This window comes from Salipiger sp. PrR007, from assembly GCF_010499845.1.
Classification (GTDB): domain Bacteria; phylum Pseudomonadota; class Alphaproteobacteria; order Rhodobacterales; family Rhodobacteraceae; genus Salipiger; species Salipiger pacificus_A.
In genome coordinates, this window is sequence record NZ_JAAGOZ010000039.1 from 167,174 (window position 1) to 221,808 (window position 54,635).

Here is a 54,635-nt window from a genome sequence, read left to right on the forward strand (position 1 = left end):
GTGAACGTAATCCTCGGCGTGGCTCGGCACGTCGAAGTTGAACACGTGGCTGACCGAGGGCACATCGAGCCCGCGCGCGGCCACGTCGGAGGCGATCAGCAGACGGACCGAGCCGTCACGGAACCCGTCGAGCGTGCGGGTGCGCTGCGACTGGTCGAGATCGCCGTGGATCGGCGAGGCGTTGTAGCCGTATTTCTTCAGCGACTTGGCGACAATATCGACGTCGACCTTGCGGTTGCAGAAGATGATCGCATTGGTGCAGGCATCGCCTTCCTTGTCGATCAGCGCGCGCAGCACGGCGCGCTTCTCGGAGGCTTCGCGATCCTTGCGCGAGGCCTTGAAGAAGACTGCGCCCTGCTCGATCGTCTCGGACGCCGTCGCCTGCCGGGCGACTTCGATGCGCTCGGGGCCGGACAGGAAGGTGTTGGTGATGCGTTCGATCTCGGGCGCCATGGTGGCCGAGAAGAACAGCGTCTGCCGGGTGAAGGGCGTCAGCGAGAAGATCCGCTCGATGTCGGGGATGAAACCCATGTCGAGCATCCGGTCGGCCTCGTCGACCACCATGATCTGCACGCCGGTGAGCAGCAGCTTGCCGCGCTCGAAATGGTCCAGAAGGCGGCCCGGGGTGGCGATCAGCACATCGACGCCCTTGTCGATCAGCTGCTCCTGCTCCTTGAACGAGACGCCGCCGATCAGCAGCGCCTTGGTCAGCTTGAGGTGCTTGGTATAGACATCGAAGTTCTCGGCGACCTGCGCCGCGAGCTCGCGCGTCGGGCAGAGCACAAGGCTGCGCGGCATCCGTGCCCGGGCGCGGCCGCGCGCCAGCAGGGTGATCATCGGCAGCGTGAAGGACGCGGTCTTGCCGGTGCCGGTCTGGGCGATGCCCAACACGTCGCGGCCCTCGAGCGCGGGGGGAATGGCGCCTGCCTGGATCGGCGTGGGCGTTTCGTAGCCCGCCTCTTCGATGGCTTTCAGCACCTTGGGGTTCAGGTTTAGGTCGGTAAACTTGGTCATGTAGGTCCGATGCAATGCGGACTCTTGAACGTGGCCCGCGCGTCTGATGAAGGGCCCGGATGGCCCGAAAGAGCCGCCCGAGGGCAGCCATGATGCGGGCTTGTACCGGAAACAGACGGGAAAGGTCAATCTGTAGGGGGTTTGGGCGGCGAAAAGGGCTGTTTCAGCCAGTTCTGAGGCGCCGGGGACACGGATTCGCGACGTTTTGGTAGGCGCATTCGCAGGAATCTTCCACGGCGGCAGGGACTCAGCGCTGCCGCCGGGCCATGAAAGCGAGCCGCTCGAAAAGATGGACGTCCTGTTCGTTCTTCAAAAGCGCGCCGTGCAGCTTGGGCAGGGCGTCCGCCCCGTCGCGGCGCAGATCGGCGGCGTCCAGGTCCTCGGCCAGCAACAGCTTGAGCCAGTCGAGCACCTCGGAGGTCGAGGGCTTCTTCTTCAGCCCCGGCTGCTCGCGCAGCTCGTAGAACTGGGTCAGAGCCTCGGTCAGCAGGGCAGGCTTGATGCCGGGGTGGTGGACCTCGACGATGCGGCGCAGGGTCTCTTCATCGGGAAAGCGGATGTAGTGGAAGAAGCAGCGGCGCAGGAAGGCGTCGGGCAGCTCCTTTTCGTTGTTCGAGGTGATGATGACGATCGGGCGTTGGCGGGCGCGGACCGTCTCTCCGGTCTCGTAGACGTGGAACTCCATGCGGTCGAGTTCCTGCAACAGGTCGTTGGGGAACTCGATATCGGCCTTGTCGATCTCGTCGATCAGCAACACCACCTTGCCCGGCGCCTCGAAGGCCTGCCAGAGCTTGCCCTTGCGGATGTAATTGCCGATGTCATGCACCCGTTCCTCGCCGAGCTGGCTGTCGCGCAGCCTGCTGACCGCGTCATACTCGTAAAGCCCCTGCTGGGCGCGGGTGGTGGACTTGATCGACCATTCGAGCATCGGCAGGCCGAGCGCCAGAGAGACCTGCCGTGCCAGCTCGGTCTTGCCGGTGCCCGGCTCGCCCTTGACCAGCAGTGGCCGCTCGAGGGTGATCGCGGCGTTGACCGCCATGGTCAGATCCTCGGTGGCAACATAGGCCTCGGTGCCCTGGAAGTTCAGGCTGGGCTGCTCGGTCATGGGGCGCTCCTCCGCGTCTGTCCCAGAGAGGGATAGAGCCCCGCAAACTTCGCTTCAAGCGGCCTTTGAAGCCGCTTTGGAAAGGCGCTGTCACACGGCGGTTACAAAATGAGCAGCTGCCGAAGATTCGTCCGCGACCTATCCCATTGTGTAGTGACATGGGGGGGTGGGTAGGATAACAGCAGCCTCGCAAGGGGTACCGGTTCCGGTCAGGATTTCCTCGCCGGACACCGGTTATGAAGAGGGAGCAGAAATGAAGTCCGAGACTTTTCTGCCCGACGATTACCGTCCGGCCGAAGACGAACCTTTCATGAACGAGCGTCAGACGGAGTATTTCCGCCGCAAGTTGCTCGCGTGGAAAAACGACATCCTCGCCGAAAGCCGCGATACGATCGAGGCGCTGCAGGAAGCCACCCGGAACATTCCCGACGTGACCGATCGTGCCAGCGAAGAGACCGACCGCGCGCTTGAACTGCGCACCCGTGACCGTCAGCGCAAGCTGGTCTCCAAGATCGACTCGGCGCTGCGCCGGATCGAGGAGGGAGAATACGGCTACTGCGAAGTGACCGGCGAGCCGATCAGCCTCAAGCGGCTGGATGCGCGTCCGATCGCCACCATGAGCCTCGAGGCGCAGGAGCGCCACGAACGCCGTGAGAAGGTGCATCGCGACGACTGACCCGGCGGTGTCCCGGCCAGCGGTCGGGGTGTAATAGCTTGACAAGACAGGACGCCGGGGCCATTGGCTCCGGCGTTTTCCTTTTTCGCCTTTAGCGGGAGCGGCGGCGTGCCGGGCAAGTCAGTCACGATCATCGGAGGGGGCATCGGCGGGTTCGCCGCGGCGCTGGCGCTGCGCCAGCGCGGCTTCGAGGTGCGCGTGCTGGAGCAGGCCGAGGCGATCTCGGAGGTCGGCGCGGGCCTGCAGATCAGCCCCAACGGGCTGCGGGTCATCGCGGCCTTGGGTCTGGCCGACGACCTGCGCGCCGGTGCCTGCCGGGCCCGGGCGGTGTCACTGCGCGACCATCGTCGGGGCGCCGAGGTGCTGCGGCTCGATCTCGGCCGGCTCCCGGCGGACTCGGAGTATCACTTCGTCCACCGCGCCGACCTTATCGGACTGCTGTCGCAGGCGGCGCGCGAGGCGGGCGCGCAGGTGCGGCTGTTGCAGAAGGTCTCGGCGGTGCACCCGGGCACGCCGGCGCGGCTGGAGATGGCCAATGGCGATTCCTGCTCCGCCGACCTGGTGGTCGGGGCCGACGGGCTGCACTCGGTGCTGCGCAGCGCACTCAACGGCGTGGCGGCACCCTTCTTCACCGGCCAGGTCGCCTGGCGCGCTGTGGTGCCCAATCTCACCGGCCATCCGCCCGAGGCGCGGGTCCACATGGGGCCGGGGCGTCATCTGGTGAGCTACCCGCTGCGCGGCGGCAGGATGGTCAACCTCGTGGCCGCCGAAGAGCGCCGCGGCTGGACCGAGGAAGGCTGGTCGCAATTCGACGATCCGGCCAACCTGCGCGCTGCCTTTGCCGGGTTCGGCGGCGATGTCCCGCAACTTCTCGCCGCGGTGGACCGCCCCGGGCTCTGGGGGCTCTTCCGCCACCCCGTGGCGCGGCGCTGGTACGGCGAGGGCACGGCGCTCCTCGGGGATGCGGCGCACCCCACGCTGCCGTTCATGGCGCAGGGCGCGAACATGGCGCTGGAGGATGCTTTCGTGCTTGCCTGCTGCCTGTCGTCCATCGACGACCGGCAGGCAGCGCTGGCGCGCTACGAAGGGCTCCGCCGGGACCGCTGCGACAGGATCGTGGCGGCCGCGACGGGCAATGCTTGGAAATATCACCTGAAGAACCCGCTCGTGCGCGGGGTTGCGCACCTTGGCATGGGAATGCTCGGCCGCCTCGCGCCAGAGCGCATGCTCGGTCAGTTTGACTGGATCTATGGCTACGACGCGACACGGGTCGCCTGAGGCGTTACCCTTAGGCGCTCATTCGTCTGCCCATTTCGCATCGGTGCCATAAAGCGGCACCGTCGAGAGCGAGACCTTGGCCGATCCCTCGGTCAGCTCCGCCGCATGGGCGAGGTAGATCAACGTCTGGTTCTTCTCGTCATAGATGCGTTTCACCCGCAGCGACTTGAGAATGATCGAGCGCGAGGCGCGGAACACGTCCTCGCCATCCTTGTCGCGGTCAATGTCGCCGATCAGGATCGGCCCCGTCTGCCGACAGGAGATCGAGGCATTGGACGGATCCTCGAACCAGTTGCCCTTGGACAACCGGTCCAGGAGGCCGCGATCGAAATAGGCGATGTGGCAGGTTACGCCCTCCACCTTCGGGTCGGCAATTGCATCGATCTCGATGTCGTTGCCGACCCAGTCAACGCCGACCTCCCCGACCTGCTCTGCAAGCGTCACAGAGGGCAGCAGACACAGCAGCGCGAGGAGGGCGGGTTTCATGGCGGGTCTCCGTGGAAGTATCAGAACACCACCCGACCATGCGCGCCCACGTCGGGCGTGTCATCCGTCATCTGTGCCTTGGCGATCTCGTAAAGGAAGCTTGCACCGCCGTTGCTGACCCAGACCTCTCCCTCTTTCGGGGTCATCTTGATCAGCTGCACAGCCTCGTCGTCCCGCCCGTCCTCGAACCAGGCGCCGGCGACCACGCTCCAGATCTCGTCGAGCTTCTCCTCGTCGTTCGAGATTTCCGCCGTGCCGTAGATATTGGCGTAGAGATGCGCCTTGGTGTCGGCGACGTGGAAGCTCACCTCGCCGCTGCTCTTGGCCGCGCGGTCCGCGGCCGAGCCTTTGGCGGTGATGAACCAGATGGCATTCTCCTCCTTGTCGGCATGCGGTGCCATCGGCACCGGGCGTTCGCCGTCCGCCGCCAGCAGCCCGGCGCGCACATCTTTCAGCTGTTTCCAGAAGTCCTGTTTGAGCTCGCTCATGTCATCCTTGGCCATCTTGTCGCTCCTTTTGGTTTGTCATCGCCTCAACGCGCCTTCGGCGGCGCTGTTCCTTGAGATCACGGCAGGGTGACACGCCTTTGCTGTTGACGGCTGACGTGTGGCGGGATTAGATATGAACAAGCGTTCAATAACCGCCGGGGAGGGGCGAGCTTATGTTCAACGCGGTCATGACCTTTGACCTTGGAGAAGACGTCAACGCGCTGCGCGAGATGGTGCATCGCTGGGCACAGGAGCGGGTCAAGCCGATGGCGGCGCAGGTCGACCGGGGCAACGTGTTCCCGAACGAGCTGTGGCGTGAAATGGGCGAGCTGGGCCTTCTGGGCATCACCGTGCCCGAAGAGTTCGGCGGGGCGGGCATGGGCTACCTGGCACATGTCATCGCGGTCGAGGAGATCGCCCGCGCCTCGGCCTCGGTCTCGCTCTCCTACGGCGCGCATTCCAACCTCTGCGTCAACCAGATCAAGCTCAACGGTTCGCCCGAGCAGCAGGCGAAATATTTGCCCGGGCTGGTGTCGGGAGAGCATGTCGGTGCGCTTGCCATGTCCGAACCGAACGCTGGATCGGACGTCGTCAGCATGAAGCTGCGCGCCGAGAAGAAGAACGACCGCTTCATCCTCAACGGCAATAAGTACTGGATCACCAACGGGCCGGACGCCGACACCCTGGTGGTCTACGCCAAGACCGACCCCGACGCCGGGTCGAAGGGGATCACCGCCTTCCTCATCGAGAAGAGCATGACCGGCTTTTCGACCTCGCCGCATTTCGACAAGCTCGGGATGCGCGGCTCGAACACCGCCGAGCTGATTTTCGACGACGTGGAGGTGCCCTTCGAGAACATCCTCGGCGAAGAGGGCAAGGGTGTGCGGGTGCTCATGTCGGGGCTCGACTACGAGCGCGTCGTGCTCGCGGGCATCGGCACGGGCATCATGGCCGCCTGTCTCGACGAGATCATGCCCTACATGGCCGAGCGCAAGCAGTTCGGCCAGCCAATCGGGAATTTCCAGCTCATGCAGGGCAAGATCGCCGACATGTACACGGCGATGAATTCGGCCCGCGCCTATGTCTACGAGGTCGCCAAGGCCTGTGACCGCGGCGATGTCACCCGGCAGGACGCCGCGGCCTGCTGCCTCTATGCCTCCGAGCAAGCGATGGTGCAGGCGCATCAGGCGGTGCAGGCGATGGGCGGCGCGGGCTTCCTTGCCGATGCACCCGTGGCGCGGCTCTTCCGCGATGCCAAGCTGATGGAAATCGGAGCCGGTACCTCGGAAATCCGCCGGATGCTGGTGGGTCGCGAGCTGATGAACGCGATGGGCTGAGAAGCATGTCCCGGTCGCTCTGGTATGCCCCTGCGCTGGCGCTTCTCGCGCTGGTGGCACTGGTGGCCTACCGCGCCGGGACGCAGGCGGCAGAGCTGACGGAAACCGAGGCGATTGCCACGGCCGCCACGCTCTACGCCGAGACCGGCCCCGGGGGGGCCGCGAGAAGCGATTGCACGGGGCGCCCCGGAGAGGCGCCGGTCTGGATCGTGGTGACCTGCGCGCGGGAGGATCTGGCGCATGTCTACGAGATGGACCGGCTGGGGCGCATCCTTCACGCGCGGGTCAGGAGGGGGCCGCAGACATGAACCCATTGTTGCCCGAAGGCACCTACGAGGAGATGCGCGCGCGCTTCGACTGGCGCGTTCCGCCCCGGCTGAACATGGCGGCGCAGGTCTGCGACGATTGGGCGGCGCTGGCGCCGGACCGGGTGGCGATCCTCGAGCATGGCCGCAGCCCGGTGACCTATGGCGAGCTGGCGCTGCTGTCGCGCCGGGTGCAGGCCGCGCTCGAGGCGCGGGGCGCCGTGCGCGGCGACCGGGTGGGGGTGTTGCTCTCGCAATCGCCGCTCTGCGCCGCGGCGCATATCGCGGCGTGGCGGATGGGGGCGATCTCGGTGCCGCTCTTCAAGCTCTTCCGCGAGGACGCCTTGCGCTCGCGGCTCGGCGACAGCGGGGCGCGGGTGGTGGTGACCGATGAGGAGGGCGCCGGGATGCTGGCACCCTTCGATCTGGAGGTGATCACCGATCTTCCCGCAGAACCCTCCGAGAGCGCGATCGCCGACACCGGTCCCGAGGACCCGGCGATCCTCATCTACACCAGCGGCACCACTGGCAAACCCAAGGGCGCGCTGCATGGCCACCGGGTGCTCATGGGGCACCTGCCGGGAGTCGAGATGAGCCACGACCGGCTCGGCCAGCCCGGCGATGTGCTCTGGACGCCGGCGGACTGGGCCTGGATCGGCGGGCTCTTCGACGTGGCGATGCCTGGATTGGCGCTCGGGGTCCCCGTGGTGGCCGCGCGCATGGCCAAGTTCGAGGTCTCTGAGTGCGCGAATATCTGCGTGGACCACTCTGTAAGAAATGTGTTTTTTCCGCCCACGGCCCTGCGCATGCTGAAGGCGTCGGATGTGCGTATCCCGGGCCTTCGCTCCGTCGCCAGTGGCGGCGAACCGCTCGGCGCCGAGATGCTGGCCTGGGGCCGAGACGCCTTTGGCCTGACCATCAACGAGTTCTACGGCCAGACCGAGTGCAACATGGTGGCGAGCTCGGCCGGCACGCTTTTCGATCCGCGCCCCGGCTGTATCGGCAAGCCGGTGCCGGGCCATGAGATCGCGGTGATTGACCCCGAGGGTGTGCCCACCGGGGGCGAAGGCGACGTGGCGGTCCGCCGGGGGTCGGCCTCGATGATGCTGGAATACTGGAAAAATCCACAGGCCACGGCGGAGAAGTTCCGCGGCGACTGGCTGCTGACCGGGGATCGCGGCACCTGGGAGGGCGATTACCTGCGCTTCCTCGGGCGCGAGGATGACGTGATTTCCTCCGCCGGCTACCGCATCGGCCCGGCGGAGATCGAAGATTGCCTGATCACCCATCCGGCGGTTCTGACCGTCGGCGTGGTCGGCAAGCCCGATCCGCTCCGCACCGAGATCGTCAAGGCCTATGTCGTGCTGAAAGACGGCGCCGAGGCGGATGCCGACGCATTGAAGTCCTGGGTGAAGGAAAGGTTGGCAACCTATTCTTGCCCAAGGGAAATATCGTTTCTTGAGGCGCTGCCCATGACGGTCACCGGCAAGGTGATCCGCAAGCAGCTGAAGGCCCGCGCCACGGCTGAGGCCGAGCAGGAAGCGGGTCGCCCAAAGGTTCAGGAGGACACATGAAACTGCAATCCCAGGCCATCCCGTCCTCCGAGGCGTTCAAGGCCAACCGCGCTGGCCATCTCGAGGCGCTGCGGGTCATCGAGCAGGCGGCGGCGCAGGCGGCGGCGGGCGGCGGGCAAAGAGCCCGAGAGCGCCACGTCTCGCGCGGCAAGATGCTGCCCCGCGAGCGCGTCGCCAACCTGCTCGATCCGGGCGCGCCCTTCCTAGAGATCGGTGCCACGGCGGCGCATGGCATCTACGGCGGCGACGCGCCCTGCGCCGGGGTGATCGCCGGGATCGGCCGTGTCATGGGCCGCGAGGTCATGGTGGTCTGCAATGACGCCACGGTGAAAGGCGGTACCTATTACCCGCTGACCGTGAAGAAGCACCTTCGCGCGCAGGAGATCGCCGAGGAAAACCATCTGCCCTGCATCTACCTCGTCGACAGCGGCGGGGCGAACCTGCCCAACCAGGACGAGGTCTTTCCCGACCGCGACCACTTTGGCCGCATCTTCTACAATCAGGCGCGGATGAGCGCCAAGAACATCCCGCAGATCGCCGTGGTCATGGGCTCCTGCACCGCGGGAGGGGCCTATGTGCCCGCCATGTCGGACGTGACGATCATCGTTAAGGAGCAGGGCACGATCTTTCTTGCCGGACCGCCGCTGGTGAAGGCGGCGACCGGCGAGGTGGTCAGCGCCGAGGAGCTTGGCGGCGGCGACGTGCACACCCGGCTCTCGGGCGTGGCCGACTACCTTGCCGAGGACGATGCCCACGCGCTGGCGCTGGCGCGGCGCGCGGTGGGCGGGCTCAACCGGGTGAAACCGGCGGGGGTCGAATGGCAATCCCCCGAGGCGCCTGCCTATGATCCCGAGGAGATCCTCGGCGTCGTGCCCGCCGACCTGCGCACGCCCTACGACATCCGCGAGGTCATTGCCCGGCTGGTCGATGGCTCGCGCTTCGACGAGTTCAAGCCGCGCTACGGCGAGACGCTGGTCACCGGCTTTGCCCATGTCGAGGGGTGCCCGGTGGGGATCATTGCCAACAACGGCGTGCTCTTTTCCGAGGCGGCGCAGAAGGGCGCGCATTTCGTCGAGCTCTGCTCGCAGCGCGGCATCCCGCTGGTGTTCCTGCAGAACATCACCGGCTTCATGGTCGGGCGCAAATACGAGAACGAGGGCATCGCCCGCCATGGCGCCAAGATGGTGACCGCGGTGGCGACAACCAACGTGCCGAAGATCACCATGCTGGTCGGCGGCTCCTTCGGGGCGGGGAACTACGGCATGGCAGGGCGCGCGTACCAGCCGCGGTTCCTGTGGAGTTGGCCCAACAGCCGCATCTCGGTGATGGGCGGGGCACAGGCGGCGGGGGTGCTGGCGACCGTGAAGCGCGATGCCATCGAACGCTCGGGTGGCAGCTGGTCCGAAGCCGAGGAGGCGGCCTTCAAGCAGCCGACCATCGACATGTTCGAAGAGCAGTCGCACCCGCTCTACGCCTCGGCCCGGCTCTGGGACGACGGCTGCGTCGATCCGCGCAAGTCTCGCGCCGTGCTGGCGCTTTCGCTGAGCGCGGCGCTCAACGCCCCGATCGAGGAGACGCGCTTCGGCGTGTTCCGGATGTGATGGGGCGGTCTTGGACGTGCGAGGGCTCTGCCCTCATGAAGAGAGCGGGCTCTACCCCCGTCGCCTGCGGCGACTCCCCCGGGATACTTGGGCCTAGAAGAATGAAGATGACGGGACGCGGAGACGGAGGCGGCGATGTTTGACACCCTGCTGATTGCCAACCGGGGCGAGATCGCCTGCCGGGTGATGCGCAGCGCCCGGGCGCTGGGGCTGAGGACCGTCGCGGTCTATTCCGAGGCGGATGCGGGCGCGCGGCACGTGGCCGAAGCGGACCTCGCCGTCTGCATCGGCGGCGCGGCGCCCTCCGAGAGCTACCTGCGCGGCGAGCGCATCATCGAGGCGGCGCTGGCGACCGGAGCAGGGGCGATCCATCCCGGCTATGGCTTCCTGTCGGAGAACCCCGAGTTCGTCGAGGCAGTGGAGGCGGCGGGGCTGATCTTCGTCGGCCCCTCGGCCTCGGCGATCCGCGCCATGGGCCTCAAGGACGCGGCGAAGCGGCTGATGGATGCGGCCGGCGTGCCGGTGGTGCCGGGCTATCTCGGCGAGGATCAGGACCCGGCGCGGCTTGCCAAGGAGGCCGAGGCGATCGGCTACCCGGTGCTGATCAAGGCCGTGGCGGGCGGCGGAGGCAAGGGCATGCGGCTGGTCGAGACGGCGGGGGACTTCCCGGCGGCGCTCGAGGGCGCCCGGGCCGAGGCGCGCGGCGCCTTCGGCAACGAGGCGGTGCTGATCGAAAAATACATCACCGCGCCGCGCCACATCGAGGTGCAGGTGTTCGGCGATGGCGAGACAGCCGTGCATCTGTTCGAGCGCGACTGCTCGCTGCAGCGGCGCCACCAGAAGGTGATCGAGGAGGCCCCGGCGCCGGGCATGGGCGAAGAGATGCGCGCCGCCATGGGGGCCGCCGCCGTGCGCGCCGCCGAGGCGATCGGATACAAGGGCGCGGGCACGGTGGAATTCATCGTCGACGGCTCGCAGGGACTGCGGCCCGATGGTTTCTGGTTCATGGAGATGAACACCCGCCTGCAGGTCGAGCATCCGGTGACCGAGGCGATCACCGGCGTTGACCTCGTCGAATGGCAGCTGCGCGTGGCGGGCGGCGAGCCACTGCCGCTGGCGCAGGAGGAACTGAGCATTGCCGGCCATGCCTTCGAGGCGCGACTCTACGCCGAGGACGTTCCGGCGGGCTTCCTGCCCGCGACCGGGCGGCTGGCGCATCTTGATTTCCCCGAGGATGTGCGCGCCGACAGCGGCGTGCGCTCGGGGGATGTGATCTCGCCGCATTACGATCCGATGATCGCCAAGCTGATTGTGCACGGGCCGACCCGCGCCGTGGCGCTGCGCCGGCTGGCGCAGGGGCTGCGGCACACGCGGGTGGCGGGCACGGTGACCAACCTTGCCTTCCTCGGGGCGCTGGCAGAGCACGCGGGCTTCGCCGCGGGCGAGGTCGACACCGGGCTGATCGGGCGCGATCTCGATGCGCTGATCTCGGTGCCCGAACTGGCGCCGCAGGTGGTGGCCGAGGCGGCGCTGGTGCTGGCCGGTCTCGACGGTGCCGCGGGCTGGGACATGGGCTTCACCCTCTGGGCGCCGCTGGCGCGTTCGGTCCTGCTGCGCCGGGGCGAGGAGGAACTGCCCTGCGTGCTGCGGATGCGCAGCGCGGACATGGTCGAGATCGACGTGCCCGGCGCGACGGTGCTCGCCGCCCGCTCGCAGGGCCGCTGGAGCTTCGACGGCGGTCCCGCCGCCGGGCATTTCCGCGAGGATGGCCACGTCACGGTCTTTGCCCATTACGGGCTGCGCTTCGACCTCGTCGAGCCGCTCGACCGCGCCGCCGAGGCAGGCGCGGGCGGCAACCTCGTCGAGGCGCCGATGCCGGGCAAGGTGGTCGCAGTCTTTGCCGAGCCGGGGGCGCAGGTCGCAGCGGGCGACCGTCTGGCGCTGCTCGAGGCGATGAAGATGGAGCACACGCTGCGCGCCGCGCGCGACGGCATCGTCGCCGAGGTGCTGGTCGCGGCGGGGGCGCAGGTCGAGGCCGGGGCAGCGCTGATCCGTCTGGAAGAGGAAGAGGCATGATCCGCCTCCACCACGTGCCGCAGTCGCGCTCGATGCGGGTGCTGTGGCTGCTCGAGGAACTGGGGTTGCCCTACGAGCTGGTGAGCGAGCGCTTCGACAAGTCGCTGCGGCGCGAGGACTATCTGGCGCGGTCCCCCGCGGGGCGGGTGCCGGCGCTGGAGATCGGCGGCGAGACGATGTTCGAATCCGGCGCGATCATGGAATACCTCTGCGAGCTCTACCCCGAGAAAGGGCTGGGGCGGACACGGGGCGACGCCGAGCGCCGCGACTACCTTGTCTGGCTGCATTTTGCCGAGACCATGAGCCAGCATTGCGCGGCGCTCACCCAGCAGCACCTGATGCTGCGCGAGGATGCCATGCGCTCGCCGGTGATCATGCAGCTCGAGGCGGCGCGGCTCGGCAAGTGCTTCGAGGCGATCGAGGCGCGGCTGGCGCAGAGTGGCGAGCACCTGCTGGAGGGATTCTCGGCGGTGGATATCGCGGTGGGGCAGGCGGTTTACATCGGGCGCCATTTCCGCAGCATCGAGGGGCTGACACGGCTCGAGGACTGGTACGCGCGGATCACGGGACGCGACGCCTTCCGGCGGGCTTTGCCGGAGGAGGGCGCGCGGCTCTACACGCGGGACTTCTATCCGGCGTGGGAGATGCCAGCCAGCTGAGCGGCGCTGCGCGTGCGGCAGAGGCCGCGCCGTGCGTATCTTGAGAGAGAAGAAGGGCCGGGGAGGGGCGGACGATGGGTGAGTTTGTCGAGATCTTCGAGGTGGGGCCGCGGGATGGCCTGCAGAACGAGGCGCGGCTGATTCCGGCGACGGAGAAGATCGCGCTGGTCGACTGCCTCAGCCGCGCGGGGTTCCGGCGCATCGAATGCGCCAGCTTCGTCAGCCCCAAGTGGGTGCCGCAGATGGCGACCTCGGCGGAGGTCATGGCCGGCATTCGCCGCGCGCCGGGGGTGCGCTACGCCGCGTTGACGCCGAACATGAAGGGGCTCGAGGCGGCTCTGGCGGCGAAGGTCGACGAGGTGGCGATCTTCGGCTCGGCCTCGGAAGGTTTCAGCCGCGCCAATATCAATGCCTCCGTCGCCGAGAGTCTCGAGCGCTTCGCGCCGGTGGCCGACGCGGCGCGGGCGGCGGGCTTGCCGGTGCGGGGCTATGTCTCCTGCGTGGTGGAATGCCCGTATGACGGGATGGTGGCGCCGGAGCAGGTGGCGAAGGTGGCGCAGGCATTGCTTGCCATGGGCTGCTACGAGATCTCTCTGGGCGATACGATCGGCCGGGCGACCCCCGAGGCGGTGACGGCGATGTTGCAGGCGGTGACGCCGGAGGTGCCGCCGGCGCAGCTCGCCGGGCATTTTCACGACACCGGGGGGCGGGCGCTCGAGAATGTCGAGGCGGCGCTGGCCATGGGGCTGCGGGTCTTCGACGCGGCGGTCGGCGGACTTGGCGGCTGCCCCTATGCGCCGGGGGCGGCGGGCAACGTGGCGACCGAGGCGGTGGCGGACAGGCTGGCGGCGCTTGGATATGAAACCGGGCTCGACCGCGCGGTGCTGGACGAGGCGGCGGCACTGGCGCGCGGGATGCGCAACGGATGAGCCGCGGGGCGGCAAGGGAGACCTTAGATGGCATTGATCGAGACGCGCATCGACGCGCGCGGCGTGGCGGAGCTGGTGCTGAACCGGCCCGAGAAGCACAACGCGCTCTCGGCGCAGATGATGACCGAGCTGGTGGCGGCCGCCGGGGCGCTCGCGGCGGAAGACAGCGTCCGCGTGGTGGTGCTGGCGGCGGAGGGGGCGAGCTTCTGCGCCGGCGGCGATCTGGCATGGATGCGCCAGCAGTTCGAGATGGATGGTGACACCCGCCGCCGCGAGTCGCGGCGCATCGCCGAGGCGCTCGGCGCGCTGGCCGCGTTGCCGCAGCCGCTGATCGGCAAGGTGCAGGGCAATGCCTTTGGCGGGGGTATGGGCCTCATCTCGGTCTGCGACGTTGTGGTCGGCGTCGAGGGCGCGAAGTTCGGCTTCACCGAAACGCGGCTTGGCCTGCTGCCCGCCAATATCGGCCCCTATGTGATCGCCCGCATGGGCGGGACCAAGGCGCGGGCGGTCTTCATGAGTGCCCGTATCTTCGGCGCGCAAGAGGCGCAGGCGCTCGACCTGCTGAACCGAGTCGTCACGCCCGAGGCGCTGGATGCGGCGGTGGAAGCGGAGATCGCCCCCTATCTCGATTGCGCCCCCGGTGCGGTGCGCGAGAGCAAGGCGCTGCTGACCGCGCTGGCCGGAAAGGTCACGCCCGCGCAGGTGGACATGGCGATCGACGCGTTGGCCGCGCGCTGGGAGACTGCCGAGGCGCAGGAGGGCATCGCCGCCTTCTTCGACAAGCGTCCGGCGCCCTGGGCCGCGCCGAAGCGGGACTGAGCCGGCTGGTGCCGCAGGGCGGCCGCGCGCCGCGCTGCTTGTGCGCGTTTCCGCCGCGGCCGGCCTGCGGCGAGGACAATCGGATCTCGTTTCCGTGATCATGGCGCTTTCTTTGGCAGCGCGGGGTGGGTGAGTCTGCCTCTGCGCGGAGAATGTATGCAACGGTCGACGGAAAAAATGCCGAAACATCAGTGATTACCTTGCGGAATGCGAAGTATCTCATTGTCGTGAAAGCATTTTCAGCATCCGTGAATATCTTGAGCGGTTGTTGACCCGGCTCGCACTCGGCGATAAGTCACTCACAGCAAGGCAACAAAGCCATGGTCTCCGTGCCGCTAAGCGGTGCGCCTCGCAAAGGAGCCACATCGTGGACGAGATGCTGCGGGAATATCTTCCCATCCTCGTTTTTCTCGCCGTCGCCGTGGGCCTCGGTCTGGTGCTCATCCTCGCGGCCGTCGTGCTGGCGGTGCGCAGGCCCGACCCGGAGAAAGTTTCGGCCTATGAATGCGGGTTCAACGCATTCGACGACGCGCGGATGAAGTTCGACGTCCGGTTTTACCTGGTCTCGATCCTCTTCATCATTTTCGATCTCGAGATCGCCTTCCTCTTCCCCTGGGCCACCGCCTTCAAGGATGTGAGCATGGTTGGCTTCTGGTCGATGATGGCCTTCCTTGCGGTGCTGACCGCGGGCTTTGCCTACGAATGGAAGAAAGGGGCCCTGGAATGGGAGTGACCGACGAGACGCCGCTGGTGACAGAGGTTCAGGGCGATGGCCGGCAGGGGCCGCGCATCAAGTCCGCTCCCTCGGCCCCGGTCGCCTACGGGCTCAACACCGCCGGGGGCGACCGCGAGGTCGCGACGCAGGCGCTGAACCGCGAGCTGCAGGACAAGGGCTTCCTGCTGACCTCCGTCGATGACGTGATCAACTGGGCGCGGACCGGCTCGCTGCACTGGATGACCTTCGGTCTGGCCTGCTGCGCCGTCGAGATGATGCAGACCTCGATGCCGCGCTATGATCTCGAGCGCTTCGGCACCGCGCCCCGCGCCTCGCCGCGCCAGTCGGACCTGATGATCGTCGCTGGCACGCTGACCAACAAGATGGCCCCGGCGCTGCGCAAGGTTTACGACCAGATGCCCGAGCCGCGCTACGTGATCTCGATGGGCTCCTGCGCAAACGGCGGCGGCTATTATCACTACAGCTATTCCGTGGTGCGCGGCTGCGATCGGGTCGTTCCGGTGGACGTCTACGTCCCGGGCTGCCCGCCGACAGCCGAGGCGCTGCTCTACGGGCTCATGGCCCTGCAGAAGAAAATCCGCCGCACCGGCACGATCGTGCGCTGAGCGCGGGAGGGGATGCAATGACGCAAGCACTGAACGAGCTGGGCGCCCACATCGAGGTCAAGCGCCCCGATTGCGTGATCGCCTGGGACGTCACCCACGGCGAGCTGAACGTGGACGTGGCTCCGGCGAACATCGCCGGGCTGGTGGAGTTTCTGCGGGCCGATCCGACCTGCCGCTTCTCGACGCTGGTCGACATCACCGCGGTCGACTACCCGAACCGCCCCAAGCGCTTCGACGTGGTCTATCACTTCCTGTCGATGTACCAGAACCATCGCATCCGCCTGCGCGTCTCGGTGCGCGAGGAGGAGATTGTGCCGTCGATCACCGCGCTGCACCCGTCGGCCAACTGGCTCGAGCGCGAGGTGTTCGACATGTTCGGCATCCTCTTCTCGGGGCACCCGGACCTGCGCCGCATCCTCACCGACTATGGCTTCCGCGGCCACCCGTTGCGCAAGGACTTCCCGACCACGGGCTATGTAGAGGTGCGCTACGACGAAGAGCTGAAGCGCGTTGTCTACGAGCCGGTGAAGCTGGTGCAGGAATACCGCCAGTTTGATTTCATGTCTCCCTGGGAAGGCGCGCAATACGTGCTGCCCGGCGATGAAAAGGCCGAGGAGGGGGCGAAGTGATGGACGGCTCCAAAGGTTTCGAAGACGCCCTCTCGGGCGAACAGAAGATCCGCAACTTCAACATCAACTTCGGCCCGCAGCACCCGGCAGCGCACGGCGTGCTGCGCCTCGTGCTCGAGCTAGACGGCGAGATCGTCGAGCGCTGCGATCCGCACATCGGCCTGCTGCATCGCGGCACCGAGAAGCTGATGGAGAGCCGCACCTACCTGCAGAACCTGCCGTATTTCGACCGGCTCGACTACGTCGGCACGATGAACCAGGAACACGCCTGGGTGCTGGCGATCGAGCGTCTGTGCAATGTCGAGGTGCCGCGCCGCGCCCAGCTGATCCGCGTGCTCTACTGCGAGATCGGGCGCATCCTGAACCACCTGCTGAACGTCACCACGCAGGCCATGGACGTGGGGGCGCTGACGCCGCCGCTCTGGGGCTTCGAGGAACGCGAGAAGCTGATGGTCTTCTACGAGCGGGCCTGCGGCGCGCGTCTGCACGCGGCCTACTTCCGCCCCGGCGGCGTCCACCAGGACCTGCCGCCCGAGCTGATCGACGACATCCTTGCGTGGTGCCAGCAGTTCCCGGCCCGCCTGCAGGACATTGACGATCTGCTCACCGAGAACCGCATCTTCAAGCAGCGCAACGCCGATATCGGCGTGGTGACCGAGCAGGACATCCAGGAGCACGGCTTCTCGGGCGTCATGGTGCGCGGTTCCGGCCTTGCCTGGGACCTGCGCCGCGCGCAGCCCTATGAGTGCTACGACGAGTTCGACTTCAAGATCCCCGTCGGCAAGAACGGCGACTGCTACGACCGCTACCTCGTCCGCATGGCCGAGATGCGCGAGAGCGTGAAGATCATGGTCCAGGCCTGCGAGAAGCTGAAGCTGCCCGAGAACCAGGGCGACGTGCTGGCGCGCGGCAAGATCACCCCGCCGAAGCGGTCCGAGATGAAGACCTCGATGGAGGCGCTCATCCACCACTTCAAGCTCTACACCGAGGGCTTCCACGTGCCCGCAGGCGAAGTCTACGCCTGTGTCGAGGCGCCCAAGGGCGAGTTCGGCGTCTACCTAGTCGCCGACGGCAGCAACAAGCCCTATCGCGCCAAGCTGCGCGCGCCCGGCTTCCTGCACCTGCAGGCGATGGACTATATTTGCAAGGGCCACCAGCTGGCCGACGTCGCGGCGATCCTCGGCTCGCTCGACATCGTGTTCGGAGAGGTTGACCGATGATGATCCGTGTTTCCGCCGCGCTTTGCGCGCTTGGCCTGCTGGCCGCCTGTGCCATGCCCCCCAAGGGCACCGACGAGCAGGACCTCATGGCCTGGGACGACGCTGTGACCTCGATTGGTTGCGAGCTGGTGTCCGAGAGCGACTACCAGCCGGTCGAACTGCAGAGCGGCCTGAGCCGCACGCAGGTGCAGGAGATCGCCGCCTACAAGGTCAAGACCGAAGAGGCCGTGCCCAGCGAAACCGGCGGCGTGCGCCTGGTGACCGGAAGCTGCGCGCCGGCGGTGTCCGCCGAACCGGTGGCTGACGCAGAGACCGCCGAGACAGCGGCGGGCTGACAGAATAAGGAGCGGCGGGGCACCGGCCCCGTCCCAACGCCGCGGCGGCGCCTCCGCCCCCGGCCAATGACATGAACCGAAGGTCCGTTTGCCCATGCTGCGCCGTCTTCATCACGAACAGCCCGAGAGCTTCGCTTTCACGCCCGCCAACATGGACTGGGCGGAGGCGCAGGTCAGCAAGTACCCCGAAGGCCGTCAGGCCAGTGCGATCATCCCGCTGCTGTGGCGGGCGCAGGAACAGGAGGGCTGGCTGAGCCGGCCCGCCATCGAATATGTCGCCGACATGCTGGGCATGGCCCACATTCGCGCGCTCGAGGTGGCGACCTTCTACTTCATGTTCCAGCTGCAGCCGGTGGGCAGCGTGGCGCACGTGCAAATCTGCGGCACCACGTCCTGCATGATCTGCGGCGCAGGCGAGCTGATGGAGGTCTGCAAGGCCAAGATCGCCGCCAGGCCGCATGAGGTTTCCGCCGACGGCAAGTTCTCCTGGGAAGAGGTCGAATGTCTTGGCGCCTGCTCGAACGCGCCGATGGCGCAGATCGGCAAGGATTACTACGAGGACCTGACCGGCGAGAAGCTGGCCGAGATCCTTGATGCCATGGCGGCCGGCAATGTGCCCACGCCCGGCCCGCAGAATGGCCGCTTCGGCTCCGAGCCGCTCGGCGGCCCGGTGGTGCTGACCGGCGACAAGGACGAGACGCTCAATGCCTCCGTCGCGCTGGCGACCGAGATCGGCGACACGATCAAGCGCATCGACGGCACCGAGGTGCCGCTGCGCGCGCCTTGGCGCGACCGCTCGAACGAGAAGGGCGATGCAAGCCCCAACACCCATACACCGAAGCTCTCGGAAGGGGCCCCGGCCGATGAGACCGGCATCGATAAGCGTCAGGCCCCGGTGACCCCGGCGGCCGATGTGAAGTCGGACCCGGAGCCTGCGGAGCCGAAGCCGCTGGGTAAGGAAAACAACGACGATTGATCCAATGACATAGCCAGGGAGAGAGAGATGACAGACGTGACGATGCAGGACGGATGCACCCGCAAGAGCTGGATATCAGCGGCCGTGATCGGCGTCGTCGTCGCGCTCTTCGCGCTGGGTGGGCACAAGGGGATCGTGGCGGCACTGCTGCTGGGTCTTCTCGCGACCGGCCTGCTCGGCTCTCTCTTCATCTGGCTCTCCTGCGCCCCGGTGCCGAAATTGGGCGAGCGCTCGCCGATCTCGCGGCTGACGCCTTCGGTCGAGGGCGAGGTGCCTGCGGTTCCCGAGCATGCTCCGGCGGCGCCGGCGCCGCTGATGGCAGCTCCGGCAGAGGCCCCCGAGGCCAAGCCCGAGAAGGCGCCCGAGCCCGCCCCGGCTGCGGCGGAGGAAAAGACCCCGGCCGCGGCTGCGGAAACGGCAAAGGAAAAGACCCCCGCCGCGGCTCCGGCAGCGGTGGCGGATGAAAACGAAGGGGGCTCGCAGCCCGTGGCGCTGGCGCAGCCGCGCTCGGGCAGCGCGGACAACCTGAAGGAAATCAAGGGCGTTGGGCCCAAGCTCGAGTCGCTGCTGCACGAGCTGGGCATCTACCATTTCGACCAGATCGCGGGCTGGAGCTCGGCCGAGGTCGCATGGATGGATGAGAACCTGAAAGGGTTCCGCGGCCGGGTCTCGCGCGATGACTGGATCGGGCAGGCCAGGATACTCGCGGCGGGCGGGGAGACCGAGTTCTCCAAGCGCGTCGAGGATGGCGAGGTCTACTGACCCGCCGCAGGAATGAAGGTGCCGCCGGGACAGCCCGGCGGCGCGGGACAAAGGAACCGGACCGAAGATGAGCGGACAGGACCAGCACAACCGGCAGGGGCGCATCACCGCGCTTGTCATTGCCGGGACCGGGCTGGCCTGGATCGCCGCGACGGTCGCGGGCGAGATGCTGGGCTGGACCCAGCGCACGAGGGCGTTCTTCGACCTGGCCGCGCTGGCCGGGTTCGGGACGGCGATCTGGATGATTTACGGGCTCTGGCGGTCACGCCGGAAAGACAAGGACTGAGCGATGCTGAAGGACGAAGATCGGATCTTTACCAATCTCTACGGCATGCAAGACCGCTCCCTCGCCGGGGCGAAGAAGCGTGGCCACTGGGACGGCACGGCCGGCATCATCGCCAAGGGCCGCGACTGGATCATCGACGAGATGAAGGCCTCGGGCCTGCGCGGTCGGGGCGGGGCGGGCTTCCCGACCGGCCTCAAGTGGTCCTTCATGCCCAAGGAAAGCGATGGTCGCCCGGCCTATCTGGTGATCAACGCCGATGAATCCGAGCCCGCGACCTGCAAGGACCGCGAGATCATGCGCCACGATCCGCACACGCTGATCGAGGGCGCGCTGATCGCTTCCTTCGCGATGAACGCGCATGCGAGCTACATCTACATCCGCGGCGAATACATCCGCGAGCGCGAGGCGCTGCAGGCGGCCATCGACGAGTGCTACGACGCGGGCCTGCTGGGCAAGAACGCCGCCGGCTCGGGCTGGGATTTCGATCTCTACCTGCACCACGGCGCCGGCGCCTATATCTGCGGCGAGGAAACCGCGCTGCTGGAAAGCCTCGAGGGCAAGAAGGGCATGCCGCGGATGAAGCCGCCGTTCCCGGCGGGCTCGGGCCTCTACGGCTGCCCGACCACGGTGAACAACGTCGAATCCATTGCGGTCGCCCCGACCATCCTGCGCCGCGGCGCGACCTGGTTCTCCTCCTTCGGGCGGCAGAACAACGCGGGCACCAAGCTCTTCGCCCTGACCGGCCACGTGAACACGCCCTGCGTCTTCGAAGAGCAGATGTCGCTGCCGGTGCGCGAGCTCATCGAAAAGCACGGCGGCGGCATCCGCGGCGGCTGGGACAATCTCAAGGCGATCATCCCCGGCGGCGCGTCCTGCCCGATCCTGCCCAAGGACAAGCTCGAAGACGCCATCATGGACTTCGACTGGATGCGTCAGAACCAGTCTTCCTTCGGCACCGGCTGCATGATCGTCATGGACCAGAACACCGACGTGATCAAAGCCGTCTGGCGCCTGTCGAAGTTCTTCAAGCACGAAAGCTGCGGCCAGTGCACGCCGTGCCGCGAGGGCACCGGGTGGATGATGCGGGTCATGGACCGCCTGGTGAGCGGCGATGCGGAGGTCGAGGAGATCGACATGCTGCTCAACGTCACCAAGCAGGTCGAGGGCCACACGATCTGCGCGCTCGGCGACGCGGCGGCCTGGCCGATCCAGGGTTTGATCCGTCACTTCCGCGAAGAGATCGAGGATCGGATCAAGGCCAAGCGCACCGGGCGCATGGGCGCCATGGCGGCTGAGTGATCTGATGCGGGTGACGATGTTACGTGGTGGTTTTGGTCTGATGACAGCGCTCGCAGTTGCGGGCTGCGCAGCCACGCCTTCGGGCAACGGTTTTGCGGGCGGCTCTGTCGCGAACCGCTGGGAACAGCGGGTGGTGACCATCTCCATGGCCGAGCGCATTGCCGACGCCTGCCACGACGAGGGCATCTACCTTGCCCCGTCGCGCTGGGGCGGGGCGGCACACCGTGCGACCGAGGAAATGGCCGAGCAGGGCGTCGACCGGGCCGAGCTCGAGGCGGCTTTCCGGGCGCAGGACTTCGGGGCGCTGTCGGTCGAGATCGACGAGGCACTGGCCCGCAAGGGCGTCGAGAGAGGCCGGCCGCAGAGCCTGTGCCGCGTCGGCGCGCAAGAAATCGCGGCGGGGTCCGACCTGGGCCTTACGCTGAAGAAGGGATGACCATGGGACCTCACAGCGGATCGCTCGTCCGGACTGGCGGCCTGCTGGCGCTCGCCGCGCTGCTCGCCGCCTGCGGGCCGAGCAAGGATGATCCCGAGTTCGGCGGCTTGCAGTTCCGCGGCGGGGCAAAGCCGGTGGGCGACGATCGGGCGAACTTCGTCGTCACGATCAGCAATGCCGCCCGCGCGCCCTATGCGGCGGCCGATGCCGGGATCTACGAGGGCACCAAGTACTGCATCCACTACCTTGGCACCTCGGACATCGCCTGGGCGATGGATCCCGCGGCGGTGCGGCGGCAGCCGGTGCTCTCGGGCAGCGATCTCCTGCTGCGTGGGCGCTGCGTGGAATGAGTGGGAGCATGCTCATATGGGCGGGTCTTCCGGGCGGCTATTGCATAGCCACCGGCCCCGGCCCCACATCCCTTGGCGAGGGAGCCCGCCTTTCGGCGCCCTCCGTACTGCGCCAATGGAGAGATGATATGAGCAACCTCAGAACCGCCGTCTTCGCCAGCCTGCTGGGAGCGCTCGCGCTGCCCTCCGCCGCGATGGCCAAGCCGCCGCTCGGCGAGGTGCGCGAGATTCACGACGGGCTGCTGGCCGTGGGCATCGCCGACGAGATCCGCAACCGCTGCGACGACATCAGCGCCCGGATGTTGACGGCCATGGGCACCCTCCACGCGCTGAAGAAGCGGGCGCGTGCGCTTGGCTACAGCAACGAGGAAATCGAGGATTACGTCACCTCGAAGGCCGAGAAGAAGAAAATGCGCGCCGAAGGCGTGGCCTATATGGCCGCGCGCGGCGTCACTGCGGACGACACCGCGGGGCTCTGCCGCGTCGGCCGCGAGGAAATTGCAAGGGGCAGCGCCATCGGCGCGCTCCTGAGGGAGAAATGATGCGACACGCGACGTGCATATCCCCCAGCGCCCCGCCGCAGGCGGCGGGCGCGTCGCGTGTGTCACCAGTCATGGGAAAATGCCAATGACCAACCTTCGTAAGATCGTCATCGACGGCACCGAGATCGAGGTGGACGGGTCGATGACCCTGATACAGGCCTGTGAGGAAGCCGGCATCGAGGTGCCGCGCTTCTGCTATCACGAGCGCCTGTCCATCGCCGGCAACTGCCGCATGTGCCTTGTCGAGGTGGTCGGCGGCCCGCCCAAGCCCGCGGCCTCCTGCGCCATGCAGGTGCGCGACCTGCGGCCCGGCCCCGAGGGCCAGCCGCCGGTCGTGAAGACCAACTCGCCGATGGTCAAGAAGGCCCGCGAGGGGGTGATGGAGTTCCTGCTCATCAACCACCCGCTCGACTGCCCGATCTGTGACCAGGGCGGCGAATGCGACCTGCAGGACCAGGCCATGGCCTATGGCGTCGACTTCTCGCGCTTCCGCGAGCCGAAGCGCGCCACCGAGGATCTCGACCTCGGCCCGCTGGTCGAGACCCATATGACCCGCTGCATCTCCTGCACCCGCTGCGTGCGCTTCACCACCGAGGTGGCGGGCATCACCCAGATGGGCCAGACCGGGCGCGGCGAGGATGCCGAGATCACCTCGTATCTGAACGAGACGCTCGACTCGAACCTGCAAGGCAATATCATCGACCTGTGCCCGGTGGGCGCGCTGGTCTCGAAACCCTATGCGTTCACCGCCCGCCCGTGGGAGCTGACCAAGACCGAATCCATCGACGTGATGGACGCGCTCGGCTCCAACATCCGCGTCGACACCAAGGGCCGCGAAGTCATGCGCTTCCTGCCGCGGAACCATGACGGGGTGAACGAGGAATGGCTCTCGGACAAGAGCCGCTTCGTCTGGGACGGCCTGCGCCGTCAGCGTCTCGACCGGCCCTACATCCGCAAGGACGGCAAGCTGAAGCCCGCCACTTGGCCCGAGGCGCTCGCCGCCGCGGCCACGGCGCTGAAGGGGGCCAAGAAGGTGGCCGGCCTTGTCGGCGATCTCGCCCCGGTCGAGGCGGCCTTCTCGCTCAAGCAGCTGATCGAAGCGCTCGGCGGCTCGGTCGAATGCCGCACCGACGGTGCGCGTCTGCCGGTCGGCAACCGCTCGGCCTATGTGGGCAACGTGACGATCGAGGAAATCGACACGGCAAAGGAAATCGTGCTGATCGGCACCAACCCGCGCGACGAGGCACCGGTGCTGAACGCCCGCATCCGCAAGGCCTGGATCGCCGGCGCCGAGGTCAAGCTGATCGGCGAGGCCGCCGACCTGACCTATGACGTGACGCACCTCGGCGCGGACCGCGCGGCCCTGGCCGATGCGAAGGTTGGCGACGATGCCATCGTGATCGTGGGGCAGGGCGCGCTGCGCGAGGCCGACGGTCTGGCTGTGCTGGCCGCCGCACAGGCGCTCACCGGCAAGGTCCTGGTGCTGCACACCGCCGCGTCCCGTGTCGGCGCGCTCGACGTGGGCGCGGTGACCGAGGGCGGTCTGGAGGCGGCCACCAAGGATGCGGACGTGATCTACAACCTTGGCGCCGACGAGATCGAGATCGAGGCGGGCGCCTTCGTGATCTACCAGGGCTCGCACGGTGACCGTGGCGCGCATCGCGCCGACGTGGTCCTGCCGGGCGCTGCCTATACCGAAGAAAACGGTCTTTTCGTCAACACCGAGGGCCGGCCGCAGCTCGCCTTCCGCGCCGGTTTCGCGCCGGGCGAGGCGAAAGAGAACTGGGCGATCCTGCGGGCGCTCTCGGCCGAGGTCGGCAAGACCCTGCCGTGGGACAGCCTCGCGCAGCTTCGTCAGGCGCTGGTCGCCGCGGTGCCGCACCTGGCGCAGATCGACGTGGTGCCGGAAAACGAATGGACCCCGCTCGAGACCGACAAGCTGGGCAAGGCTTCCTTCCGCAACGCGGTCAAGGACTTCTGGCTGAGCAACCCGATCGCCCGCGCCTCGGTGCTGATGGCCGAGCTTTCGGCGAACGCAAAGGCGCGCCGCGACGCGCCCATGGCCGCCGAGTGAGCCATGCGCACGCGGATATCCCTCTTCATGGCGGCACTGGCCGCGCTCTGTGCCTGCGAGCAAAGCTCGCAGGCGACGGATCGCGCCATGCCGTCCTACGAGGGGATCGAGACGCGGCTGCTGGACGGCGATCTGGTGAATTTCCTCGTGTCCATGCGCGGTGCGCGCGGCTCGGAGGATGTAGAGACCTACGCAGATTGCGCCGCGGCGCAGTACGCGCTGATCCGCGGCTACGGATTTGCGCGACATCTGCGGACGAATGTATCGGAAGAGGGTGGCCTCTGGCGCGGAGATGCTGTTTACACCATCTCGGCGGCGCTGCCCCGCGGGCTCAAGACGATCGACGCGGAAGTCGTCGCGTCAGCCTGCACCGAGAACGGAATACCGATGGTGTGAGGGACACTTGATGGCAGACTTCTTCGCAACCCCCTTCGGCATCTTCATCCTTGTGCTCGCGCAAACCCTTGCGGTCGTGGCCTTCGTGATGATCTCGCTGTTGTTCCTGGTCTATGGAGACCGCAAGATCTGGGCCGCCGTCCAGATGCGGCGCGGCCCCAACGTCGTGGGGGTGTTCGGCATTCTCCAGTCGGTGGCGGACGCTCTGAAATACATCCTCAAGGAAGTGGTGATCCCGGCGGGCTCTGACAAGAGCGTGTTCCTGATGGCGCCGCTGGTTTCCTTCGTCTGTGCGATGATCGCCTGGGCGGCGATCCCGTTCAACGACGGCTGGGTGCTGGCGGACATCAACGTGGCGATCCTCTACGTGATGGCGATCAGCTCGCTCGAGGTCTACGGCGTGATCATGGGGGGCTGGGCGTCGAACTCGAAGTACCCGTTCCTCGGATCGCTTCGCTCGGCGGCGCAGATGATCTCTTACGAGGTGTCGATCGGCCTGATCATCATCGGCGTGATCATCTCGACCGGCTCGATGAACTTCGGCGACATCGTGCGTGCCCAGGACGGTGGCCTCGGCCTGTTCAACTGGTACTGGCTGCCGCACTTCCCGATGGTGTTCCTTTTCTTCATCTCGGCGCTGGCCGAGACCAACCGCCCGCCGTTCGACCTTCCCGAAGCGGAATCCGAACTGGTGGCCGGCTACCAGGTGGAATATTCCTCGACGCCCTTCCTGCTGTTCATGGCAGGTGAATACATCGCGATCTTCCTGATGTGCGCGCTGACCTCGCTGCTGTTCTTCGGCGGCTGGCTGTCGCCGATCCCCGGCCTGCCCGACGGCGTGCTGTGGATGGTCGCGAAGATGGCGTTCTTCTTCTTCATCTTCGCGATGGTGAAGGCGATCACCCCGCGCTACCGCTACGATCAGCTGATGCGCCTTGGCTGGAAGGTCTTCCTTCCGTTCAGCCTGTTCTGGGTGGTCTTCGTGTCCTTCGCGGCGAAATTCGGATGGTTCTGGGGCGTCTTCGCCCGCTGGACCACGGGAGGTTAAGCAACCATGGCATCGATCGATTACGGCCGGGCAGCCAAGTATTTCCTGCTGGCGGACTTCATCAAGGGGTTCCAGCTGGGCCTGCGCTACTTCTTCGCGCCCAAGCCCACGCTGAACTACCCGCACGAGAAGGGCTATCTGTCGCCGCGCTTCCGGGGCGAGCACGCGCTGCGCCGCTACCCCAACGGCGAAGAGCGCTGCATCGCCTGCAAGCTCTGCGAGGCGATCTGCCCGGCGCAGGCCATCACCATCGACGCCGAACCGCGCGACGACGGCAGCCGCCGCACCACGCGCTACGACATCGACATGACGAAATGCATCTACTGCGGCTTCTGCCAGGAGGCCTGCCCGGTGGATGCGATCGTCGAGGGGCCGAACTTCGAGTTCTCGACCGAGACGCGCGAGGAGCTTTTCTACGACAAGGAAAAGCTGCTGGCGAACGGCGATCGCTGGGAAGCAGAGATCGCCCGAAACCTCGAACTCGACGCCCCGTACCGCTGACCGCTGAGGCATCACAGGAAGCCATGACCGCCACCGTCGCCCGCCCCCTCCGCACAGCCCTCCGCGCCCAAGCGCGGGGCAGGGCAGGGTACGCGCAGACAGGAGCGCGATCATGACCGATCCCAAGAAGCCCTTCGACACGACGCCCTTCGAGCTGATGATGACCCAGGCGCAGGAAATGGCGAAAGCCTTCAACCCCGCGCTTGAGAGCTTCGCGCCAAAAGAGTTCGAGAAGCTCTGGCCGACCATGCCCAAGGACATCATGGAGTTCTGGTTCGGCAAGGGCATGTCGAAGGACGGGCTCGATGCCAAGACCCGGCTCTTGCTGACCCTGGCCGGGCTGACCATGCAGGGTGCCCAGGCCGACACGCCGGTGCGCATGACCGTGCGCCACCTCATCGAGGCCGGCGCCACGAAAGACGAGATCGCCGAGACCATCGCCCATATGTCGATGTTCGCCGGCATACCCGCCATGACCCGCGCCATGGAGCTTGCGCGCGAGGTGATGGAAGACAACAAGGATGACGCAAAATGACCGTGTTCGCCTTCTACCTCTTTTCGCTTTGCGCCATCGCGGGCGGGCTGTTCACGGTGATCGCCCGCAACCCGGTGCACTCGGTGCTCTGGCTGATCCTCGCCTTCCTCAGCTCGGCGGGGCTCTTCGTTCTGCTGGGCGCGGAATTCGTCGCGATGCTGCTGATCATCGTCTACGTGGGTGCCGTGGCCGTGCTCTTCCTCTTCGTGGTGATGATGCTCGACGTCGACTTCGCCGAGCTGCGCGCGGGGATGGCGAAATACATGCCGCTGGCGCTGCTCATCGGGGTCGTCATCCTGATGCAGCTCGGCATGGCCTTCGGCGGCTGGCAGGCCTCGGAACTGGCGTCGAGCCAGCTTTCGGCCCCGACCCCCGCGCCCGAGCAGATGCAGAACACCGTCGCGCTCGGCGTGCTGCTCTATGACCGCTACTTCCTGCTGTTCCAGCTGGCGGGGCTGATCCTGCTGGTCGCGATGATCGGGGCGATCGTGCTCACGCTGCGCCATCGCACCAACGTCAAGCGCCAGAACGTGCTGCACCAGATGTGGCGCGATCCGGCCAAGGCGATGGAGCTGAAGGACGTGAAGCCCGGGCAGGGGCTCTGAGGTGCTTCCCGCCGCGCCGCCCGGGAGGGCTGCGCGCGGCGGGCAACGGGATATGACGCGGACCCACCCGTCAAAGGGCCGCGAGGGACTAGAAGAATCGGGGCAGAGACCCGGAGGGATGCATGATCGGACTTGAACATTACCTGACGGTGGCGGCCGTGCTGTTCGTCATCGGGATTTTCGGGATTTTCCTGAACCGGAAGAACGTGATCATCCTGTTGATGTCGATCGAACTCATCCTTCTTTCGGTGAACATCAATTTCGTCGCCTTCTCGGCCTTCTTGGGCGATCTGGCGGGGCAGGTCTTCACGCTCTTCGTGCTGACCGTGGCCGCCGCCGAGGCGGCGATCGGCCTGGCGATCCTGGTCTGCTTCTTCCGCAACCGCGGCTCGATTGCCGTGGAAGACGTCAACGTGATGAAAGGCTGATCGCCCATGGAGACGATTATTCTCTTCGCCCCGCTGCTGGGCGCGGTGCTGGCCGGGTTCGGCTGGCGCTTCATCGGCGAGAAAGGGGCCATGTGGGTGACCACCGGCCTGCTGTTCCTGGCCTGTCTGCTGTCGTGGATCGTGTTCCTCACGCTCGGCGAGGCGGAAACCATTCCTCTGTTCCGCTTCATCGAGTCGGGCTCGCTGAGCACCGAATGGGCGATCCGCTCGGACCGGCTGACGGCGATCATGCTGATCGTGGTCACCACGGTCTCGGCGCTCGTGCACCTCTACAGCTTCGGCTACATGGCGCATGATCCGCAGTTCAAGGAAGGCGAGAGCTACAAGCCGCGCTTCTTTGCCTATCTGTCCTTCTTCACCTTCGCGATGCTCGCGCTGGTGACCTCGGACAACCTGGTGCAGATGTTCTTCGGCTGGGAAGGTGTGGGCGTCGCGTCCTACCTGCTGATCGGCTTCTACTACAAGAAACCCTCGGCGGGCGCCGCGGCGATGAAGGCCTTCATCGTCAACCGCGTGGGCGACTTCGGCTTCCTGCTTGGCATCCTCGGGCTCTTCTTCCTGACCGACTCGATCCGCTTCGACGACATCTTCGCCGCGGCTCCGCAGCTGGCGGAAACGCAGTTGACCTTCCTCTGGACCGACTGGAACGCGGCAAACCTGCTGGCCTTCCTGCTCTTCGTCGGTGCGATGGGCAAATCGGCGCAGCTCCTGCTGCACACCTGGCTGCCAGACGCGATGGAAGGCCCGACCCCCGTCTCGGCGCTGATCCACGCCGCGACCATGGTCACCGCCGGTGTCTTCCTCGTCTGCCGCATGTCGCCGCTGATGGAATACGCGCCCGAAGCGATGGCCTTCGTCACCTTCCTCGGCGCCACGACTGCCTTTTTCGCGGCGACGGTCGGCCTCGTGCAGAACGACATCAAGCGCGTCATCGCCTATTCGACCTGTTCGCAGCTCGGCTACATGTTCGTGGCGGCGGGCGTCGGCGTCTATTCGGCGGCGATGTTCCACCTGCTGACCCACGCCTTCTTCAAGGCGATGCTGTTCCTCGGTGCCGGCTCGGTCATCCACGCGATGCACCACGAGCAGGACATGCGGAACTACGGCGGGCTGCGCGGCAAGATCCCCTACACTTTCTGGGCGATGATGATCGGCACGCTGGCGATCACCGGCGTCGGCATCCCGCTCACCCACATCGGCTTCGCCGGCTTCCTGTCGAAGGACGCGATCATCGAGAGCGCATGGGCCGGAACCGCGGGCGGCTACGCCTTCTGGATGCTGGTCATCGCGGCGCTGTTCACCTCGTTCTACTCGTGGCGGCTGATCTTCCTGACCTTCTACGGCCGTCCGCGCGGCGACAAGCACACGCATGAGCACGCGCATGAAAGCCCCAAGGTCATGACCATTCCGCTGGCGGTTCTCGCCGTGGGCGCGGTCTTTGCCGGGATGGTCTTCTACGGCCCGTTCTTCGGCGACCATGACAAGGTGAACCGCTTCTTCGGTATCCCCGCCCATTACGCGGAAGCCTCTGAGGAGGGCCATGGCAACGCGGTCACTGAAGAGCACGCTGCCACCGAGGCGCACGGCGAGGAAACCGCCGTCGCGACCGAGGAGCAGGGCACCGAGACCTCGGAGGTCGCCACAGAGGCAGCAACCGAAGAGGGCCACGCCGAGGCAGCGACGCATGTCGCCACCGGCATGGCCCCCGAGGGCGCGATCTTCATGGGTCCGGACAACCACGTCATGGACGAGGCGCACCACGCGCCGGTCTGGGTCAAGGTCTCGCCGTTCTTTGCCATGCTGATCGGCTTCGGGGTCGCGTATCTCTTCTACATCGTGAACCCGGCGCTCCCGAAGCGGCTCGCCGAGAACCAGCGTCCGCTGTACCTCTTCCTGCTCAACAAGTGGTATTTCGACGAGATTTACGACTTCATCTTCGTGCAGCCGGCCAAGGCGATCGGACGCTTCTTCTGGAAGCGGGGTGACGGCAAGGTCATCGACGGCTCGATCAACGGCGTGGCGATGGGGATCATCCCCTTCTTCACCCGGCTCGCGGGCCGCGCCCAGTCCGGCTACATTTTCACCTACGCCTTCGCCATGGTGATCGGCATCGCCGTTCTTGTCACCTGGATGTCGATCCTCGGAGGGGCGCACTAATGGCCAACCTTCTTTCCATCGTCACCTTCCTGCCCGCGCTGGCGGCGCTGATCCTCGCGCTCTTCCTGCGCGGCGGAGACGCCGCGGCGGATCGGAACGCCAAGTGGCTCGCGATGATAGCGACCACGGCGACCTTCGTGATCTCGCTGTTCATCCTGTTCCAGTTCGACCCGGCCAACACCGGCTTCCAGATGGTCGAGAGCGGCACCTGGATCATGGGGCTGAGCTACAAGATGGGCGTCGACGGCATCTCGGTGCTGTTCGTCATGCTCACCACCTTCATGATGCCGCTGACCATCCTCGCCTCCTGGGGCGTGAAGACCCGGGTCAAGGAGTACATGATCGCCTTCCTGCTGCTGGAAACGCTGATGCTCGGCGTGTTCATGGCGCTGGACCTGGTGCTCTTCTACCTGTTCTTCGAGGCCGGCCTCATCCCGATGTTCCTGATCATCGGCATCTGGGGCGGCAAGGAGCGCATCTACGCCTCGTTCAAGTTCTTCCTCTACACCTTCCTCGGCTCGGTGCTGATGCTGGTGGCGATCGTCGCGATGTATGCCGATGCCGGCACGCTCGACATCCCCACGCTGCTCACCCACGAGTTCTCGACGGCGGGCTTCTCGGTGCTGGGCATTCACATCGTCGGCGGTCTGCAGACCATGCTCTGGCTGGCCTTCTTCGCCTCCTTCGCGGTTAAGATGCCGATGTGGCCGGTGCACACCTGGCTGCCCGACGCGCACGTTCAGGCGCCCACGGCGGGCTCGGTGGTGCTGGCGGCGATCCTGCTGAAGATGGGCGGCTACGGCTTCCTGCGCTTCAGCTTGCCGATGTTCCCCGTGGGCTCGGAGGTGCTGGCGCCGCTGGTCTTCTGGATGTCGGCCATCGCCATCGTCTACACCTCGCTCGTCGCGCTCGTGCAGGAGGACATGAAGAAGCTCATCGCCTATTCGTCGGTCGCCCACATGGGCTACGTAACGCTGGGCATCTTCTCGGCCAACCAGCAGGGCATCGACGGCGCGATCTTCCAGATGATCAGCCACGGCTTCGTCTCGGGCGCGCTCTTCCTCTGCGTCGGCGTGATCTACGACCGCATGCACACCCGCGAGATCGACGCCTACGGCGGCCTCGTGAACCGCATGCCGGCCTATGCGCTGATCTTCATGTTCTTCACCATGGCCAACGTCGGCCTGCCGGGCACCTCGGGCTTCATCGGCGAATTCCTCACCATGATGGGCATCTTCCAGGTCAACACCTGGGTCGCCGCCGTGGCCGCGACCGGGGTGATCCTCTCGGCGGCCTATGCGCTCTGGCTCTACCGCCGCGTGGTCTTCGGCGATCTCATCAAGGAGAGCCTGAAGACCATCCAGGACATGAACACCCGCGAGCGCTGGACCTTCGCGCCGCTGGTCGTGATGACCCTGTGGCTGGGGGTCTACCCCGCCGCCGCGCTGGACATCATCGGCCCGTCGGTCGAGGCGCTGGTCAACCACTATGATACGGCCGTGGCGGCCGCCGATCTCGGCGGCAGCACCGTGGCCCAAGCGAACCACTGAGGGGGCGAGGCATGATCTCGGCTGATCTGAACACCATCCTTCCGGAGATCCTGCTGGCGGTCTACGCCATGCTGGCGCTGATCGGCGCGGTCTATACCGGCAAGGACAAGCTCGCCCCGGCGCTGGTCTGGCTCACCGCCGCAGTGATGGCGATCCTCGCGCTGTGGATCGGCACCGCCGGCTCCGGCACCAACCCCGCCTTCCACGGCATGTTCATCGACGACGCCTTCTCGCGCTTTGCCAAGGTGGTCATCCTGATCGCCGCGGCCTGCGTGCTGGTGATGGGTCTCGGCTTCATGCAGAAGACCAAGATGCTGAAGTTCGAGTACCCGGTGCTGGTGGCGCTCTCGACCGTCGGCATGATGGTCATGGTCTCGGCGGGCGATCTGATGACGCTCTACATGGGGCTCGAGCTGATGTCGCTCGCGCTCTACGTGGTTGCCTCGCTGCGCCGCGACAGCGAGATGTCGACCGAGGCAGGCCTGAAGTACTTCGTGCTGGGCGCGCTGTCGTCGGGCATGCTGCTTTACGGCGCCTCGCTGACCTACGGCTTTGCCGGGACGACGCTCTTCTCGGGCATCATCCTTGCGGCGACCGAAGGGCACCTGTCGCTCGGCCTGCTGATCGGTCTCGTGCTGATGATCTCGGGCTTTGCCTTCAAGGTCTCGGCGGTGCCGTTCCACATGTGGACGCCCGACGTCTACCAGGGCGCGCCGACCCCGGTCACCGCCTTCTTCGCCACCGCGCCGAAGGTTGCCGCCATGGCGCTCTTCGCCCGGGTGATGCACGACGCCTTTGGCGGCGCCGTCGCGGACTGGAGCCAGGTGGTCGCACTGATCGCGGTGCTGTCGATGTTCCTCGGCTCCATCGCTGCCATCGGCCAGACCAACATCAAGCGCCTGATGGCCTATTCCTCGATCGCCCACATGGGTTACGCGCTGATCGGCCTTGCCGCCGGCACCGAGGCGGGCGTGCAGGCGATGCTGATCTACATGGTCGTCTACGTGACCATGAACGTCGGCACCTTCGCCTTCATCCTGTCGATGAGCAAGGATGGCCAGCCGGTGACCGACATCCGTGCGCTCGGCATGTACTCCAAGCGTGAGCCGGGCCGGGCGCTGGCCATGCTGGTGCTGCTGTTCAGCCTCGCCGGCGTGCCGCCGCTGCTCGGCTTCTTCGCCAAGCTGGGCGTCTGGCAGGCGGCCATCGCGCAGGACATGGTCTGGCTGGTCGTGGCCTCGGCCGTCGCCTCGGCGATCGGTGCCTACTACTACCTGCGGATCGTCTTCTTCATGTACTTCGGCGAGGACCGCGAGGATGCGCTGGATGCCGGTGGCTCGCCGCTGCTCTGGGGCTTCCTGGTGGTCTCGGCCTTCATCATGGTCGCAGGCGTGGTGAACCTCTTCGGCATCGAGGGCCCGGCAGCGGCCGCGGCAGCGACGCTTGTCAACTGAGCACCGAGCCAGCACGAGAACACCGAGTGGCGCGCCTCTGGCGCGTCACTTTGTTTTCGCCTATGCGCTGATTTCTCACTGTGGGCACGGATGGAAACGGATGAAAGGGCAGGCGCATGTGGCCTGACGGCTATGGCCGGCGCGTGCTGGCGGAAGTGGACAGCACCAATGCCGAGGCGGCGCGGATCGTGCCCGGCCTGACCGGCCCCGAGTGGATCCTCGGGCTGAACCAGGTCGCCGGGCGCGGGCGCCGAGGCCGGCCTTGGACCATGCCTGCCGGGAACTTCGCCGGAACGCTGGTGCTGCCGGTCGCCGAGCCGCCGCAGGTGGTTGCCCTGCGCAGCTTCGTCGCTTCCCTGGCGCTGCACGAGGCCTTTGTCGCAGTGACCGGCAGGGCCGACATGCTGGCGCTGAAATGGCCCAACGACGTGCTGGTCAATGGCGGCAAGGTGGCGGGCATCCTGCTGGAAAGCCTCGGGCGTCACGCGGGGCGCGACTGGCTGGCCATCGGCATGGGGGTGAACCTCGCCGCGGCGCCGGACGTTGGCGAGGTCGAGCCCGGTGCGCTGCGCCCGGTCTCTCTGATGTCCGAGGCCGGTGTGCGGGTGACGCCAGAAGAATTCCTGACCGTGCTTGCCGCCGCTTACGCGCGCGAAGAGGCGCGGTTCATGGCGCTCGGCTTTGCCGGTATTCGCGAGGCCTGGCTCTCGCGCGCCGCGCGGCTCGGCTCGGTGATCACCGCGCGCACCGGGCGCCACGAATTTACCGGAACGTTCGAAACGGTGGACGATGCCGGCAATCTTGTCCTAAGGACAGCCAGCGCGCGGCAGGCGATTGCCGCGGCAGACGTGTTTTTCTGAGGGGGCGGCCCATGCTTCTGGCCATCGACTGCGGCAATACCAACACCGTGTTCTCAATCTGGGACGGGGCGCGCTTCCTTGCGACCTGGCGCACCTCGACCGAGCACCAGCGCACCGCCGACCAGTATTACGTCTGGCTCTCGACGCTCATGGCCTTCCAGAAGATCGAGGCCGAGATCACCGATGTGATCGTTTCCTCGACCGTGCCGCGCGTGGTGTTCAACCTGCGTGTGCTGGCGGATCGCTATTTCAACACCCGCGCCATGGTGGTAGGCAAGCCCGAATGCGCGCTTCCCGTGGACGTGCGGGTGGATCTCGGCACAAACGTGGGCCCGGACCGTCTGGTCAACACGGTGGCGGGCTATGATCTTTACGGCGGCGATATCATCGTTGTCGATTTCGGCACCGCGACAACCTTCGACGTGGTGGCGCAGGACGGCGCCTACGAGGGCGGGGTGATCGCACCGGGCGTCAACCTCAGCCTCGAAGCGCTGCACCAGGCTGCCGCCGCGCTGCCGCATGTGGACATCACCAAGCCACAGCGCGTGGTCGGAACAAACACCGTCGCCTGCATGCAGTCAGGCGTTTTCTGGGGCTATGTCGGCCTCGTCCGTGAAATTTGCGCGCGCATCAAGGCCGAACGTGACCGGCCGATGCGCGTCATCTCAACCGGTGGGCTGGCACCGCTCTTCCAGCAATCCGAAGACCTCTTCGACGACTGGCGGGAGGATTTGACCATGCATGGTCTCACCGTCATCCACGCATACAATCTTGGCAGGAGCCAAAGCTCATGAGCAGCGAACGCATTATCTATCTCCCCCTCGGGGGTGCCGGCGAGATCGGCATGAACGCCTATGTCTACGGCTACGGCAAGCCGGGCGAGGAACGCCTTATCCTCGTCGACATCGGCGTTGCCTTTCCCGACATGGACACGACGCCCGGCGTCGACATCATCTTTGCCGACATCAGCTGGCTGAAGGAAAACCGCGAGCGGCTGGAGGCCGTGTTCATCACCCACGCCCACGAGGACCACGTCGGCGCCATCGGCCATTGCTTCGAAGACCTTGGCGTGCCGGTCTACGCGCGTGCCTTCACCGCCAACCTCGCGCGCGGCAAGCTCGCGGAATACGGCCATTCGCCCGAGACGGTGACCACCGTGTCGCGCTGGCCGGAAACGGTGAAGGCCGGTCCCTTCACCGTCGGCTTCCTGCCGATCTCGCACTCGATCCCGGAAAGCTCGGGGCTGGTCATCGACACCCCCGGCGGGCGGCTGATCCACACCGGCGACTTCAAGCTCGACGCGAACCCGGTGGTCGGCGAGGCCTTCGATCCCGAGCTCTGGGCCGAAGTGTCGAAAGATGGCGTCAAGGCGCTGATCTGCGATTCGACCAACGTCTTCTCGCAGCACCCCGGCCGCAGCGAGATCACCGTCGGCCCCGAGATCGAGACGCTGGTGGCCAGCGCGCCGCAGATGGTCGTTGCCACCACCTTCGCCTCGAACGTGGCGCGGGTGAAGACACTGGCCGAGGCCGGCGAGCGCGCCGGGCGCTCGATCTGCCTGCTCGGCCGCGCGATGCGCCGGATGGTCGAGGCAGCGATCGAGACCGGGGTGGTGACCTCCTTCCCGAAGGTGATCTCGCCCGAGGACGCAACGCAGATCCCGCGCGAGAACGTCATGCTGATCGTCACCGGCTCGCAGGGCGAACGCCGGGCGGCCTCGGCGCAGCTGGCGCGCGGCAAGTACAATGGCATCGAGCTCAAGGAAGGCGATCTCTTCCTCTTCTCCTCGAAGACCATTCCGGGCAACGAGAAGGGCGTGATCCACATCATGAACTCGCTCTCTGAGAAGGGCGTGGACATCGTCGACGATGACGGCGGCAAGTACCACGTTTCGGGCCACGCCAACCGCCCTGACCTCGAGCGCATGCAGGACATCGTGAACCCGCAGATCGTCGTGCCCATGCACGGCGAGCACCGCCACCTGCGCGAGCACATGAAATTGGCCGAGGGACGTGGCCGCGCCGGGGTTCTGGCGATCAACGGCACCATGGTCGACCTGTCGGGCAACCAGCCCACGGTGGCAGGCTATGTCGAGACCGGCCGCACCTACCTCGACGGTTCGGTGCAGATCGGGGCGCTCGACGGCATCGTGCGCGATCGTATCCGCATGGCGCTGAACGGGCACGTGGTGGTGACGGTGATCCTCGACGAGGACGACGAGCCGCTTGGCGAGCCCTGGTGCGAGCTGATGGGCCTGCCGGAGATCGGCCGTTCGAACGCGCCGCTGGTGGATATCCTGGAAGAAGACCTCAGCCAGTTCCTTGGCCGCGCCGGCGAGAAGACCCTCGGCGACGACGACAAGCTCGAGGAAGGCATGCGCCGCATCGTGCGCAACTCCTCGGTCAACGAGATCGGCAAGAAACCCGAGGTGACAGTGGTGATCAGCCGCCTGTCCTGAGGCTTTCGGGAGGAATAACGAAGGCGCGCCGCGAGAGCGGCGCGCCTTTTCTTTTGCGATCAGTAAGCCTGGCGAATTAGCGCGTGATCTTCAGCGCCTCGAGGCCGTGGAAATGATAGAGGTCGGCGTATCTCGGCGTTCCGGCCAGTTGCATCCCGGCAAGCCGCTCGAAAAGGATCGGGAGGGCCGTCACCAGTTCGAGCCGGGCCAGAGGCGCGCCGACGCAGAAGTGCATCCCGCCGCCGAAGCTGGTGTTGGTCACGACCGGGCGCGCTGGATCGAAGCGCGCGGGCTCCGCCCAGACCGCCGGGTCTCGGTTCGCCGCGCCCAGCATGAGCGCCACTTGCTCGCCACGCTGGAAGGTATGGCCAAAGGCCTCGACCTGCTCGTAGGCGTAGCGGGTGAACATGTGCAGCGGCGGGTCGTAGCGCAGCACCTCCTCGACCACCGGCGCGGCGTTGTCCTCGGTGATCGTCACGCCCTGTTCCAGCAGCGCCTTGATGCCGTTGCCCATGGTGTGCACCGTCGCCTCGTGCCCGGCGTTGAGCAGCAGGATGCAGGTGGTGATCAGCTCGTCGGTCGAGAGTTTCTCGCCGCCTTCCTCGGCCGCAATCAGGTGCGACAGCAGGTCGTCACCGGGACTCGTGCGGCGCTCATCGACGTAGCCGCGCAGGAAGTCCGAGAAGTCGGTGGCCGCCGTCGCCGCCGCGACCTCCATCGCCTTGTCCCGGCGCGCCTGGTACATGCCGACCATGTCCGCCGACCAGCGCAGCAGTTGCGGCGCCATCGCCTCGGGCACGCCAAGCAGCCGCGCGATGACGATCACCGGGATCGGCTGGCAGAAGGCGGGCAGCAGGTCGATCTCGCCGTGCTCGCGCATCTCGTCGATGAGCCGGTGCGCCAAGGTGGCGATCTCCGGTCCGAGTGCGGCGATCCGGCGCGAGGTGAAAGCGCGCAGCACCAGCCCGCGCAGCCGCGTGTGGCGCGGCGGCTCGAGCTCGAGCATGGAGTGCGCCTCGACCGCGTAGAAGGGCGCCTGGTGGGCCGGGATCTCGGGGGCGATTTCTGGCGGGACCTCGCGGCCGAAGCGGCGGTCCTTCAGCAGCGTCGAGACGGCACGCTGCGACACGGCGCAGGGCAGGGCGTAGTCCTCCCAGAAGGCAAGATCGCCGGCGGCGCGCATTTCGTCGTAAAACGGGTAGGGATCCTGCACGAAGGCGGGATCGGTCGGGGATATGGAAAAGCGTTGCATGGGTCTCATCGTGGTCATGGCGCAACCCTAGGACACGCCCGCGCTTTCTTGGCAAGAGCGGTCTTGCTATGAGGGGTCATGAGCTGGGACCTTCTGACCCGGAGCCGCGCCCTCTGGCTGGCGCTGACGCTCGCCTTCGTGGCCGCGCTGTCGGGCAGCGTGTGGCACTATGGCTACCTGCAGGCGCTTGGGCCGCTCGCCGCGCGCGGGCAGAGCGACCTCGACCTCGCGTCGGACCGCCTCGTCAGCCAGCTGCAGCGGTTCCGCGAGTTTGCCGTGCTCACCACCCGCCACCCGGCGCTGGAGGCGCTGCTCGACGGCGGGCCCCGCGCCCCGGCGGACGAGATGCTGCTCACCGCCGCCGACCGGACCGGCGCAGTCAGTGCCTTCTACGTCGCGGGCTCGGGCGAGGTGCTGGCCAGTTCGGGTGACATGGTCCCTAGGGACGTGGCGCGCAGCGCCTATTTTCGCCGCGCCCTGACCGGTGCGCTTGGCATCGCCCACGGCGAGGGGCCGGGCGACGTGGACCGCGCCTTCTTCTTCGCCGCGCCGAACTTCGCGCCTTCGGGCGAGGTGCGCGGCGCGTTGGTGGTGGTGGTCGATGCGGCGGTGCTCGAGCGCGACTGGCGCGGCTCGTTGCCCGCCGTCTTCTTCCTCGACGAGAGCGGCACGGTCTTCGTCACCAACCGGACCGAATTGCTGGGCTGGCGACGCGAGGGGGATGGGGCCTTGGTCTCGCCCTCGGGGCAGCGGCGCGAGACCGAGACGACGGAACTTGGGGACTACACGATCCTGTCGCAAAATTGGTCGCCCTACATCCCCGCCCGCGCGCTGCGCCGCGTTGTCGACCTGCCGGTGATCGGCATGACCGCCGTGCTGCTGATCGACGTGCGCCCGGCGCGGCGCTACGCGCTGCTGCAGGCGCAGGCAGTGGCGGCGGGGGTGCTCTTTTTCGTCGCGCTGCTGTGGTTCGCGCTCGAGCGGCGGCGGGCGCTGGCGGCGATCAACCTCGACCTGGAAGAACGGGTCACCACGCGCACCCGCGATCTCGAAGAGGCCAACCTCGCGCTGCGCCGCGAGGTGGTCGAGCGGCAGGAGGCCGAGGCCGCGCTGAAGCGCGCGCAGGCCGAACTGGTGCAGGCCTCGAAGCTGACGGCGCTTGGCAAGATGAGCGCGGGGATCAGCCACGAGCTGAACCAGCCGCTGATGGCGATCCGCTCTTTTGCCGAGAACGGGGCCGCCTTCCTCGAGCGCGGCAAGCCCGAGCGGGCGGCAGAGAACCTCGGGCGGATCAGCGATATGGCGGGGCGCATGGGGCGGATCATCAAGAACCTGCGGGCCTTCGCCAAGGCCGAGCCGGGGCCCGCGCATCGCGTCGGTCTTGCGGCGGTGGTCGAGCAGGCGCTCGAGCTGATGCAACGCCGGATCGAGACCACCGGCGCCACGGTCGACTGGCAGCGTCCGGACCGGCCGGCCATCGTCATGGGCGGCGAGGTGCGGTTGAGCCAGGTGGTGGTGAACCTCATTTCGAACGCGCTCGATGCGATGCAAGGGCAGGACGTCCGGCGCCTCACCCTGCGCATCAATCATGAGGACGCCGCGGGCATGGTGCGGCTGACGGTCCGCGACACCGGCTCGGGCATCCGCGAGCCCGACCGCATCTTCGACCCGTTCTACTCGACCAAGGAGGTCGGCCCGGAAGAGGGGATGGGGCTTGGCCTGTCCATCTCTTACGGGATCGTCGAGGGCTTCGGTGGCAAGCTGCGGGGCGAGAATTTGCCCGGCGGCGGGGCGCAGTTCACGCTGGATCTGCGTCAGGCAGGCATGGAGATCACGCAGATGGAGAAACGCGCATGACCCGGCGGGTGCTTCTCGTGGACGACGATGCGGCGGTGCGCGAGGCGCTTGGCCAGACGCTGGAGCTGGCCGACCTCGACGCGGTGACCGCGGGCAGCTTTGTCGAGTGCAAGGAGCTGATCGAGCCCGCCTTCGAGGGGGTGATCGTTTCCGACATTCGCATGCCCGGCCGTGACGGCTTCCACCTGCTTGACTACGCGCACCGCAAGGACCCCGAGCTGCCGGTGATCCTGCTGACCGGCGAGGGCGACATCCCCATGGCGGTGCGGGCGATGGCGGCAGGGGCCTTTGACTTTCTCGAAAAGCCCTGCGCGCCGGGCGATCTGACCGCCGTGGTCGAGCGCGCGCTGCGCACCCGCGCGCTGGTGCTGGAGAACCGCCGCCTGAAGGCCGAGCTGGAGACCGGCGACGCCGCCGCAAGGATGCTCTTCGGCATCTCGCGCAAGGCGGACGGGCTGCGGGCGCGCTGCCGTGTGGCGGCGCGGGCCGGAACCGACGTTCTGATCACCGGGGCACCGGGGTCGGGCCTTTCGAAGGTTGCCGAGGTTGTGCACCTCTGCTCGAACCGCTCCAAGGGCCCCTTCGAGAAGCGATCGGCGGCCGGTCTGGACCGCGCAGCGCTCGGCGAATTCTGGCGCGGCTGCGCGGCGGGCACGGTGTTCCTCGACGAGATCTGCCAGCTGCCGAAGGACAGCCAACTGGCGCTGGTCGATCTGCTGGAGGAAGGAGGGCCCCGGCTGATCGCCGGCACGGTGCGCGATTTGGGCAAGGAGGTGGAGAGCAGCGCGTTTTCCGCCGAGCTCTTCTACCGGCTCGAGGTCATGCAGATCCACATCCCGGCGCTCGGCGAGCGGCCCGAGGACATCCCGGTGCTCTTCCGCCACTACGTGGCGCAGGCCGCCGAGCAGGCCGGTCTCGAGCCGCCGGAGATCACCGAGGAGGTGATCTCGGCGCTCATCGCGCGGGACTGGCCGGGCAACACCCGCTCGCTCATGTCGGCGGCGATGCGCTTCGCGCTCGGGCTCGGCGAGAGCGAGGACATGGGCGAGGGGCTGGGGTTGACCGAACGCATGGCGCAGGTCGAACGCTCGTTGCTGGTCGAGGCGCTGAAGCGCACCGGCGGGCAGGCCAGTGCGGCCGCGCAGGCCCTGAAGCTGCCGCGCAAGACCTTCTACGACAAGCTGGCGAAATACGGCATTCGCGCAGAAGACTATCGCTGAGCGGCGATTCCGCCCCCTGCCGCATTTTCGGGCGAGGTGAGAACTGTGCGGATTCTCGCACAGTCATACGCAATCAGCGTGCGGGATCTCGCACAAGATCATGCGTGCCGAACAATTGGCCTCCGAAAGGTGATACTTAAATATATATAATTAAATAGAAAAATCTATCATCACGAAATCCTCCCAAAAACGTTGCGACAAAATTCACCAGAGTATCTCTTGATATTCAGATCGATCGTGACGGTAGGAGGTCGCGGTCGGTGCTTCGACAAACAGAAGTTCCGGGAGGATTTCATGAAAAAGTTCCTGATGACCGCTGCCGCGGTGTCCGCACTCGTGTCCGGCACCCAGGCCGCAACCGCCGCCTGCGACGATGGCGAGATCGTGGTGAAGTTCAGCCACGTCACCAACACCGACAAGCACCCCAAGGGTATCGCGGCGCAGCTCTTCGCCGACCGCGTGAACGAGGAGATGGACGGCAAGGCCTGTGTCGAGGTCTTCCCGAACTCGACGCTCTACAACGATGACCAGGTGCTCGAGGCAATGCTGAACGGCGACGTGCAGATGGCTGCGCCCTCGCTGTCGAAATTCGAGCAGTTCACCAAGGTGTTCCGCATCTTCGACCTGCCGTTCATGTTCAAGAACATGGAAGCCGTGGACGCGTTCCAGACCTCGGACGTCGGCCAGGACATGAAGGAGTCCATGGTGCGCCGTGGCCTGCTCGGCCTTGGCTTCTGGCACAATGGCCTGACCCAGTTCTCGGCCAACAAGCCGTTGATCTCGCCGGAAGATGCAAAGGGCCTGAAGTTCCGCGTGCAGCCCTCCGAGGTGCTGAAGGCGAACATGGAGCAGCTCGGCGCCTCGCCGCAGCCGATGGCCTTCTCGGAAGTCTACGGCGCTCTGCAGACCGGCGTGGTCGACGGCCAGGAAAACACCTGGTCCAACATCTACGGCCAGAAGTTCTTCGAGGTGCAGGACGGCACCACCGAAACCAACCACGGCGTGCTCGACTACATGGTCGTCACCTCGGTTGACTGGTGGGAGAGCCTGCCCGAGGACGTGCGCATGCAGATGGGCCAGATCCTTGACGAGGTGACCTCCAGCCGCAACGCCGCGATCGCCGAGGTCGATGCCGACAACCGTCAGGCGATCCTCGACGCCGGCGGCGTGATCCGCGAACTGACGCCCGAGCAGCGTCAGGCCTGGGTCGACGCGATGAAGCCGGTCTGGGAGCGCTTCGAGAGCGAGGTCGGCGCCGACAACATCGCCGCCGCGCAGGAATTCAACGCGCAGTTCTGATCCGGCGCGGATGGCTTCGGCCCGGTCCTGCGCAGCGCGGGGCCGGGCCTTTTCACACCCGAATTTTCACGTTGGGGCAACCCATACGGCATAGCGGGGGACTAGATGTCCAATACCATGCACGGCGGCTCTGCACTCGGCCGCTTCGTCAACGAGCTCGAGGAAACGGCAATCGCCGTGATCCTCGGGCTGATGACGCTCCTCACCTTCGTCAACGTCGTCCTGCGCTACGGGTTCAACACCGGCGTGATCTGGGGCCTCGAGGCGGTGACCTTCCTCTTTGCATGGCTGGTGCTCTTCGGGGTGAGCTACGCGGTGAAGGTCACCGCGCATCTCGGGGTCGACGCGATCACCGGCCTCCTGCCGCCCGCCGCGCGCCGGGTGCTGGCACTGATCGCGGCCGTCCTCTGCATCTTCTATGCCTTCCTGCTGATGAAGGGCGCCTGGGACTACTGGGCCAACTTCGCCAACCTGCCGCAGACCACCGGGCGCTGGTTCCCCACCGGCTTCGAGGAGATGAAGCGCACCTCCTACCGGTCTTGGTACGAGGTCGTCGACATCCCGATGCCCGACTGGCTGCGCTTCATCGAGCCCTGGATCAACGAGGGCGAGCACTACGAGAAGCTGCCACGCTTCATCCCCTATTTCATCCTGCCCTTCGGCATGGCGCTGCTGCTCTTCCGCTTCATCCAGGCCGGCGTCCGCATCTGGACCGGCCAGAAAGACAGCCTGATTGTCAGCCACGAAGCCGAAGACGCCGTCGATGACGTCGCCCACCTGAACCGCGAGGACTGAGTCCGATGGAAGTCTTTCTCCTTTTCTTCTGCATCATCGGTCTGATGCTCATCGGCCTACCGATCGCGGTCTCGCTGGGCCTGTCGTCGATCATCTTCCTGCTGGTCCTGTCGGACACCTCGCTGGCCTCGGTGGCGCAATCGATGTTTCAGGCGATGGCGGGGCACTACACGCTGCTCGCCATTCCCTTCTTCATCCTCGCCTCGTCCTTCATGTCGACGGGCGGCGTGGCGCGGCGGATCATCCGTTTCTCGATCTCGCTGGTGGGCCACTTCCATGGCGGTCTCGCCATCGCCGGCGTCTTTGCCTGCATGCTCTTTGCCGCGCTCTCGGGCTCGTCCCCGGCGACCGTGGTCGCGATCGGCTCGATCGTCATCGCCGGCATGCGGCAGGTGGGCTATTCCAAGGATTTCGCGGCCGGCGTCATCGCCAACGCGGGCACGCTCGGCATCCTCATCCCGCCGTCGATCGTGATGGTGGTCTACGCCTCGGCCACGGACGTCTCGGTCGGCCGGATGTTCCTCGCGGGGGTCATCCCGGGCCTGCTCGCGGGCACCATGCTGATGATCACCATCTACGCCATCGCCCGCGTGCGCGGCCTGCCCAAGGGCGACTGGCACGGCTGGGGTGAAGTGATCCGCTCGGGCCGCGACGCGATGTGGGGGCTTTTCCTCATCGTTATCATCCTGGGCGGCATCTACGGCGGCATCTTCACTCCGACCGAGGCGGCGGCAGTGGCGGCAGTCTATGCCTTCTTCATCGCCAACTTCGTCTACCGTGACATGGGTCCGCTCGCAGGCAAGGACGGCGCGCCGAACCTGTCGCTGCTCCGCAAGCCGATCGCGCTGGTCACCGCCTTCTTCCACCGCGACACCCGGGACACGCTGTTCGAGGCCGGCAAGCTGACGATCACGCTGATGTTCATCATCGCCAACGCGCTGATCCTCAAGCACGTGCTGACCGACGAGCAGATCCCGCAGCGCATCGCCGGGATGATGCTCGACGCCGGCTTCGGGCCGATCATGTTCCTGGTGATCGTCAACGTGATCCTGCTCATCGGCGGCCAGTTCATGGAACCCTCGGGTCTCATCGTGATCGTCGCGCCGCTGGTCTTCCCGATCGCCATCGAGCTCGGGATCGACCCGATCCACCTCGGCATCATCATGGTGGTCAACATGGAAATCGGCATGATCACCCCGCCGGTCGGCCTGAACCTCTTCGTCACTTCTGGCGTAGCGGGCATGTCGATGATGCGCGTGGTCAAGGCGGCGCTGCCCTTCCTCGCGGTGCTCTTCGTCTTCCTGATCATGGTGACCTATATCCCCTGGCTGTCGACCTGGCTGCCGACCACCTTCATGGGTCCCGAGATCATCACCAACTGAGCCCTGCCGGAAGGGGCCTGGAAAAGAGCGCGGCGCCCCTTATCGGGCGCCGCACGTTCTTTTGGGGCAGGACCACCTCCCGCGGGCGTATTTGCAAAGAAAAGAAGCCGGGGGCTGCGCAGGGCCCCCGGCTTCTTCTCATTCTAAATACGCATTGCTAGCCGGTCAGGCTTTCCCGAGGGCCTCGATGATCGGCACGAAGTCTGCCGCCTTGAGACTGGCGCCGCCCACAAGCGCGCCGTCGACGTTCGAGACCGCGAAGATCTCGCCCGCGTTGCCCGGCTTCACCGAGCCGCCGTAGAGCAGGCGGACCGAGCGGCCGACGCCTTCGCCGAAGCGTTTCTCGAGCCGGGCGCGCATGAAGTCGTGCACCTCGCCGATCTGGTCCGTGGTGGGCACCTTGCCGGTGCCGATGGCCCAGATCGGCTCGTAGGCGACCACGAGATTGTGGCCGGTCGCGCCGTCGGGAATCGAGCCCGCGAGTTGTCCGGCAATGATGTCGAGCGTGTTCGACGCCTCGCGCTCGGAGAGGCTCTCGCCGACGCAGACCACGGCGGTCAGCCCGGCGTCCCAGGCGGCGCGGGTCTTGTTGCGCACCTCCTCGTCGGTCTCGCCATGATCGGTGCGGCGCTCGGAATGGCCGAGGATCACGTAGCTTGCGCCCGCGTCCTTGAGCATGTCCGCAGAGATGTCGCCGGTGTGGGCGCCCGAGGCCTTGGCGTGGCAGTCCTGCCCCCCGATGGCAATGTCTCCCGAGCCTGCCGCAGCCTGCGCAAGCAGCGTGGCGGGCGGGCAGATCAACACCTCGGTCTCGCCACCATCCGCATCCGCCATGGCCTTCAGCTCATCCAATGCGGCGGCCAGCCCGTTCATCTTCCAATTGCCGGCGGCAAGTTTCCTGCGCATGGTCGCTCCTCTCGTTGAAGTTCGCGCGTATCATCGCGGCGCAGCCAGCAGCGTCAAGCTTGGTTGCGCAATCAAGGAGATAGGGCGGAAACGGCCCAAGGCGACGTGCCGGCGGGCTTATTCCGAGCCGCGGCGCTCGGCCTCGAGTTCCTCGATGTCCTTGAACTTGATCGACTCGCCGCAGCCGCAAGCGTCGGCGACATTGGGATTGTTGAACTTGAAGCCGGATTCCAGCAGCGAGGTCTGGTAGTCGATCTCGGTGCCAAAGAGGAACATCTGCGCCATCGGCGCGATCAGCACCCGCGCGCCGTCCTGCTCCACGACCTCGTCATTGGCCTCGGGCGAGTCGACGAAGTCCATGGTGTATTCCATGCCTGCGCAGCCGCCCTTCTTCACGCCGATCCGCAGGCCCGCGCGCCCGTCGCGTTCCATGAGCTTGCGCACTTGCGTCACCGCGGCCGGGGTGATGGTGACCGCCTGTTTTCCGGGAATGCCGAACATCCGCGTCTCCTATGAGCTTTGTCAGGAATTTAAGCCCCTGCGGCCGGGGAAACAAGGGGCGGAGGGTCAGGCTGCCTCTGCGGGACGCGCGTCGGGGAAGATCGGCTGCGCCGTGCTGTCGAGTTCCTGAGCCGCGACGAGAAGCTGCTCGCGGGCCTCGCATTCGAGCGACCAGGCGATGTTGGGATCGGGGCAGGGGATCAGGAAGAGCACTTCCTTGCCGAAAACATCGTGACCGGAGACGTAGACGCCGCGCGATTCGGGACGGTCGGCGAGCCCTTCCATATCATCGAGAATCTGTTCGTAGCGCTGGCGCAGCGCCTCGACGTCGGCGCTGTGGGACAGGCGCAGCACCACTTCGCGGATAAGGAAGTGCTCCTGCATGGTCCAGTTCTCGAAGGGCTCGGCGACGAAGTCGACCACCGGCACCACCAGTCGCTGCCCGGTCCAGACGCGCAGCTGCACATAGGTGAAATGGATGCGCTCGACCGAGCACAGATGGCCCTTGAACAGCACCTTGTCGCCAATGCGCGCCGATTGGTTCAGCGCGATCTGCATCGAGGCCATGATATTGGTCAGCACGTTGCGCCCGGCATATGCGAGGATAATCGTTGCCGTACCCGCGGAGGCCAGCAGCGAAATGCCCAGCGAGCGCATGACGCTGGCTTCGGAGATGACGATGCCAGCGCCCACCAGCGCCACAAGGACGATCACTGCGCGGCGGGCGGCGGAGACGCGCGTCGCGATATTGCGGCGCTGCTCTTGGCCGTCTCCCATCTCGGCCAGTTCGTCGCCGTCGAATTTCACCAGTCGGTTGAGAATCACGTCCGCCACGTTGATCACCAGCCAGAGCACGGTGGAGACGAAGCCGAGGATGAGCAGCGGCGAGAGAATCGTGTCGATTCGCCCCGAGAACACCAGCACGTGCCGGGTGAGCAGGGACATGGTCAGGGTGACGACGGCCAGCGTGGTCGGGCCGCGCAGGGCCACGAGCGTCGAGTAGGGCGCATCGCGCAGCGTGCGGTTCAGCCCGCGCGACATGAGCCTGTTCACCAGCAAGCCGATGAAGCCGGTGGCCATCAGCACCAGCGGCAGCGCGATGACCTCCCACCAGCGCAGGCCCCAGAAGGCCCGCTCGCGCAGCGGCGCCGGAAGCGCGATTTCCAGCTCCGTGGGGCCGAAGGCCTCGGCCAGCGCCGGCAGCGCCTGCACCGTCTGGCGCGAGACGAGCCAGACCGGATCGCCGGTTGCGGGCTTAACGCGGTTGATCCGGATCGGCACCGGGCGGTCGCCGAGCTTGACATACCACAGCAGCAGCGAGCGGCGCGGCTCGCCCGCCATGGGGGCATCCTTGGTGCGGGCGTCGACGCCGTCGGGCCGATCGCGCAGGTCGTACCAGTCGATCATGATCTTGCGATCCATGAGCGTGGCGAACTGGCGGGCGCGCTCGGGCCCAAGCTCTGCCTGCTCGCCGGGCTCGATGGACGAAAGGTCCAGCAGGTGCGCCGCGCCTTCCCAGTCCTCGGCATCGGCACGGAAGAGGAAGCTCTCGAGCGCGGCGCGCGGGGTGGACCTGTCGATGTTCTGCGGGGCGTTGCCGAGGCCGGGGTTGACCATCTCGACCTCGTACCAGCGGTCGAGTTCGCCCTGCTGCGCGCGGCCGGGGCCAGGCAGGGCCAGAAGCAGCGTCAGCAGCGCAAGCGAAAGGAGGCGGGCGAGCAGGGTCATCGCAGATCAACGGCAAGCGCGCCCCGTTGGTTCCGCCCCTGCAGGCGCGGCGTGCGGCGGAGGTGGCAGAGCGCCAAAGAAAAAGCGCGCCACCGGGGCGCGCTTGGCATTTCTGGTCCGCGGCGGCGGAGGCTTACATGAAGCCCAGCTCCAGCCGCGCCTCGTCGGACATCATGTCCATGCCCCAGGGCGGATCGAAGACCATGTCGACATCCACGTCCTTGACCCCCGGGACCGAGGCGACGGCGTCCTGCACCCAGCCCGGCATCTCGCCCGCGACCGGACAACCCGGTGCGGTCAGCGTCATGATCACCTTCACGTCGCCCTCGCCGGCGATCTCGATCGTGTAGATCAGGCCGAGGTCGTAGATGTTCACCGGAATTTCCGGGTCGAACACGGTGCGGCACGCTTCGACGACCGAATCGTACAACGGGTGATCAGTGCTGGAGGGCGCGATCAGTGGGGCGCCTTCGAGCGGTGCGTCGGTCATGGCGGGTCCTTCCTCGGGGTTCCTGACCGAAGATATAGGAAAAGCGCGCGCCGGGGTAAAGGGTGCCCGCCGGGCTGTCGAGGCGGAGCAGCCCCGCCCGTACATATCCGTTCGTATAAAAAATGGCTTTTTGTGGGCGCCGACTGTGGTATCCTGATGCTGTTCGGCGTCAAGAGCTTTTGCATCCCCTTCGCGGGGGCGCGTGGCGCAAGGGGCCGCCGGACACGCACCATGGTCCTCGGACAACGGGGCGACGCAAGGGGATTGCATGCGCCGCGCTTGGGGATTGCATCGCGCCGGACGGGGGAGTCCGGGGGGGGTGGGCGCATCAGGGTGCTGACGAAGCCTGGGCGTCTGGGAAGGAAACGGGGGAACGGGGAGGGGACTGGGAATGCTTCACTCGGTAAGGGAATCCGCGGCCGAAAATGCCGCGTTCGATGACGTCATTGCCATGGCGCATGAAATGCAGGGCAATCGCGCGGTCTCGGAACTGCTGCGCCTCTCGGCGGCGCTGCTGGAACATTGCGCCTATGAGATGGCGCGCAACGACGGCCGCGGGCAGGTGTCGCGGATCATCCTCATTTCGGCGGAACTGGAACGGATGGCGCGCGAGGCCGCGGCGCAGTGAGCTTTGCCGTGCCCGGGGTTACCAAGCGTAAGCATCTGGAATAGCGACGTAATCTGGAAAACATCCCGCCAGTCTGCCCGCGCGGGCAGCCGGTCCAGCGGGTTTTTTCGAGCTCGGCAGAAAAATCCGCAACTGCCCCTAGGAAAGCGCTTGACGGGGTCCGGCCCCCCGCCTAAAAGCGCCCCACGTTCGGGACACAGTCCAGACGGTAGCGAGCGGTTGTAGCTCAGTTGGTTAGAGTACCGGCCTGTCACGCCGGGGGTCGCGGGTTCGAGCCCCGTCAACCGCGCCACTTTCTTCGGAACGCAGACGCCTCGCAGCCTTCGGGCCGCGCGGCGTTTCTGCTTTTGGGGCCTCCGATTTCGGTTGCCCGGACCGGAAGCGCGGAGCAGACCTCCGTTTCTTCTGGGCAGAACTATCGCGGGGGAGTCGCGCGCAGCGCGGCGGGGGCGGCGCCCCCATGACGCTCCGCCAGTAACTTGAGCCGCGCGCCGAGTCGCGCTAAACCGCGCCGCAACCCAGTCGAATTCGCGCCGCGACGTCACCCAGCCGGAAAGCCAGACCATGAAATTCCTCGATCTTTGCAAGGTCTACATCCGATCCGGCCAGGGCGGCAAAGGCTGCACCTCTTTCCGCCGCGAGAAGTTCATCGAGTACGGCGGGCCCGATGGCGGCGACGGCGGCCGGGGCGGCGACGTCTGGGCCGAGGCGGTGGACGGGCTCAACACGCTCATCGATTTCCGCTACCAGCAGCATTTCTTCGCCGGCAACGGCGTGCCGGGCATGGGGCGCCAGCGCACCGGCGCCGATGGCGATGACATCGTGCTGCGCGTGCCCGTCGGCACCGAGATTCTCGACGAGGACGAGGAGACGGTGATCGCCGATCTCACCGAGCTTGGTCAACGCGTGATGCTGGCCAAGGGGGGCAACGGCGGCTGGGGCAACCTGCACTTCAAGACCTCGACCAACCAGGCGCCGCGGCGCGCCAACCCCGGCCAGCCGGGGGTCGAGCGCACCATCTGGCTGCGGCTGAAGCTCATCGCCGATGTCGGGCTGCTGGGCCTGCCCAACGCCGGCAAGTCGACCTTCCTCGCGGCGACGTCGAACGCGCGGCCAAAGATCGCCGATTATCCTTTCACCACGCTGCACCCGAACCTTGGTGTCGTCGGCGTGGACGGCAAGGAATTTGTCGTCGCCGACATCCCCGGGCTGATCGAGGGCGCGCATGAAGGCCGCGGCCTCGGCGATCTCTTCCTTGGCCACGTCGAGCGCTGCGCCGTGCTGCTGCACCTCGTCGATGGCACCTCGGGCACGCTGCTCGAGGATTGGCAGACGATCATCACCGAGATCGAGGCCTATGGCGAAGGGCTCGCCGACAAGCCCCGGGTTACCGTGCTCAACAAGATCGACGCGCTGGACGACGAGGAGCGGGCCTTCCTGAAAGAAGAGCTCGAGGCCACGACGGGCGGCAAGGTCATGCTCATGTCCGGCGCGGCGGGCGAGGGCGTGACCGAGGTGCTGCGCGCGCTGCGAGGCTTCATCGACGAGAACCGCCTGCGCGAGGCGCCCGAGGAAGACACCACATGGCGACCCTGAGCGAGGCGCGCCGCCTCGTCGTAAAGATCGGCTCGGCCCTTCTGGTCGACAAAGCGACCGGCGCGCTGCGCCAGGACTGGCTGAATTCCATGGCTGCCGATGTGGCCCGGGTGAAGGCGCGCGGCACCGACGTCGTGCTGGTCTCATCGGGCTCGATCGCGCTCGGGCGCGGCATCTTGAAACTGCCCCCGGTGGCGCTGCCGCTCGAGCAGAGCCAGGCCGCCGCCGCGGTGGGTCAGATCCGCCTTGCCCGCGCCTGGGAAGAGGCGCTGGCCCCGCATGGGATCACCACGGCGCAGGTTCTGGTGACGCTCGAGGATTCCGCCTCGCGCCGCCGCTATCTCAATTCCCGTGCCACGATGGAGACGCTGATCGGCTTCGGCGCGGTGCCCATCGTCAACGAGAACGACACCGTCGCCACCGACGAGATCCGCTACGGCGACAACGACCGGCTGGCGGCGCAGGTCGCCGTGACCGTGGGGGCCGACCAGTTGATCCTGCTGTCGGACGTCGATGGCTTCTACACCGCCAACCCGGCGCAGGATCCCAAGGCGCGGCGCTACGACGTCATCCACCAGATCACCCCCGAGATCGAGTCCATGGCCGGCGACGCCGGCTCGGGCCTGTCGAAGGGCGGGATGAAGACCAAGCTCATGGCCGCCAAGACCGCCACCGGCGCCGGCTGTGCCATGGCGATCACCGAGGGCTCGGTGCTGCATCCGCTGAGCGCGCTGGAAGACGGCGCCAACGCCACTTGGTTCACGCCGCAGATGGACCCGCACGCAGCGCGCAAGGGCTGGATCCTAGCGATGAAGCCTTGCGGCGTGCTGACCGTCGACGCTGGCGCCGCCGCCGCTCTGGCGCAGGGCCGCTCGCTGCTGCCGGTCGGGGTGACCCGGGCCGAGGGCGCCTTTGGTCGCGGCGATCCGGTGACCATCCGCGACGCCGACGGGCGCGCCCTGGGGCAGGGGCTGACCCGCTATACCGCCGATGAGGCGCAGGCGATCATCGGACACCACAGCTCGGAGATCGAACAGGTGCTGGGCTATCCGGGCCGCGCCGTGCTGATCCACCGCGACGACATGGCGCTCTGATCCGCCGCGCCGATGGCACGGGAAATGAGGCGTGGTTGCGCAGAGAAGAAGGGCATGGACCCTTCCTCTTTCCAAGTACGCGCTGACCGGGCCCTGCTCGTCCCGAGCGGCGCGCGAACGGCGCGCAATCCGCTCTGTATCCCCCGGGGTCACGGCGCTATAAGAAAGCTCCAAACCCCAAACCTAGGGTAAAGAGCGATGAAAGACCTGACAGACATCCACGCGACCATGATCGACCTCGGCAAACGCGCCAAGGCCGCCGCCGCGGAGCTCGCCTTTACCCCGCCAGAGCGCAAGACCGAGGCGCTGGAGGCCGCGGCGGATGCGGTCTGGGCCCGCCGCGCCGAGATTCTCGCCGCCAATGAGAACGACATGCAGTTCGGCCGCGACAAGGGGCTCAGCGAGGCGATGATGGACCGGCTGCTGCTCACCGAGGAGCGCCTGCAGGGCGTCGTCGACGGGCTGCGTGCCATCGGCGCGCAGCGCGATCCCGTGGGCGAGGTGATCACCGAGTGGGACCGCCCCAGCGGACTGCAGATAAAGCGCGTGCGTACGCCGCTTGGTGTCATCGGGGTGATCTACGAATCCCGGCCGAACGTCACCGCCGACGCCGGGGCACTGTGCCTCAAGTCCGGCAATGCCGTGATCCTGCGCGGGGGGTCCGAGAGCTTCCACAGCTCTTCGGCGATCCACGCCTGCCTCGTTGACGGTCTGCGCAAGGCGGGCCTGCCCGAGGACGCGATCCAACTGGTGCCGACGCGCGAGCGCGCCGCGGTGCAAGAGCTGCTGACCATGACCGACTACGTCGACGTCATCGTGCCGCGCGGTGGCAAGGGGCTTGTCGGCCTCGTGCAGCGCGAGGCGCGGGTGCCGGTCTTTGCCCATCTCGAGGGCATCGTGCACATCTACATCGACCGCGCCGCGGATCCGGTGACCGCGCTCAAGGTGGTGCTCAACGCCAAGACCCGGCGCACCGGCATCTGCGGCGCCGCCGAATGCCTGCTGATCCACCGCGAGGCGATGGACACCATCGGCCAGGGCGTGATCCGCGCGCTGCTCGACGCCGGGGTCGAGGTGCGCGGCGACGCGGGCGTCCAGCAGGTCGAGGGGGTGAGCCCGGCCACCGAGGGCGACTGGGGCCGCGAGTATCTCGACAAGATCATTGCCGCAAAGGTGGTCGCCGATGAGGACGATGCCATCGCCCACATTCGTCGCTACGGCTCGCAGCACACCGACTGCATCCTGTCGCAGGATGAGGCGGCGGTCGAGAAATTCATCCAGCGCGTCGACAGCGCCATCGTCATGGTCAACTCCTCGACCCAGTTCGCCGACGGCGGCGAATTCGGCATGGGGGCCGAGATCGGCATCGCCACCGGCAAGATGCACGCCCGCGGCCCGGTGGGTGCCGAGCAGCTGACCAGTTTCAAATACGTCGTGCGCTCGGACGGCGCGGTGCGCGGCTGAGTTTAGCTGATCTCGATCGTGACCGCCGCCTCACCGGCGGTCACTTCGATGCTGCGACCGCGCTCCTCGGCGAGGGCGGCCAAGACCGGGAAATGCACCTGCGCGCTCGAAAGGGCGGGCAGCTTCCCGGGGTGGGCGAGCAGATTCCAGAGTGACGCGTCATGGGCGATCCGCTTGCCGGTCCCGGTGATCCGCCAGCCCTGGTTCAACTCTTCTACCTCGATCTGCCCGCCCAGGGGCAAGGCGCTTTCGCAGCAGAGCACCGCCAGCAAGGCGAGCTGAACCTCGGGGCGCGGCGCGGCGCTCTGGCGGCGCCAGTCGCAGCTGAGCCGCCCGCCTTTGCAATAGTCGCGAAGCAGGCGCGTGGCTTCCGGCGGGCCAATCATCTGCTCGCCTTCGGCATGGCCAAAGGCAACGCGGAACAGGCTGATCCTCGCGCGGGCGGCGCGGCAGCTGTCGTCCACCAGCGCCAGCTCCGGCGTGTCGAGCGGCGTGCCCGAGAGCGCCAGAAGCTCGAGCCCGTTTGCGATGGCCCCGACCGGGCTGATCAGGTCGTGGCAGAGGCGCGAGGCTACCAGCGTCGCGAGTTTGGCGTTATGCTGTTGCATCAAGGCCTCGTGGAAAGGGGATGGGTATGAACGATCTCAACGCATTGCTGGAGCCGGGCATGCTGGTACAGCATCCCGACAGACCGGATTGGGGGCTGGGGCAGGTGCAATCCAATATCGGCGGCCGTGTGACTGTCAACTTTCGGGAGCAGGGCAAGGTCGTGCTCGACGGCGAACGTGTGACCCTCCTGCCGGTGTTCGACGTCTAGGCTTAGGGCTCAGTCGTTTACGAATAGTTAACCAAGCTCGCCGAAGCCCCGCCCGTGGCTGGCCGGTCGCGTCGGACAGCTCGGGGCGGGCCGCGGAAAATCTGTTTTCCTTTGCGCTCTTCCGCTTTAGAACCGCGCCAACAAGCAGAGGACGGCCATGGCGCTGGACGACAGGAACCTGACGGTGCGGCTGGCGCGCACGGACGATGAGATCGCGGCGGCGCAGCGCCTGCGCTACGAGGTGTTCGTCGCCGAGCTGGGCGGGGGCGGGACCCTGGTGGATCACGAGAACCGGCTCGAGCGGGATCGGTTTGACCCGTTCTTCGATCACCTGCTGCTGACCGATGCCCGCAAGGACGGCGCGGTGGTCGGCGTTTACCGGCTGTTGCGCGATGACCAGGCCGAGGCGGCGGGGCAATTCTATTCCGAGGATGAGTATGACCTCTCGCTGCTGCGCGCCAGCGGGCGTCGGCTGCTGGAGCTGGGCCGGTCCTGCCTGCATCCCGACTATCGCGGCGGGCCGGGCGTCATGCTGATGTGGCAGGCGGTGTCGGACTACGTGGCCGAGCACGGGATCGAGATCCTTTTCGGCACCGCCTCTTTCCACGGCACCGACGTGCAGCGCCTTGCGCATCCGCTGTCGCTGTTGCACGCGCGCCATCTTGCGCCCGACGAGCTGCGCGTGCGCAGCCGGGTGTTCCAGCCGATGGACCTGCTGCCAGAGGCGGAGATCGACCGCCGCCGCGCCATGGTCGAGACCCCGGCGCTGATCAAGGGTTACCTGCGGCTCGGTGGCATGGTGGGCGAGGGCGCTTTCGTCGACCACGCCTTCAACACCACGGATGTCTGCCTGGTGATGGACACGCAGAGGCTCAACGCACAGGCGGCGGCGCGGGTCCGGCGGGGGCGCGGATGAGCGGTCCTTCGGGGCCGGCGGACCCGACCTGGCGCGGGGCAGAACCCCCGGAAATCGCGCTTGGCTGGGCCGACTACGCG

Annotated in this window: 57 protein-coding genes and 1 tRNA gene (2 of these 58 running past the window's edge); 48 read left to right on the forward strand and 10 right to left on the reverse strand. The window is 66.7% G+C overall.

Annotated features, from left to right (window positions below; translation table 11 throughout):
- Both G0Q01_RS17315 and G0Q01_RS17320 read right to left on the reverse strand, forming a co-directional pair.
- Window positions 1-1,014 carry the 5' portion of a DEAD/DEAH box helicase gene (locus G0Q01_RS17315; protein WP_164195478.1) on the reverse strand. Its footprint begins 459 nt before the window's first position, so 1,014 of the gene's 1,473 nt are visible here — the first part of the coding sequence; the start codon lies at window positions 1,012-1,014; the stop codon falls past the left edge of the window.
- A 247-nt stretch (window positions 1,015-1,261) separates the two neighbouring features.
- On the reverse strand, window positions 1,262-2,101 hold the full coding sequence (locus G0Q01_RS17320) for a MoxR family ATPase (RefSeq protein WP_108967684.1): 840 nt from the start codon (window positions 2,099-2,101) through the stop codon (window positions 1,262-1,264).
- A 271-nt stretch (window positions 2,102-2,372) separates the two neighbouring features.
- Here G0Q01_RS17320 and dksA point away from each other — a divergent pair, with 271 nt between their 5' ends.
- Window positions 2,373-2,795, forward strand: coding sequence for an RNA polymerase-binding protein DksA (gene dksA / locus G0Q01_RS17325; RefSeq protein WP_108966148.1), 423 nt, complete (start codon window positions 2,373-2,375; stop codon window positions 2,793-2,795).
- Between the two features lie 108 nt (window positions 2,796-2,903).
- Window positions 2,904-4,073 (forward strand): FAD-dependent monooxygenase, encoded by a 1,170-nt coding sequence (locus G0Q01_RS17330; protein WP_164213678.1) that lies wholly within the window; start codon window positions 2,904-2,906, stop codon window positions 4,071-4,073.
- 18 nt (window positions 4,074-4,091) lie between these two features.
- Here the strand turns inward: G0Q01_RS17330 and G0Q01_RS17335 are convergent, their stop codons facing one another.
- Together G0Q01_RS17335 and G0Q01_RS17340 are read right to left on the reverse strand one after the other, a co-directional pair.
- On the reverse strand, window positions 4,092-4,559 hold the full coding sequence (locus G0Q01_RS17335; RefSeq protein ID WP_164195474.1) for a CreA family protein: 468 nt from the start codon (window positions 4,557-4,559) through the stop codon (window positions 4,092-4,094).
- 20 nt (window positions 4,560-4,579) lie between these two features.
- Window positions 4,580-5,062 carry a pyridoxamine 5'-phosphate oxidase family protein gene (locus G0Q01_RS17340; protein ID WP_164195472.1) on the reverse strand — a complete coding sequence of 161 codons (483 nt, stop codon included), beginning with the start codon at window positions 5,060-5,062 and terminating at the stop codon, window positions 4,580-4,582.
- A gap of 158 nt (window positions 5,063-5,220) precedes the next feature.
- On the opposite strand from G0Q01_RS17340, the gene G0Q01_RS17345 reads away from it, so the two are divergent.
- From G0Q01_RS17345 to G0Q01_RS17505, 33 genes are all read left to right on the forward strand, one after another.
- On the forward strand, window positions 5,221-6,384 hold the full coding sequence (locus G0Q01_RS17345; protein ID WP_164195470.1) for an isovaleryl-CoA dehydrogenase: 1,164 nt from the start codon (window positions 5,221-5,223) through the stop codon (window positions 6,382-6,384).
- A gap of 5 nt (window positions 6,385-6,389) precedes the next feature.
- Window positions 6,390-6,692, forward strand: coding sequence for a hypothetical protein (locus G0Q01_RS17350; RefSeq protein WP_164195468.1), 303 nt, complete (start codon window positions 6,390-6,392; stop codon window positions 6,690-6,692).
- Window positions 6,689-8,263, forward strand: coding sequence for an AMP-binding protein (locus G0Q01_RS17355; protein WP_164195466.1), 1,575 nt, complete (start codon window positions 6,689-6,691; stop codon window positions 8,261-8,263). Before G0Q01_RS17350 ends, G0Q01_RS17355 begins: the two co-directional genes overlap by 4 nt.
- Window positions 8,260-9,864 (forward strand): carboxyl transferase domain-containing protein, encoded by a 1,605-nt coding sequence (locus tag G0Q01_RS17360; protein ID WP_108966137.1) that lies wholly within the window; start codon window positions 8,260-8,262, stop codon window positions 9,862-9,864. Before G0Q01_RS17355 ends, G0Q01_RS17360 begins: the two co-directional genes overlap by 4 nt.
- 135 nt (window positions 9,865-9,999) lie before the next feature.
- A complete protein-coding gene (locus G0Q01_RS17365; RefSeq protein WP_164195464.1) occupies window positions 10,000-11,940 on the forward strand; it encodes a biotin carboxylase N-terminal domain-containing protein in 1,941 nt (646 codons plus the stop codon).
- Window positions 11,937-12,599, forward strand: a complete 663-nt coding sequence (locus G0Q01_RS17370; RefSeq protein WP_164195462.1) for a glutathione S-transferase family protein — start codon at window positions 11,937-11,939, stop codon at window positions 12,597-12,599. The genes G0Q01_RS17365 and G0Q01_RS17370 overlap by 4 nt, the downstream gene beginning before the upstream one ends.
- 74 nt (window positions 12,600-12,673) lie before the next feature.
- Entirely contained in the window at window positions 12,674-13,528 is an 855-nt protein-coding gene (locus G0Q01_RS17375; protein ID WP_164195459.1) for a hydroxymethylglutaryl-CoA lyase, read from the forward strand.
- Window positions 13,529-13,555: 27 nt separating this feature from the next.
- A complete protein-coding gene (locus tag G0Q01_RS17380; protein WP_164195457.1) occupies window positions 13,556-14,347 on the forward strand; it encodes a crotonase/enoyl-CoA hydratase family protein in 792 nt (263 codons plus the stop codon).
- A 367-nt stretch (window positions 14,348-14,714) separates the two neighbouring features.
- Complete coding sequence (locus tag G0Q01_RS17385; RefSeq protein ID WP_108966128.1) at window positions 14,715-15,080, forward strand: NADH-quinone oxidoreductase subunit A; 366 nt, start codon at window positions 14,715-14,717, stop codon at window positions 15,078-15,080.
- Window positions 15,071-15,688 (forward strand): NADH-quinone oxidoreductase subunit B family protein, encoded by a 618-nt coding sequence (locus G0Q01_RS17390; RefSeq protein WP_193989024.1) that lies wholly within the window; start codon window positions 15,071-15,073, stop codon window positions 15,686-15,688. Before G0Q01_RS17385 ends, G0Q01_RS17390 begins: the two co-directional genes overlap by 10 nt.
- 17 nt (window positions 15,689-15,705) lie before the next feature.
- A complete protein-coding gene (locus G0Q01_RS17395) occupies window positions 15,706-16,317 on the forward strand; it encodes an NADH-quinone oxidoreductase subunit C (RefSeq protein ID WP_108966126.1) in 612 nt (203 codons plus the stop codon).
- Window positions 16,317-17,537, forward strand: a complete 1,221-nt coding sequence (locus tag G0Q01_RS17400; protein ID WP_164195455.1) for an NADH-quinone oxidoreductase subunit D — start codon at window positions 16,317-16,319, stop codon at window positions 17,535-17,537. Before G0Q01_RS17395 ends, G0Q01_RS17400 begins: the two co-directional genes overlap by 1 nt.
- Window positions 17,534-17,872, forward strand: coding sequence for a hypothetical protein (locus tag G0Q01_RS17405; RefSeq protein WP_235940212.1), 339 nt, complete (start codon window positions 17,534-17,536; stop codon window positions 17,870-17,872). The genes G0Q01_RS17400 and G0Q01_RS17405 overlap by 4 nt, the downstream gene beginning before the upstream one ends.
- Window positions 17,873-17,966: 94 nt before the next feature.
- Window positions 17,967-18,848, forward strand: coding sequence for an NADH-quinone oxidoreductase subunit NuoE (gene nuoE, locus G0Q01_RS17410; protein ID WP_164195453.1), 882 nt, complete (start codon window positions 17,967-17,969; stop codon window positions 18,846-18,848).
- 27 nt (window positions 18,849-18,875) lie between these two features.
- Window positions 18,876-19,610, forward strand: a complete 735-nt coding sequence (locus G0Q01_RS17415) for an endonuclease (protein WP_164195451.1) — start codon at window positions 18,876-18,878, stop codon at window positions 19,608-19,610.
- A 67-nt stretch (window positions 19,611-19,677) separates the two neighbouring features.
- The gene (locus G0Q01_RS17420) at window positions 19,678-19,896 is read left to right on the forward strand and encodes a DUF5337 domain-containing protein (protein ID WP_108966119.1); all 219 of its coding nucleotides are present in this window, start codon (window positions 19,678-19,680) and stop codon (window positions 19,894-19,896) included.
- Window positions 19,897-19,899: 3 nt separating this feature from the next.
- Window positions 19,900-21,195 carry an NADH-quinone oxidoreductase subunit NuoF gene (gene nuoF / locus G0Q01_RS17425; protein ID WP_108966117.1) on the forward strand — a complete coding sequence of 432 codons (1,296 nt, stop codon included), beginning with the start codon at window positions 19,900-19,902 and terminating at the stop codon, window positions 21,193-21,195.
- A 40-nt stretch (window positions 21,196-21,235) separates the two neighbouring features.
- Window positions 21,236-21,631, forward strand: a complete 396-nt coding sequence (locus tag G0Q01_RS17430) for a DUF5333 family protein (RefSeq protein ID WP_203595062.1) — start codon at window positions 21,236-21,238, stop codon at window positions 21,629-21,631.
- 2 nt (window positions 21,632-21,633) lie between these two features.
- Window positions 21,634-21,981 (forward strand): hypothetical protein, encoded by a 348-nt coding sequence (locus G0Q01_RS17435; RefSeq protein WP_164195449.1) that lies wholly within the window; start codon window positions 21,634-21,636, stop codon window positions 21,979-21,981.
- A 128-nt stretch (window positions 21,982-22,109) separates the two neighbouring features.
- The gene (locus tag G0Q01_RS17440) at window positions 22,110-22,523 is read left to right on the forward strand and encodes a DUF5333 domain-containing protein (protein WP_164195446.1); all 414 of its coding nucleotides are present in this window, start codon (window positions 22,110-22,112) and stop codon (window positions 22,521-22,523) included.
- 85 nt (window positions 22,524-22,608) lie between these two features.
- Window positions 22,609-24,597 carry an NADH-quinone oxidoreductase subunit NuoG gene (nuoG, locus tag G0Q01_RS17445; RefSeq protein ID WP_164195443.1) on the forward strand — a complete coding sequence of 663 codons (1,989 nt, stop codon included), beginning with the start codon at window positions 22,609-22,611 and terminating at the stop codon, window positions 24,595-24,597.
- A 3-nt stretch (window positions 24,598-24,600) separates the two neighbouring features.
- Window positions 24,601-24,993, forward strand: coding sequence for a hypothetical protein (locus tag G0Q01_RS17450; RefSeq protein ID WP_164195441.1), 393 nt, complete (start codon window positions 24,601-24,603; stop codon window positions 24,991-24,993).
- 10 nt (window positions 24,994-25,003) lie between these two features.
- The gene (nuoH, locus tag G0Q01_RS17455) at window positions 25,004-26,041 is read left to right on the forward strand and encodes an NADH-quinone oxidoreductase subunit NuoH (protein ID WP_108966107.1); all 1,038 of its coding nucleotides are present in this window, start codon (window positions 25,004-25,006) and stop codon (window positions 26,039-26,041) included.
- 6 nt (window positions 26,042-26,047) lie between these two features.
- Window positions 26,048-26,542 carry an NADH-quinone oxidoreductase subunit NuoI gene (nuoI, locus tag G0Q01_RS17460; RefSeq protein WP_108966105.1) on the forward strand — a complete coding sequence of 165 codons (495 nt, stop codon included), beginning with the start codon at window positions 26,048-26,050 and terminating at the stop codon, window positions 26,540-26,542.
- 112 nt (window positions 26,543-26,654) lie between these two features.
- Window positions 26,655-27,077 carry a carboxymuconolactone decarboxylase family protein gene (locus G0Q01_RS17465; RefSeq protein ID WP_164195437.1) on the forward strand — a complete coding sequence of 141 codons (423 nt, stop codon included), beginning with the start codon at window positions 26,655-26,657 and terminating at the stop codon, window positions 27,075-27,077.
- Window positions 27,074-27,682 carry an NADH-quinone oxidoreductase subunit J gene (locus G0Q01_RS17470; RefSeq protein WP_164195435.1) on the forward strand — a complete coding sequence of 203 codons (609 nt, stop codon included), beginning with the start codon at window positions 27,074-27,076 and terminating at the stop codon, window positions 27,680-27,682. Before G0Q01_RS17465 ends, G0Q01_RS17470 begins: the two co-directional genes overlap by 4 nt.
- Window positions 27,683-27,804: 122 nt before the next feature.
- The gene (nuoK, locus tag G0Q01_RS17475; protein ID WP_108966100.1) at window positions 27,805-28,110 is read left to right on the forward strand and encodes an NADH-quinone oxidoreductase subunit NuoK; all 306 of its coding nucleotides are present in this window, start codon (window positions 27,805-27,807) and stop codon (window positions 28,108-28,110) included.
- 6 nt (window positions 28,111-28,116) lie between these two features.
- Entirely contained in the window at window positions 28,117-30,288 is a 2,172-nt protein-coding gene (gene nuoL / locus G0Q01_RS17480; RefSeq protein WP_164195433.1) for an NADH-quinone oxidoreductase subunit L, read from the forward strand.
- Window positions 30,288-31,838, forward strand: coding sequence for an NADH-quinone oxidoreductase subunit M (locus G0Q01_RS17485; RefSeq protein ID WP_164195431.1), 1,551 nt, complete (start codon window positions 30,288-30,290; stop codon window positions 31,836-31,838). Before nuoL ends, G0Q01_RS17485 begins: the two co-directional genes overlap by 1 nt.
- A gap of 11 nt (window positions 31,839-31,849) precedes the next feature.
- Window positions 31,850-33,292 carry an NADH-quinone oxidoreductase subunit NuoN gene (nuoN, locus tag G0Q01_RS17490; RefSeq protein ID WP_108966095.1) on the forward strand — a complete coding sequence of 481 codons (1,443 nt, stop codon included), beginning with the start codon at window positions 31,850-31,852 and terminating at the stop codon, window positions 33,290-33,292.
- A gap of 116 nt (window positions 33,293-33,408) precedes the next feature.
- Complete coding sequence (locus G0Q01_RS17495; RefSeq protein WP_164195428.1) at window positions 33,409-34,152, forward strand: biotin--[acetyl-CoA-carboxylase] ligase; 744 nt, start codon at window positions 33,409-33,411, stop codon at window positions 34,150-34,152.
- Window positions 34,153-34,163: 11 nt separating this feature from the next.
- Window positions 34,164-34,946, forward strand: a complete 783-nt coding sequence (locus G0Q01_RS17500) for a type III pantothenate kinase (protein WP_108966091.1) — start codon at window positions 34,164-34,166, stop codon at window positions 34,944-34,946.
- On the forward strand, window positions 34,943-36,610 hold the full coding sequence (locus G0Q01_RS17505) for a ribonuclease J (protein ID WP_108966089.1): 1,668 nt from the start codon (window positions 34,943-34,945) through the stop codon (window positions 36,608-36,610). Before G0Q01_RS17500 ends, G0Q01_RS17505 begins: the two co-directional genes overlap by 4 nt.
- A 76-nt stretch (window positions 36,611-36,686) precedes the next feature.
- Here G0Q01_RS17505 and G0Q01_RS17510 read toward each other — a convergent pair whose 3' ends face one another.
- Complete coding sequence (locus G0Q01_RS17510; RefSeq protein WP_164195754.1) at window positions 36,687-37,862, reverse strand: cytochrome P450; 1,176 nt, start codon at window positions 37,860-37,862, stop codon at window positions 36,687-36,689.
- 78 nt (window positions 37,863-37,940) lie between these two features.
- Between G0Q01_RS17510 and G0Q01_RS17515 the strand changes: the two genes are divergently transcribed.
- The 5 genes from G0Q01_RS17515 to G0Q01_RS17535 all read left to right on the forward strand — a co-directional run bounded on the left by G0Q01_RS17515 (window position 37,941) and on the right by G0Q01_RS17535 (window position 44,415).
- Window positions 37,941-39,719: a sensor histidine kinase gene (locus G0Q01_RS17515; RefSeq protein ID WP_164195426.1), complete on the forward strand. Its 1,779-nt coding sequence runs from the start codon at window positions 37,941-37,943 to the stop codon at window positions 39,717-39,719.
- On the forward strand, window positions 39,716-40,939 hold the full coding sequence (locus G0Q01_RS17520; RefSeq protein ID WP_164195424.1) for a sigma-54 dependent transcriptional regulator: 1,224 nt from the start codon (window positions 39,716-39,718) through the stop codon (window positions 40,937-40,939). The genes G0Q01_RS17515 and G0Q01_RS17520 overlap by 4 nt, the downstream gene beginning before the upstream one ends.
- 294 nt (window positions 40,940-41,233) lie before the next feature.
- On the forward strand, window positions 41,234-42,238 hold the full coding sequence (locus G0Q01_RS17525; protein ID WP_108966082.1) for a TRAP transporter substrate-binding protein: 1,005 nt from the start codon (window positions 41,234-41,236) through the stop codon (window positions 42,236-42,238).
- A gap of 105 nt (window positions 42,239-42,343) precedes the next feature.
- Window positions 42,344-43,033 carry a TRAP transporter small permease gene (locus tag G0Q01_RS17530; RefSeq protein WP_108966080.1) on the forward strand — a complete coding sequence of 230 codons (690 nt, stop codon included), beginning with the start codon at window positions 42,344-42,346 and terminating at the stop codon, window positions 43,031-43,033.
- A 5-nt stretch (window positions 43,034-43,038) separates the two neighbouring features.
- Window positions 43,039-44,415: a TRAP transporter large permease gene (locus G0Q01_RS17535; protein WP_108966078.1), complete on the forward strand. Its 1,377-nt coding sequence runs from the start codon at window positions 43,039-43,041 to the stop codon at window positions 44,413-44,415.
- Between the two features lie 165 nt (window positions 44,416-44,580).
- Here the strand turns inward: G0Q01_RS17535 and tpiA are convergent, their stop codons facing one another.
- The 4 genes from tpiA to G0Q01_RS17555 all read right to left on the reverse strand — a co-directional run bounded on the left by tpiA (window position 44,581) and on the right by G0Q01_RS17555 (window position 48,040).
- Window positions 44,581-45,321 (reverse strand): triose-phosphate isomerase, encoded by a 741-nt coding sequence (gene tpiA / locus G0Q01_RS17540; protein ID WP_108966076.1) that lies wholly within the window; start codon window positions 45,319-45,321, stop codon window positions 44,581-44,583.
- A 117-nt stretch (window positions 45,322-45,438) separates the two neighbouring features.
- Window positions 45,439-45,822 carry an iron-sulfur cluster assembly accessory protein gene (locus G0Q01_RS17545; protein ID WP_108966074.1) on the reverse strand — a complete coding sequence of 128 codons (384 nt, stop codon included), beginning with the start codon at window positions 45,820-45,822 and terminating at the stop codon, window positions 45,439-45,441.
- Between the two features lie 66 nt (window positions 45,823-45,888).
- Window positions 45,889-47,550: a mechanosensitive ion channel family protein gene (locus G0Q01_RS17550; protein ID WP_164195422.1), complete on the reverse strand. Its 1,662-nt coding sequence runs from the start codon at window positions 47,548-47,550 to the stop codon at window positions 45,889-45,891.
- 133 nt (window positions 47,551-47,683) lie between these two features.
- Window positions 47,684-48,040 (reverse strand): SUF system Fe-S cluster assembly protein, encoded by a 357-nt coding sequence (locus G0Q01_RS17555; protein WP_108966070.1) that lies wholly within the window; start codon window positions 48,038-48,040, stop codon window positions 47,684-47,686.
- Between the two features lie 391 nt (window positions 48,041-48,431).
- Here G0Q01_RS17555 and G0Q01_RS17560 point away from each other — a divergent pair, with 391 nt between their 5' ends.
- The 5 genes from G0Q01_RS17560 (at window position 48,432) to G0Q01_RS17580 (ending at window position 52,822) form a co-directional block, all read left to right on the forward strand.
- The gene (locus G0Q01_RS17560) at window positions 48,432-48,668 is read left to right on the forward strand and encodes a hypothetical protein (protein WP_164195419.1); all 237 of its coding nucleotides are present in this window, start codon (window positions 48,432-48,434) and stop codon (window positions 48,666-48,668) included.
- A gap of 215 nt (window positions 48,669-48,883) precedes the next feature.
- Window positions 48,884-48,960 (forward strand) — tRNA-Asp (locus G0Q01_RS17565).
- A gap of 272 nt (window positions 48,961-49,232) precedes the next feature.
- Window positions 49,233-50,264, forward strand: coding sequence for a GTPase ObgE (gene obgE / locus G0Q01_RS17570; protein WP_108966067.1), 1,032 nt, complete (start codon window positions 49,233-49,235; stop codon window positions 50,262-50,264).
- A complete protein-coding gene (gene proB, locus G0Q01_RS17575) occupies window positions 50,252-51,358 on the forward strand; it encodes a glutamate 5-kinase (RefSeq protein WP_164195416.1) in 1,107 nt (368 codons plus the stop codon). The genes obgE and proB overlap by 13 nt, the downstream gene beginning before the upstream one ends.
- Before the next feature lie 198 nt (window positions 51,359-51,556).
- Window positions 51,557-52,822: a glutamate-5-semialdehyde dehydrogenase gene (locus G0Q01_RS17580; protein WP_164195414.1), complete on the forward strand. Its 1,266-nt coding sequence runs from the start codon at window positions 51,557-51,559 to the stop codon at window positions 52,820-52,822.
- Between the two features lie 2 nt (window positions 52,823-52,824).
- Here G0Q01_RS17580 and G0Q01_RS17585 read toward each other — a convergent pair whose 3' ends face one another.
- Window positions 52,825-53,430, reverse strand: a complete 606-nt coding sequence (locus tag G0Q01_RS17585) for a histidine phosphotransferase family protein (RefSeq protein ID WP_164195412.1) — start codon at window positions 53,428-53,430, stop codon at window positions 52,825-52,827.
- Between the two features lie 26 nt (window positions 53,431-53,456).
- Between G0Q01_RS17585 and G0Q01_RS17590 the strand changes: the two genes are divergently transcribed.
- The 3 genes from G0Q01_RS17590 to G0Q01_RS17600 form a co-directional block, all read left to right on the forward strand.
- A complete protein-coding gene (locus tag G0Q01_RS17590) occupies window positions 53,457-53,639 on the forward strand; it encodes a DUF3553 domain-containing protein (protein ID WP_108966059.1) in 183 nt (60 codons plus the stop codon).
- A gap of 157 nt (window positions 53,640-53,796) precedes the next feature.
- Window positions 53,797-54,555, forward strand: coding sequence for a GNAT family N-acetyltransferase (locus G0Q01_RS17595; protein ID WP_164195410.1), 759 nt, complete (start codon window positions 53,797-53,799; stop codon window positions 54,553-54,555).
- Window positions 54,552-54,635: the start of a 1-acyl-sn-glycerol-3-phosphate acyltransferase gene (locus G0Q01_RS17600; RefSeq protein WP_164195408.1), read on the forward strand. Its footprint extends 765 nt past the window's final position; the window shows 84 of its 849 coding nt (coding positions 1-84); the start codon lies at window positions 54,552-54,554; the stop codon falls past the right edge of the window. Before G0Q01_RS17595 ends, G0Q01_RS17600 begins: the two co-directional genes overlap by 4 nt.

What these genes read in the sequence shown, in the direction of transcription:
- dksA (WP_108966148.1), top strand. Translation starts at nt 2,373, where the DNA reads ATGAAGTCCGAGACTTTTCTGCCCGACGATTACCGTCCGGCCGAAGAC.
- G0Q01_RS17335 (WP_164195474.1), bottom strand. Translation starts at nt 4,559, where the DNA reads ATGAAACCCGCCCTCCTCGCGCTGCTGTGTCTGCTGCCCTCTGTGACG.
- G0Q01_RS17340 (WP_164195472.1), bottom strand. Translation starts at nt 5,062, where the DNA reads ATGGCCAAGGATGACATGAGCGAGCTCAAACAGGACTTCTGGAAACAG.
- G0Q01_RS17345 (WP_164195470.1), top strand. Translation starts at nt 5,221, where the DNA reads ATGTTCAACGCGGTCATGACCTTTGACCTTGGAGAAGACGTCAACGCG.
- G0Q01_RS17350 (WP_164195468.1), top strand. Translation starts at nt 6,390, where the DNA reads ATGTCCCGGTCGCTCTGGTATGCCCCTGCGCTGGCGCTTCTCGCGCTG.
- G0Q01_RS17355 (WP_164195466.1), top strand. Translation starts at nt 6,689, where the DNA reads ATGAACCCATTGTTGCCCGAAGGCACCTACGAGGAGATGCGCGCGCGC.
- G0Q01_RS17360 (WP_108966137.1), top strand. Translation starts at nt 8,260, where the DNA reads ATGAAACTGCAATCCCAGGCCATCCCGTCCTCCGAGGCGTTCAAGGCC.
- G0Q01_RS17365 (WP_164195464.1), top strand. Translation starts at nt 10,000, where the DNA reads ATGTTTGACACCCTGCTGATTGCCAACCGGGGCGAGATCGCCTGCCGG.
- G0Q01_RS17370 (WP_164195462.1), top strand. Translation starts at nt 11,937, where the DNA reads ATGATCCGCCTCCACCACGTGCCGCAGTCGCGCTCGATGCGGGTGCTG.
- G0Q01_RS17375 (WP_164195459.1), top strand. Translation starts at nt 12,674, where the DNA reads ATGGGTGAGTTTGTCGAGATCTTCGAGGTGGGGCCGCGGGATGGCCTG.
- G0Q01_RS17380 (WP_164195457.1), top strand. Translation starts at nt 13,556, where the DNA reads ATGGCATTGATCGAGACGCGCATCGACGCGCGCGGCGTGGCGGAGCTG.
- G0Q01_RS17390 (WP_193989024.1), top strand. Translation starts at nt 15,071, where the DNA reads ATGGGAGTGACCGACGAGACGCCGCTGGTGACAGAGGTTCAGGGCGAT.
- G0Q01_RS17395 (WP_108966126.1), top strand. Translation starts at nt 15,706, where the DNA reads ATGACGCAAGCACTGAACGAGCTGGGCGCCCACATCGAGGTCAAGCGC.
- G0Q01_RS17400 (WP_164195455.1), top strand. Translation starts at nt 16,317, where the DNA reads ATGGACGGCTCCAAAGGTTTCGAAGACGCCCTCTCGGGCGAACAGAAG.
- G0Q01_RS17405 (WP_235940212.1), top strand. Translation starts at nt 17,534, where the DNA reads ATGATGATCCGTGTTTCCGCCGCGCTTTGCGCGCTTGGCCTGCTGGCC.
- nuoE (WP_164195453.1), top strand. Translation starts at nt 17,967, where the DNA reads ATGCTGCGCCGTCTTCATCACGAACAGCCCGAGAGCTTCGCTTTCACG.
- G0Q01_RS17415 (WP_164195451.1), top strand. Translation starts at nt 18,876, where the DNA reads ATGACAGACGTGACGATGCAGGACGGATGCACCCGCAAGAGCTGGATA.
- G0Q01_RS17420 (WP_108966119.1), top strand. Translation starts at nt 19,678, where the DNA reads ATGAGCGGACAGGACCAGCACAACCGGCAGGGGCGCATCACCGCGCTT.
- nuoF (WP_108966117.1), top strand. Translation starts at nt 19,900, where the DNA reads ATGCTGAAGGACGAAGATCGGATCTTTACCAATCTCTACGGCATGCAA.
- G0Q01_RS17430 (WP_203595062.1), top strand. Translation starts at nt 21,236, where the DNA reads ATGACAGCGCTCGCAGTTGCGGGCTGCGCAGCCACGCCTTCGGGCAAC.
- G0Q01_RS17435 (WP_164195449.1), top strand. Translation starts at nt 21,634, where the DNA reads ATGGGACCTCACAGCGGATCGCTCGTCCGGACTGGCGGCCTGCTGGCG.
- G0Q01_RS17440 (WP_164195446.1), top strand. Translation starts at nt 22,110, where the DNA reads ATGAGCAACCTCAGAACCGCCGTCTTCGCCAGCCTGCTGGGAGCGCTC.
- nuoG (WP_164195443.1), top strand. Translation starts at nt 22,609, where the DNA reads ATGACCAACCTTCGTAAGATCGTCATCGACGGCACCGAGATCGAGGTG.
- G0Q01_RS17450 (WP_164195441.1), top strand. Translation starts at nt 24,601, where the DNA reads ATGCGCACGCGGATATCCCTCTTCATGGCGGCACTGGCCGCGCTCTGT.
- nuoH (WP_108966107.1), top strand. Translation starts at nt 25,004, where the DNA reads ATGGCAGACTTCTTCGCAACCCCCTTCGGCATCTTCATCCTTGTGCTC.
- nuoI (WP_108966105.1), top strand. Translation starts at nt 26,048, where the DNA reads ATGGCATCGATCGATTACGGCCGGGCAGCCAAGTATTTCCTGCTGGCG.
- G0Q01_RS17465 (WP_164195437.1), top strand. Translation starts at nt 26,655, where the DNA reads ATGACCGATCCCAAGAAGCCCTTCGACACGACGCCCTTCGAGCTGATG.
- G0Q01_RS17470 (WP_164195435.1), top strand. Translation starts at nt 27,074, where the DNA reads ATGACCGTGTTCGCCTTCTACCTCTTTTCGCTTTGCGCCATCGCGGGC.
- nuoK (WP_108966100.1), top strand. Translation starts at nt 27,805, where the DNA reads ATGATCGGACTTGAACATTACCTGACGGTGGCGGCCGTGCTGTTCGTC.
- nuoL (WP_164195433.1), top strand. Translation starts at nt 28,117, where the DNA reads ATGGAGACGATTATTCTCTTCGCCCCGCTGCTGGGCGCGGTGCTGGCC.
- G0Q01_RS17485 (WP_164195431.1), top strand. Translation starts at nt 30,288, where the DNA reads ATGGCCAACCTTCTTTCCATCGTCACCTTCCTGCCCGCGCTGGCGGCG.
- nuoN (WP_108966095.1), top strand. Translation starts at nt 31,850, where the DNA reads ATGATCTCGGCTGATCTGAACACCATCCTTCCGGAGATCCTGCTGGCG.
- G0Q01_RS17495 (WP_164195428.1), top strand. Translation starts at nt 33,409, where the DNA reads ATGTGGCCTGACGGCTATGGCCGGCGCGTGCTGGCGGAAGTGGACAGC.
- G0Q01_RS17500 (WP_108966091.1), top strand. Translation starts at nt 34,164, where the DNA reads ATGCTTCTGGCCATCGACTGCGGCAATACCAACACCGTGTTCTCAATC.
- G0Q01_RS17505 (WP_108966089.1), top strand. Translation starts at nt 34,943, where the DNA reads ATGAGCAGCGAACGCATTATCTATCTCCCCCTCGGGGGTGCCGGCGAG.
- G0Q01_RS17510 (WP_164195754.1), bottom strand. Translation starts at nt 37,862, where the DNA reads ATGCAACGCTTTTCCATATCCCCGACCGATCCCGCCTTCGTGCAGGAT.
- G0Q01_RS17515 (WP_164195426.1), top strand. Translation starts at nt 37,941, where the DNA reads ATGAGCTGGGACCTTCTGACCCGGAGCCGCGCCCTCTGGCTGGCGCTG.
- G0Q01_RS17520 (WP_164195424.1), top strand. Translation starts at nt 39,716, where the DNA reads ATGACCCGGCGGGTGCTTCTCGTGGACGACGATGCGGCGGTGCGCGAG.
- G0Q01_RS17525 (WP_108966082.1), top strand. Translation starts at nt 41,234, where the DNA reads ATGAAAAAGTTCCTGATGACCGCTGCCGCGGTGTCCGCACTCGTGTCC.
- G0Q01_RS17530 (WP_108966080.1), top strand. Translation starts at nt 42,344, where the DNA reads ATGTCCAATACCATGCACGGCGGCTCTGCACTCGGCCGCTTCGTCAAC.
- G0Q01_RS17535 (WP_108966078.1), top strand. Translation starts at nt 43,039, where the DNA reads ATGGAAGTCTTTCTCCTTTTCTTCTGCATCATCGGTCTGATGCTCATC.
- tpiA (WP_108966076.1), bottom strand. Translation starts at nt 45,321, where the DNA reads ATGCGCAGGAAACTTGCCGCCGGCAATTGGAAGATGAACGGGCTGGCC.
- G0Q01_RS17545 (WP_108966074.1), bottom strand. Translation starts at nt 45,822, where the DNA reads ATGTTCGGCATTCCCGGAAAACAGGCGGTCACCATCACCCCGGCCGCG.
- G0Q01_RS17550 (WP_164195422.1), bottom strand. Translation starts at nt 47,550, where the DNA reads ATGACCCTGCTCGCCCGCCTCCTTTCGCTTGCGCTGCTGACGCTGCTT.
- G0Q01_RS17555 (WP_108966070.1), bottom strand. Translation starts at nt 48,040, where the DNA reads ATGACCGACGCACCGCTCGAAGGCGCCCCACTGATCGCGCCCTCCAGC.
- G0Q01_RS17560 (WP_164195419.1), top strand. Translation starts at nt 48,432, where the DNA reads ATGCTTCACTCGGTAAGGGAATCCGCGGCCGAAAATGCCGCGTTCGAT.
- obgE (WP_108966067.1), top strand. Translation starts at nt 49,233, where the DNA reads ATGAAATTCCTCGATCTTTGCAAGGTCTACATCCGATCCGGCCAGGGC.
- proB (WP_164195416.1), top strand. Translation starts at nt 50,252, where the DNA reads ATGGCGACCCTGAGCGAGGCGCGCCGCCTCGTCGTAAAGATCGGCTCG.
- G0Q01_RS17580 (WP_164195414.1), top strand. Translation starts at nt 51,557, where the DNA reads ATGAAAGACCTGACAGACATCCACGCGACCATGATCGACCTCGGCAAA.
- G0Q01_RS17585 (WP_164195412.1), bottom strand. Translation starts at nt 53,430, where the DNA reads ATGCAACAGCATAACGCCAAACTCGCGACGCTGGTAGCCTCGCGCCTC.
- G0Q01_RS17590 (WP_108966059.1), top strand. Translation starts at nt 53,457, where the DNA reads ATGAACGATCTCAACGCATTGCTGGAGCCGGGCATGCTGGTACAGCAT.
- G0Q01_RS17595 (WP_164195410.1), top strand. Translation starts at nt 53,797, where the DNA reads ATGGCGCTGGACGACAGGAACCTGACGGTGCGGCTGGCGCGCACGGAC.